The sequence below is a fragment of the Streptomyces sp. NPDC058052 genome (genome assembly GCF_042885515.1).
Taxonomy (GTDB): Bacteria; Actinomycetota; Actinomycetes; order Streptomycetales; family Streptomycetaceae; genus Streptomyces.
Genome location: NZ_JBHVRX010000024.1, coordinates 55477 through 110929 on the forward strand (window position 1 = coordinate 55477; position 55453 = coordinate 110929).

Annotated in this window: 51 protein-coding genes (2 of these 51 running past the window's edge); 15 read left to right on the forward strand and 36 right to left on the reverse strand. The window is 73.9% G+C overall.

Going from position 1 to position 55453, the window contains the following annotated elements:
* The 8 genes in view from ACFVU3_RS28165 to ACFVU3_RS28200 are tightly spaced (at most 60 nt apart) and all read right to left on the reverse strand, a layout consistent with a single transcriptional unit that may run on beyond the window.
* Positions 1–669: the 5' portion of a DUF1684 domain-containing protein gene (locus ACFVU3_RS28165; RefSeq protein ID WP_390070495.1), read on the reverse strand. The gene continues 144 nt to the left of window position 1, outside the view; only the first 669 of its 813 coding nucleotides appear in the window; the start codon lies at positions 667–669; its stop codon lies beyond the left edge, outside the window.
* A complete protein-coding gene (locus tag ACFVU3_RS28170) occupies positions 666–1985 on the reverse strand; it encodes an NtaA/DmoA family FMN-dependent monooxygenase (protein WP_390070497.1) in 1320 nt (439 codons plus the stop codon). Before ACFVU3_RS28170 ends, ACFVU3_RS28165 begins: the two co-directional genes overlap by 4 nt.
* Positions 1982–3004, reverse strand: coding sequence for an LLM class flavin-dependent oxidoreductase (locus tag ACFVU3_RS28175; protein ID WP_390070498.1), 1023 nt, complete (start codon positions 3002–3004; stop codon positions 1982–1984). Before ACFVU3_RS28175 ends, ACFVU3_RS28170 begins: the two co-directional genes overlap by 4 nt.
* Positions 3005–3048: 44 nt before the next feature.
* A complete protein-coding gene (locus tag ACFVU3_RS28180) occupies positions 3049–4017 on the reverse strand; it encodes an ABC transporter substrate-binding protein (protein ID WP_390070500.1) in 969 nt (322 codons plus the stop codon).
* 54 nt (positions 4018–4071) lie between these two features.
* Entirely contained in the window at positions 4072–4863 is a 792-nt protein-coding gene (locus tag ACFVU3_RS28185; RefSeq protein WP_390070502.1) for an amino acid ABC transporter ATP-binding protein, read from the reverse strand.
* A complete protein-coding gene (locus ACFVU3_RS28190; RefSeq protein WP_390070504.1) occupies positions 4860–5759 on the reverse strand; it encodes an amino acid ABC transporter permease in 900 nt (299 codons plus the stop codon). The genes ACFVU3_RS28185 and ACFVU3_RS28190 overlap by 4 nt, the downstream gene beginning before the upstream one ends.
* 60 nt (positions 5760–5819) lie before the next feature.
* Complete coding sequence (locus tag ACFVU3_RS28195) at positions 5820–7625, reverse strand: FAD/NAD(P)-binding protein (protein ID WP_390070506.1); 1806 nt, start codon at positions 7623–7625, stop codon at positions 5820–5822.
* Positions 7622–8506, reverse strand: coding sequence for an amino acid ABC transporter permease (locus ACFVU3_RS28200; protein ID WP_390070508.1), 885 nt, complete (start codon positions 8504–8506; stop codon positions 7622–7624). The genes ACFVU3_RS28195 and ACFVU3_RS28200 overlap by 4 nt, the downstream gene beginning before the upstream one ends.
* Positions 8507–9055: 549 nt before the next feature.
* Here ACFVU3_RS28200 and ACFVU3_RS28205 point away from each other — a divergent pair.
* Complete coding sequence (locus ACFVU3_RS28205; protein WP_390070510.1) at positions 9056–9553, forward strand: GNAT family N-acetyltransferase; 498 nt, start codon at positions 9056–9058, stop codon at positions 9551–9553.
* Positions 9550–10500, forward strand: a complete 951-nt coding sequence (locus tag ACFVU3_RS28210; RefSeq protein ID WP_390070511.1) for an ABC transporter substrate-binding protein — start codon at positions 9550–9552, stop codon at positions 10498–10500. Before ACFVU3_RS28205 ends, ACFVU3_RS28210 begins: the two co-directional genes overlap by 4 nt.
* Before the next feature lie 30 nt (positions 10501–10530).
* On the opposite strand, the gene ACFVU3_RS28215 is transcribed toward ACFVU3_RS28210, so the two are convergent.
* The gene (locus ACFVU3_RS28215; protein ID WP_390070513.1) at positions 10531–11766 is read right to left on the reverse strand and encodes a DUF5685 family protein; all 1236 of its coding nucleotides are present in this window, start codon (positions 11764–11766) and stop codon (positions 10531–10533) included.
* Positions 11767–12142: 376 nt separating this feature from the next.
* On the opposite strand from ACFVU3_RS28215, the gene ACFVU3_RS28220 reads away from it, so the two are divergent.
* The gene (locus ACFVU3_RS28220) at positions 12143–12577 is read left to right on the forward strand and encodes a cell division protein SepF (protein WP_376606116.1); all 435 of its coding nucleotides are present in this window, start codon (positions 12143–12145) and stop codon (positions 12575–12577) included.
* Between the two features lie 279 nt (positions 12578–12856).
* Here ACFVU3_RS28220 and ACFVU3_RS28225 read toward each other — a convergent pair whose 3' ends face one another.
* On the reverse strand, positions 12857–14677 hold the full coding sequence (locus ACFVU3_RS28225) for an MFS transporter (protein ID WP_390070515.1): 1821 nt from the start codon (positions 14675–14677) through the stop codon (positions 12857–12859).
* A 479-nt stretch (positions 14678–15156) separates the two neighbouring features.
* On the opposite strand from ACFVU3_RS28225, the gene ACFVU3_RS28230 reads away from it, so the two are divergent.
* Positions 15157–15984, forward strand: a complete 828-nt coding sequence (locus ACFVU3_RS28230; RefSeq protein WP_390070517.1) for a phosphatase PAP2 family protein — start codon at positions 15157–15159, stop codon at positions 15982–15984.
* Between the two features lie 86 nt (positions 15985–16070).
* Here ACFVU3_RS28230 and ACFVU3_RS28235 read toward each other — a convergent pair whose 3' ends face one another.
* Entirely contained in the window at positions 16071–16286 is a 216-nt protein-coding gene (locus ACFVU3_RS28235) for an I78 family peptidase inhibitor (RefSeq protein ID WP_390070519.1), read from the reverse strand.
* Between the two features lie 295 nt (positions 16287–16581).
* Between ACFVU3_RS28235 and ctaD the strand changes: the two genes are divergently transcribed.
* Positions 16582–18285, forward strand: a complete 1704-nt coding sequence (gene ctaD / locus ACFVU3_RS28240) for a cytochrome c oxidase subunit I (RefSeq protein ID WP_390070521.1) — start codon at positions 16582–16584, stop codon at positions 18283–18285.
* Positions 18286–18291: 6 nt separating this feature from the next.
* On the opposite strand, the gene ACFVU3_RS28245 is transcribed toward ctaD, so the two are convergent.
* From ACFVU3_RS28245 to ACFVU3_RS28255, 3 genes are all read right to left on the reverse strand, one after another.
* Positions 18292–19575 (reverse strand): glycosyltransferase, encoded by a 1284-nt coding sequence (locus ACFVU3_RS28245; protein ID WP_390070522.1) that lies wholly within the window; start codon positions 19573–19575, stop codon positions 18292–18294.
* Positions 19576–19639: 64 nt separating this feature from the next.
* Positions 19640–20953 carry an ABC transporter substrate-binding protein gene (locus ACFVU3_RS28250; RefSeq protein ID WP_390070524.1) on the reverse strand — a complete coding sequence of 438 codons (1314 nt, stop codon included), beginning with the start codon at positions 20951–20953 and terminating at the stop codon, positions 19640–19642.
* Positions 20931–21464: a hypothetical protein gene (locus ACFVU3_RS28255; protein WP_390070526.1), complete on the reverse strand. Its 534-nt coding sequence runs from the start codon at positions 21462–21464 to the stop codon at positions 20931–20933. Before ACFVU3_RS28255 ends, ACFVU3_RS28250 begins: the two co-directional genes overlap by 23 nt.
* A 117-nt stretch (positions 21465–21581) precedes the next feature.
* Here ACFVU3_RS28255 and ACFVU3_RS28260 point away from each other — a divergent pair, with 117 nt between their 5' ends.
* From ACFVU3_RS28260 to ACFVU3_RS28270, 3 genes are read left to right on the forward strand one after another with little or no spacing between them, the layout of a single operon-like run.
* On the forward strand, positions 21582–21995 hold the full coding sequence (locus ACFVU3_RS28260; protein WP_390070527.1) for a hypothetical protein: 414 nt from the start codon (positions 21582–21584) through the stop codon (positions 21993–21995).
* Positions 21983–24526 (forward strand): ATP-binding cassette domain-containing protein, encoded by a 2544-nt coding sequence (locus ACFVU3_RS28265; protein ID WP_390070529.1) that lies wholly within the window; start codon positions 21983–21985, stop codon positions 24524–24526. The genes ACFVU3_RS28260 and ACFVU3_RS28265 overlap by 13 nt, the downstream gene beginning before the upstream one ends.
* Positions 24523–25236 (forward strand): ATP-binding cassette domain-containing protein, encoded by a 714-nt coding sequence (locus ACFVU3_RS28270; RefSeq protein WP_390070531.1) that lies wholly within the window; start codon positions 24523–24525, stop codon positions 25234–25236. Before ACFVU3_RS28265 ends, ACFVU3_RS28270 begins: the two co-directional genes overlap by 4 nt.
* On the opposite strand, the gene ACFVU3_RS28275 is transcribed toward ACFVU3_RS28270, so the two are convergent.
* On the reverse strand, positions 25175–25924 hold the full coding sequence (locus ACFVU3_RS28275) for a transglycosylase family protein (RefSeq protein ID WP_390070533.1): 750 nt from the start codon (positions 25922–25924) through the stop codon (positions 25175–25177). The genes ACFVU3_RS28270 and ACFVU3_RS28275 overlap by 62 nt on opposite strands.
* Positions 25925–26150: 226 nt before the next feature.
* Here ACFVU3_RS28275 and ACFVU3_RS28280 point away from each other — a divergent pair, with 226 nt between their 5' ends.
* Entirely contained in the window at positions 26151–26933 is a 783-nt protein-coding gene (locus ACFVU3_RS28280; RefSeq protein WP_390070535.1) for a hypothetical protein, read from the forward strand.
* Positions 26934–27112: 179 nt separating this feature from the next.
* On the forward strand, positions 27113–27406 hold the full coding sequence (locus ACFVU3_RS28285; protein ID WP_390070537.1) for a hypothetical protein: 294 nt from the start codon (positions 27113–27115) through the stop codon (positions 27404–27406).
* 73 nt (positions 27407–27479) lie between these two features.
* Here the strand turns inward: ACFVU3_RS28285 and der are convergent, their stop codons facing one another.
* From der to ACFVU3_RS28310, 5 genes are all read right to left on the reverse strand, one after another.
* Positions 27480–28928, reverse strand: coding sequence for a ribosome biogenesis GTPase Der (gene der, locus ACFVU3_RS28290; protein ID WP_390070539.1), 1449 nt, complete (start codon positions 28926–28928; stop codon positions 27480–27482).
* A 77-nt stretch (positions 28929–29005) separates the two neighbouring features.
* Entirely contained in the window at positions 29006–29593 is a 588-nt protein-coding gene (locus ACFVU3_RS28295) for a lysophospholipid acyltransferase family protein (RefSeq protein WP_390070600.1), read from the reverse strand.
* A gap of 53 nt (positions 29594–29646) precedes the next feature.
* Positions 29647–30321 (reverse strand): (d)CMP kinase, encoded by a 675-nt coding sequence (cmk, locus tag ACFVU3_RS28300; RefSeq protein ID WP_390070541.1) that lies wholly within the window; start codon positions 30319–30321, stop codon positions 29647–29649.
* Between the two features lie 202 nt (positions 30322–30523).
* Positions 30524–31612, reverse strand: coding sequence for a prephenate dehydrogenase (locus ACFVU3_RS28305; protein ID WP_390070542.1), 1089 nt, complete (start codon positions 31610–31612; stop codon positions 30524–30526).
* A 128-nt stretch (positions 31613–31740) separates the two neighbouring features.
* Positions 31741–32187, reverse strand: coding sequence for a YidB family protein (locus ACFVU3_RS28310; protein ID WP_390070544.1), 447 nt, complete (start codon positions 32185–32187; stop codon positions 31741–31743).
* 125 nt (positions 32188–32312) lie between these two features.
* Between ACFVU3_RS28310 and ACFVU3_RS28315 the strand changes: the two genes are divergently transcribed.
* The 3 genes from ACFVU3_RS28315 to ACFVU3_RS28325 are packed head-to-tail and all read left to right on the forward strand — an operon-like array spanning position 32313 to position 33919.
* Positions 32313–32657: a DUF952 domain-containing protein gene (locus ACFVU3_RS28315; RefSeq protein ID WP_390070546.1), complete on the forward strand. Its 345-nt coding sequence runs from the start codon at positions 32313–32315 to the stop codon at positions 32655–32657.
* A gap of 55 nt (positions 32658–32712) precedes the next feature.
* Positions 32713–33213 carry a Rieske (2Fe-2S) protein gene (locus ACFVU3_RS28320; RefSeq protein ID WP_390070548.1) on the forward strand — a complete coding sequence of 167 codons (501 nt, stop codon included), beginning with the start codon at positions 32713–32715 and terminating at the stop codon, positions 33211–33213.
* A 16-nt stretch (positions 33214–33229) separates the two neighbouring features.
* Positions 33230–33919 carry a DNA polymerase beta superfamily protein gene (locus tag ACFVU3_RS28325; protein WP_390070602.1) on the forward strand — a complete coding sequence of 230 codons (690 nt, stop codon included), beginning with the start codon at positions 33230–33232 and terminating at the stop codon, positions 33917–33919.
* Here ACFVU3_RS28325 and ACFVU3_RS28330 read toward each other — a convergent pair.
* From ACFVU3_RS28330 to ACFVU3_RS28395, 14 genes are all read right to left on the reverse strand, one after another.
* Positions 33899–34669: a DNA polymerase beta superfamily protein gene (locus ACFVU3_RS28330; RefSeq protein WP_390070550.1), complete on the reverse strand. Its 771-nt coding sequence runs from the start codon at positions 34667–34669 to the stop codon at positions 33899–33901. The genes ACFVU3_RS28325 and ACFVU3_RS28330 overlap by 21 nt on opposite strands.
* Positions 34670–34694: 25 nt before the next feature.
* Entirely contained in the window at positions 34695–35696 is a 1002-nt protein-coding gene (locus ACFVU3_RS28335) for an ADP-ribosylglycohydrolase family protein (protein WP_390070552.1), read from the reverse strand.
* Positions 35693–36430 (reverse strand): NUDIX domain-containing protein, encoded by a 738-nt coding sequence (locus ACFVU3_RS28340; protein ID WP_390070554.1) that lies wholly within the window; start codon positions 36428–36430, stop codon positions 35693–35695. The genes ACFVU3_RS28335 and ACFVU3_RS28340 overlap by 4 nt, the downstream gene beginning before the upstream one ends.
* Positions 36427–37506 carry an AAA family ATPase gene (locus tag ACFVU3_RS28345; protein WP_390070555.1) on the reverse strand — a complete coding sequence of 360 codons (1080 nt, stop codon included), beginning with the start codon at positions 37504–37506 and terminating at the stop codon, positions 36427–36429. Before ACFVU3_RS28345 ends, ACFVU3_RS28340 begins: the two co-directional genes overlap by 4 nt.
* Entirely contained in the window at positions 37503–38156 is a 654-nt protein-coding gene (gene pnuC, locus ACFVU3_RS28350) for a nicotinamide riboside transporter PnuC (RefSeq protein ID WP_390070557.1), read from the reverse strand. Before pnuC ends, ACFVU3_RS28345 begins: the two co-directional genes overlap by 4 nt.
* A 122-nt stretch (positions 38157–38278) precedes the next feature.
* A complete protein-coding gene (locus ACFVU3_RS28355) occupies positions 38279–39412 on the reverse strand; it encodes a pseudouridine synthase (RefSeq protein WP_390070559.1) in 1134 nt (377 codons plus the stop codon).
* Positions 39412–40014 (reverse strand): SMC-Scp complex subunit ScpB, encoded by a 603-nt coding sequence (scpB, locus tag ACFVU3_RS28360; protein WP_390070560.1) that lies wholly within the window; start codon positions 40012–40014, stop codon positions 39412–39414. The genes ACFVU3_RS28355 and scpB overlap by 1 nt, the downstream gene beginning before the upstream one ends.
* On the reverse strand, positions 40011–41132 hold the full coding sequence (locus ACFVU3_RS28365; RefSeq protein WP_390070561.1) for a segregation and condensation protein A: 1122 nt from the start codon (positions 41130–41132) through the stop codon (positions 40011–40013). The genes scpB and ACFVU3_RS28365 overlap by 4 nt, the downstream gene beginning before the upstream one ends.
* A gap of 48 nt (positions 41133–41180) precedes the next feature.
* The gene (locus ACFVU3_RS28370; RefSeq protein WP_390070604.1) at positions 41181–41687 is read right to left on the reverse strand and encodes a hypothetical protein; all 507 of its coding nucleotides are present in this window, start codon (positions 41685–41687) and stop codon (positions 41181–41183) included.
* The gene (locus ACFVU3_RS28375) at positions 41684–42727 is read right to left on the reverse strand and encodes a ParA family protein (protein WP_226651714.1); all 1044 of its coding nucleotides are present in this window, start codon (positions 42725–42727) and stop codon (positions 41684–41686) included. Before ACFVU3_RS28375 ends, ACFVU3_RS28370 begins: the two co-directional genes overlap by 4 nt.
* 452 nt (positions 42728–43179) lie before the next feature.
* Positions 43180–44295, reverse strand: coding sequence for an alanine dehydrogenase (gene ald / locus ACFVU3_RS28380; RefSeq protein ID WP_390070562.1), 1116 nt, complete (start codon positions 44293–44295; stop codon positions 43180–43182).
* A gap of 146 nt (positions 44296–44441) precedes the next feature.
* Positions 44442–46427, reverse strand: a complete 1986-nt coding sequence (locus tag ACFVU3_RS28385) for a tetratricopeptide repeat protein (RefSeq protein WP_390070563.1) — start codon at positions 46425–46427, stop codon at positions 44442–44444.
* Positions 46428–46583: 156 nt separating this feature from the next.
* On the reverse strand, positions 46584–47210 hold the full coding sequence (locus ACFVU3_RS28390) for an NUDIX domain-containing protein (protein ID WP_390070564.1): 627 nt from the start codon (positions 47208–47210) through the stop codon (positions 46584–46586).
* An 80-nt stretch (positions 47211–47290) separates the two neighbouring features.
* The gene (locus ACFVU3_RS28395; protein WP_390070606.1) at positions 47291–48940 is read right to left on the reverse strand and encodes a CTP synthase; all 1650 of its coding nucleotides are present in this window, start codon (positions 48938–48940) and stop codon (positions 47291–47293) included.
* 653 nt (positions 48941–49593) lie between these two features.
* On the opposite strand from ACFVU3_RS28395, the gene ACFVU3_RS28400 reads away from it, so the two are divergent.
* Both ACFVU3_RS28400 and ACFVU3_RS28405 read left to right on the forward strand, forming a co-directional pair.
* The gene (locus ACFVU3_RS28400) at positions 49594–51396 is read left to right on the forward strand and encodes a glycoside hydrolase family 15 protein (protein ID WP_390070565.1); all 1803 of its coding nucleotides are present in this window, start codon (positions 49594–49596) and stop codon (positions 51394–51396) included.
* 89 nt (positions 51397–51485) lie between these two features.
* Positions 51486–52880 carry an FAD-binding oxidoreductase gene (locus tag ACFVU3_RS28405; RefSeq protein ID WP_390070567.1) on the forward strand — a complete coding sequence of 465 codons (1395 nt, stop codon included), beginning with the start codon at positions 51486–51488 and terminating at the stop codon, positions 52878–52880.
* A 4-nt stretch (positions 52881–52884) separates the two neighbouring features.
* Here ACFVU3_RS28405 and ACFVU3_RS28410 read toward each other — a convergent pair whose 3' ends face one another.
* Both ACFVU3_RS28410 and ACFVU3_RS28415 read right to left on the reverse strand, forming a co-directional pair.
* Positions 52885–54516 carry a flavin monoamine oxidase family protein gene (locus tag ACFVU3_RS28410; protein WP_390070568.1) on the reverse strand — a complete coding sequence of 544 codons (1632 nt, stop codon included), beginning with the start codon at positions 54514–54516 and terminating at the stop codon, positions 52885–52887.
* Positions 54517–54557: 41 nt separating this feature from the next.
* Positions 54558–55453, reverse strand: the 3' portion of a protein-coding gene (locus ACFVU3_RS28415) for an APC family permease (RefSeq protein ID WP_390070570.1). The gene runs 634 nt beyond the window's last position; only the last 896 of its 1530 coding nucleotides appear in the window; the start codon falls outside the window, past its right edge — the gene reads right to left on this strand; its stop codon occupies positions 54558–54560.

A 55453-nucleotide genomic window follows, 5' to 3' on the forward strand; every position in this document is an offset into this window, starting at 1 on the left:
CTCCGCCGGCGCCGCCGGCCGCAGGAAACGGAAGCGGAAGGTGGAGCCGCCGCTGGTGGCGTCCGCGAAGACCGCCCACAGCGTGCCGTCCGCCTCCACCGCCACCTGGAGCGCGTGCACCCGCCCGTCGATCTCGAAGACCAGCTCGCCGGAGAGACCGAGCCCGCGCTCCTTGCCGTCCGCGTTCTCCACCCGGACGCTGCGCTCCTCCTCGTACGGCCGGTAGACCCCCGGCACCACCCAGCGCGGGTCGTACGGCGTGGCCTCGATGGACCGGAAGGCCCGCCGCGCCGCCGAGCCGGGGTCGAAGTCCCGCACCGCCCACAGCCCTTCGCGGCGCAGCACCACGATCCGGCGCCCCGCCGACTCGACCCGGGACTCGTGGATGGGCGCGTGGTCGGCGCCGAGCCGGACGGTCCCGGCGAAGGGCTTGCCGTCGACGGTGATCCCGTCCCCGGCGTCCGCCGTCAGGGCCACCTCGTCGCCGTCCTCCCGCCACTCCCCCGGCAGGCCCGGCAGCCGGCCGCCGGGATGGTCCGCGAGCCAGTGGGTGCCGGTGAGGGAGAGCGGGCCGTACGAGGAGGCCACCGCCGCCTCGCGCTGCTCGTGCCAGTGCTGCCACTCCCCGGCGGCGTCGGTGGTCTCGGTGCTGCTCGTGGTGTCGCTCATGGTGTTCCACCCTTCCACACCGGCGCCGGAAGCCCGAGGTGCGACCGGAGCGTCGTGCCCGTGTACTCCGTACGGAAGACGCCGCGCTCCTGGAGCAGCGGCACCACCTGGTCGACGAAGTCGTCCAGGCCGCCCGGGGTCAGGTGCGGGACCAGGATGAAGCCGTCGGCGGCGTCCGTCGCCACGTGCTCCTCCAGGGCGGCGGCGACCGACGCCGGGGTGCCGACGAAGGAGTGCCGGCCCGTGACCTCGATGACCGTCTCCCGGATCGACAGCCCCTTGGCCTCGGACAGCGCCCGCCAGCGGGCCGCCACGGCGAGCGGGTCGGCGACCCGCACCCTGCCCTGGACCAGCGACGACTCCGGGTCCGGGTCGACCTCCGGCAGCGGCCCGTCCGGGTCGTGGGCGGACAGGTCCCGGCCCCAGACCTGCTCCAGGGCGAGCAGGGCGTTCTGCGGGGAGATCTGCTGCCGGCTGATCAGCGCGGCCTTCTCCCTGGCCTCGGCCTCGGTGTCGCCGAGGACGTAGGTGACGCCCGGCATGATCTTCAGGTCCCCGGGCCGCCGCCCGTACCGGGCGAGCCGCCGCTTGACGTCGGCGTGGAAGGCCCGGCCGGCCTCCAGGGTGGAGTGCCGGGAGAAGATCACGTCGGCGGCGGAGGCGGCGAACTCCCGCCCCTCGTCGGAGTCCCCGGCCTGGATGACGACCGGATGCCCCTGCGGGGGCCGCTCCACCGTGACCTCGCCCTCGATCCGGAAGTGCGGGCCGTCGTGCGCGAAGCGGCGCCGCTCGCCGCCCTCGGGCCAGGAGTCCCACAGCTCGCGCGCGGTGGCGACGAACTCGGCGGCCCGGGTGTACCGGTCGGCCCGGTCCAGGTAGCCGCCGCGCCGGAAGTTCTCGCCGGTGAAGGCGTCCGAGGAGGTGACCACGTTCCAGGCGGCCCGGCCGCCGCTGAGGTGGTCGAGGGAGGCGAGCCGGCGGGCCAGCTCGTACGGCTCGTTGAAGGTGGCGCTGACCGTGGCGGCGAGGCCGAGCCGGTCGGTGACGGCGGCGAGCGCGTTCAGGACGGTGATCGACTCGGGCCTGCCGACGACGTCGAGGTCGTGGATGCGCCCGGCGTGCTCGCGCAGCCGCAGCCCCTCGGCGAGGAAGAAGAAGTCGAAGAGCCCGCGCTCGGCGGTCCGCGCGAGGTGCTCGAAGGAGGAGAAGTCGATCTGCGAGCCGGAGCGCGGATCGGCCCACACGGTGGTGGAGTTGACGCCGGGGAAGTGCGCGGCGAGGTGGATCTGCTTCCTGGCCGGCCGGGACTCGGTCACGCGTCGGCTCCCTTCGGGGCGTACTGGCTGGCGGGTCGCGGCAGCCCGAGGTGGTCGCGGAGGGTGGTGCCCTCGTAGGCGGTGCGGAACAGGCCCCGGTCCCGCAGCGGGCCGGCGACCCCCGCGGCGAACCGGGGCAGGTCGCGCCCGGGGTCGGCGGGGACGAAGTGCAGGCCGTCGACGGCGCCGCCGCCGTGCCAGTCGGCGACGAGCCCGGCCAGCGCGGCGGGCCCGCCCGGGTGGGAGCCGAGGTCGGCGGTGAGGGTCAGCAGCACCCGCAGCAGCCCCGGGTCACGGCCGTGCGCCCGGGCGGCCCGGTGCAGTTCGGCGCGGAGCGCGGCCGCCTCCTCCGGCGAGGAGGCCCTGATCAGCGCCACGTCGGCGTGGCGGGCGGCGGTCTCCCGGGCCGCCGGGCGGGTGGCGTCGACCACGACGACCGGGTTGCCCTGCGGCGGCCGGGGCACGATCGAGGGGCCCTTGACGGAGAAGGTGGCGCCCTCGAAGCCGACGTGGTGCAGCTTGCGGCGGTCGATGAAACGGCCGGTGGCCACGTCGCGTATCTCGGCGTCGTCCTCCCAGCTGTCCCAGAGCCGGCGGGCCACCTCGGCGGCCTCGCTCGCCTCCTGCCACAGCTCGGCGGTGGCCGGGGCGGCGCGGCGGCCGAAGAGCCGGGCCTCGTCCGCGCCCGGCGAGACGGCGACCCGCCAGCCGGCCCGGCCGCGGCTCACCCAGTCGAGGGTGGCGACCGCGGCCTGGACGTGGAAGGGCTCGGTGTGGGTGGTGGTCACGGTCGGCACCAGGCCGACGGAGCGGGTCCCGGGCGCGACGCGGGCGAGCACGGCGAGCGCGTCGAGGCCGGGCCGGGCGAAGGAGTCGTCGTGGGTGAGGAAGTCGAGCCCGGCGTCCTCGGCGAGACGGGCGAGCGCCGCCGTCTCCGCGACGGTACGCGGCCCGGCGGGCGCGGGGACGGGGGCGGGGGCGAGTTCGGCGGCCAGGTGGAGCGGTCGTACTCCGGTCATACGGGGTCCTCGATGCGGTGGTGGTGTCGTGGTGCGACGGGTGGTCAGTGCGCGGTCCGGGGCAGGCCGGGCGGGTTGATCTCGGACTCCGTGACGGCCTCGGTGGACAGGCCCCAGCGCTCCAGGACCTTCGCGTAGCTGCCGTTCCCGATGACGTGGTCGAGCGCGGCGGCGTACGCCTCGACGAGGCCGCTGTCCTTCTTCGTGGTGGCGGCGATCTTGCCCTGGAGTCCGGCGCCCGCCCCGGAGAACTTCCCCACCACCTCGGTCTGTCCGGCGACGGTCACGTGGTAGGCGACGGCCGGGTTGGGGCCCAGGTAGCCGTCGATGCGGCCGGACTGGAGGGCGAGGTAGTAGTCGGTGGGGTTCTGGAAGTACTTGATGTCGACGCCCTCGCGGCCGGCCTTCTCGTTCTCCTTCGACCAGTCGACGAGGATCTTCTCCTGGTTGGTGCCGGAGCCGACCGCGATCGTCCTCCCCGCCACGTCGGCGGGGCCCTTCACCGCCCAGCCGGAGCCCTTCTTCGCCTCGAAGGCGAGGTCGTCGAGGCGGTAGGTGGCGAAGTCGTACTTGTCCTTGCGCTCCTCGGTCACGGTGACGTTGGAGAAGGCGGCGTCGAACTTGCCGCTGTCGAGGCCGACGAAGAGGTTCTCCCAGGAGACCGCCTGGAAGTCGGGCTCCAGGCCGAGGGTGTCGGCGACCAGGGTGGCGAGGTCCGTCTCGACGCCGATGAGGGTCTTGTCGTCGGTGGCGTAGAAGTTGAGCGGCGGATAGCCGCCGGCGCTCACCCCGATGACGAGGGTGCCTCTCTTGCGGACGGCCTCGGGCACCTTGGCGGCGACGGCGTCCGCCTTCTCGGTACGGATCCGCTTCTGGTCCGGGCCGAGGTTCACGCCCTGTCCCTGCTTCCCCTCCGGCTTGATCTCGGTGGCGGGGTCGCCCGTGCCGCAGGCGGTGAGGGCCCCGAGGGCGGTGAGCGCGACGGCGGCGAGGAGGGTACGGCGGGTACGCATGACAGAACTCCTGTCTCGTGGAGGGGGCGGCCGGAATCCCTGGAGGGGGATCGGTCAGAGGACCTTGGAGAGGAAGGCGCGGGTGCGCTCGTGCGCGGGGTTGTCGAGCACCTCGGCGGGCGTGCCCCGCTCGACGATCCGGCCCTCGTCCATGAAGACGACGGTGTCGGCGACCTCGCGGGCGAAGCCGATCTCGTGGGTGACGACGATCATGGTGGTGCCGGCGGCGGCGAGGTCCCGGATGACGTCGAGGACCTCCCCGACCAGCTCGGGATCGAGCGCGGAGGTCGGTTCGTCGAAGAGCAGCAGCCCCGGTTCGAGGGCGAGCGCGCGGGCGATGGCGACCCGCTGCTGCTGCCCGCCGGAGAGCTGCCGGGGGTAGGCGTCCGCCTTGTCGGCGAGCCCGACCCGGGCGAGCAGCCTCCGGGCCGCGTCCTCGGCGGCCCGGCGCGGGCGGCCGAGGGCGGAGACGGGCGCCTCGGTGACGTTCTCCAGGACGGTGAGGTGCGGGAAGAGGTGGAAGTTCTGGAAGACGAAGCCGATCCGGGTGCGCTGCCGCAGGATCTCGCGCTCGCGCAGCTCGTACAGCTTGTTCCCGGAGCGGCGGTAGCCGACGAGGGCGCCGTCGACGCTGACCGAGCCGCCGTCGACCTTCTCCAGGTGGTTGATGGTGCGCAGCAGCGTGGACTTGCCCGAGCCGGAGGGGCCGAGGACGACGGCGACCTCGCCGGGCGCGACGTCGAGGTCGATGCCGCGCAGGACCTCGGTGGTGCCGAAGCTCTTGCGGACGCCGCGGAGTTCGACCTTGGGGACGGTGGTGGCGGGCGGGGTGGTGAGGGCGCTCATCGGGTGCTCCCCTTCGCGTAGTGGCGTTCGACGTAGTGCTGGACGACGGAGAGCGCGGTGGTCAGCAGCACGTACCAGACGGTGGCGACCATCAGCAGGGGCACGACCCGGCCGGTGCGGCCGTAGACGACCTGGACCTGGTAGAAGAGCTCGCCGATGGCCATGACGGAGACGATCGAGGTGCCCTTGAAGAGGGAGACGATCTCGTTGGCGGCGTTGGGCAGGATCGACCGCATGGCCTGCGGCAGCACGATCCGGCGCAGCTGGCGCAGGCGCGGGATGCCGAGCGCGGCGGCGGCCTCCAGCTGTCCGGCGTCGACGGCCAGGACCCCGCCGCGGACGATCTCGGCCGCGTAGGCGGCCTGGTGGAGCGCGAGGCCGAGGACGGCGGCGCTCATGGCGCCGACCAGGCCCACGGTGTCGAAGGAGACGAACCCGGGCCCGAACGGGATGCCGAGGCTCAGCTCCTCGTACAGGTAGGCGAGGTTGAACCAGAAGAGGAGCTGGACGATGAGCGGGATGGAGCGGAAGGCCCAGATGTAGCCGAAGGCGACGGTCCGCAGGAAGGGGCTGGCGGAGAGGCGCATGAAGGCGAGCACGACGCCGAGGGCGAAGCCGAGGACGGTGCCGTGGAGGGTCAGCTGGAGCGTGACCCAGACGGCGCGGAGGATCGCGTCGGCGGTGAAGTACCGGGCGAAGACGTCCCATTCCCAGCCGGGGTTGGTGACGAGGCCGTGGCCGAACTGGACGAGCACGACGGCGGTGGCGGCGACGGCGACCCAGCGCCAGGGGTGGCGGACGGGCACGACGGTGAGGGCGGTGCCGTCGTCGCCGGGCGGCCGGTGCACGGTCTTCTCGGCCGGTGGCTCGACCGGCGGGTCACTGGTGATGGCCATGGGGGTTCCTCGGTCCTGGGCTGCGGGGCGGGTACGGGGGCGGGGCGCGGACGGGCGGGTTCAGCCGACCGGGGCGGGCGTGGCCGGCCGACAGCCGCCGTCCCGCAGGAAGGCGAGCGCGGCGCGGGCGGCGGCGTCGTTCTGCGCGAAGGAGATCCCGCCGGTCCGGGGCCGGGTGAAGCCGCCGCCCGCCCGGGCGGTGGTGTGCGGGCCGAGGGCGATCCGGCGCGGGTGCGGGCGGCCGTCCCGCTGGGCGATCCGTCCGTCGGCGGGGTCGACGGCGAGCAGTCCGCCGGCGGTGGCCCGGGCCCCGTCCTCGTACAGGCCGCGCAGCAGCGGGCTGGCGGTGCCGGTGACGGTGGGGCCGGGGAGCCGGGCCTCGACGAGGGCGCGGGCCTCGGTGACCGCGCCGGGGACGGCGGGCGAGGAGGCGCGGAAGACGCCGCGCCGTTCGTCGGACTCCACGGTGAGGCGGGGGCCGAGGAAGCGGACGGTGCCGGCCTCGGAGAGGGCGAGCAGCCGGCGCAGCCGGGGCCCGGGCGGGCCGGAGGCGAGGTAGCTGAAGAAGCCGTGCCACCAGCCGTCGGTGTCGATCCGGTCGCCGAGCCGCACGAGCTGGCCGTAGACGGAGAGGACGGCCGCGAAGACGGCGGCGTCGGGGCTGTGGGCGGGGTCGTGCCGGCGCCTCAGGTCGGCGGTGACGTAGGCGCGCAGCTCGTCCTGGAGGGCCTCGGCGTCCGGGACGCGGAGCCCTTCGAGGGGGTGGTCGAGGGCCTCGGGGTCGAAGCGGTCGGCCGGGTCGGGGACGGCGGCGGCGACCAGTGTGCCGAGGGCGGGGTCGTCCGGCCCGGCGCCGGCCCAGGCGGCGGCGAAGGTCTCCCAGGTGCCGGTGGTGCGCTCGGGGTGGGCGGCGAAGAGGCGGTGGTAGTGGGCCCAGCCGAGCTCCCGGGAGACGTGCGGCCACACGTCGCGCCGGAAGTCGAGCGGCCCGTCGCGGCCGAGCAGGGCGGTGACCTGGTCGGGGCCGAAGAAGCGGGGCAGCGGGGGCCGTTCGCCGTCGAGGACGTAGCCGAGCTTGGAGTGGTACGGGACGCCCCGGCGGGAGCCGACGTACAGCACGGGCTCCTTCCCTGAGGGCACGTAGACGGGTGCGTCCTCGGGGCCTTCGTAGTGGCCGCCGCGGCCCTCGGTGAGGAGCACCATCAGGTCGACGAAGGCGAGGCCGAAGCCCCGGACGAGGACGGGGTCGCCGGCCGGGAGGGCGGACAGGTCGAGGTCGGCGGTGTGGCCGGGCGGCACGTGGACGAGGCCGTGGCGGGCGGCGAAGCCGGCCAGTTCGCGCTGGTCGGCGTCGGGTTCGGCGTCGAGGTGGCCGAGGGTGAGGACGACGAGGTCGGCGAGGAGCGGCTCGGCGCGGTCGGCGAGCCAGACCCGCTGCCGGCCCTCGCGCGGGCCGTCGACCCGCAGGGCGGTGGTGCGGTGTTCGTGGAGGGTGGCGGTGGCGGGCAGCGCGTCGCGGGCCCGCTCGTAGGCCCAGCGCAGATAGGCGCCCTGTTCGGGGCGGGGGGTGAAGCGGCGGCCGTCGCTTCCGGACCATTCGGCGAGCGTGGGTCCGGGACGGACCGGCCCTTCGAGGGGGACGGTGTCGTCGGTGAAGACGGTGACGTCCTCGGCCATCGAGTTCATCCAGAGCAGCGGGGACTGGGCGGTGCGCCAGATCCGGCCGGGGCCGGGCGGGTACGGGTCGACCAGGTGGACGTCGATCGGCCGGTCGCCGTACAGCTCGGGCAGGGCGGCGGCGAGCCGCTCCAGGAAGCCGGTGCCGCGCGGTCCGGCGCCGACGATCACCAGCGAGGCGGGGCTCACCGGCCGGCTCCGGTGCCGCGCGCGTACCGCTTCTCCACGTAGTGCTGGCCGATGCCGAGGACGGAGGTGACGGCGACGTACCAGAGGGTGGCGACGAGGAGGAGCGGGATGACCTCGTAGGTGCGGTGGTAGACGAGCTGGGTGGAGTAGAGCAGGTCCTGCACGGCGATGACGGAGACGATCGAGGTGCCCTTGAGGGTGCCGATGAGCATGTTCCCGGCGGGCGGGACGATGGCGCGCATGGCCTGCGGGAGCACGATCCGGGTGAAGCGCCGGCGGCCGCCGAGGCCGAGCGCCTGGGCGGCCTCGATCTGGCCGCGGTCGACGGAGAGGACGCCGCCGCGCACCACTTCGGCGGCGTAGGCGGCCTCGTGGAGGGTGAGGCCGAGGACGGCGACGGCGACGGGGCCGAGGAGGTCGACGGTGGAGACGCCGAGGATCCGGGGGTAGAGCATTCCGATGTTGAACCAGAAGAGCAGCTGGACGAGGATCGGCGTGGAGCGGAAGAACCACACGTATCCCCAGGAGACCGCGCGCAGCACCGGGTTGGCGGAGAGCCGGAGGACGGCGAGCAGGGTGCCGAGGGCGAAGCCGAGGACCATGACGGCGGCGGTCAGCCACAGGGTGAGTCCGAGGCCGCGCAGGACGGACGCCGAGGTGAAGTAGTGGGCGACGACGTCCCACTGGAAGGCGTCGTTGCGGACGACGGAGACGAGGCCGAGGCCGAGCAGGACGAGGACGGCGGCCGCGGCGGTCCACTGGCCGGTCCTGCGGGCGGGGACGACGACCGGCGCGGCCGGGCCGGTCTTCGCCGGCCCGGCGGCCGGGCGGGGGCCGGGGAGGCCGGGGGCTTCGAGAGTGTCGAGGGGTACGGAAGACATGCGAAGGCTCCGTGACTGCCAGAGGCGGGTCGAACACGGGAGTGCGCCTTCACACGCACGGCGTTGCCGGACGCGGGCCGGGCCCCTCAGCCCGGTGTCCGCCCTGTGAGGCTACGGGGCGACGGCGACCGGCTGTCAAGTCCGTCCGGGATGTGAGCCGTTGGGGCCGGCCGCGGGCGGGGGCCGGGGGCGGGCTCCGACGGAGGACCGGGGGCGGGCTCCTCTTGAGGCCGGGGGGCGGGCTCTGGTGAGGCCGGGGCGGGCTCCGGGTGAGGCCGGGGGCGGGCCCCGGGTGAGGCGTACGTCTCCTACTGGTTGACTGGGGAACGGATGCCTGTTCCACTGAGGCCATGCATCCGCAGCAGCTGGTCACGCGCTCCCACATCGACCTCGGTCGTGTGTGGTCCGCTTCCTGTTGAGCCGACCCTCTGCGTTTCCCCAGGTCATCGCACCTGTCCGGCGGCGTCCCCGCTGACGCCGTCCGCGTGCCTTCACACCCCTCTCCCCTCGCCCTCCCCGTTCGCCCTCTCTCCGCCCCGAGGCCGACGCATGTCCTTCACGCCCGGTCGGGTGTCCGCGCTCTCGCTGCGCGCGACGACGCCCGACGATCCGCTGGCGCGCCCGCTCCTCGACGAGCTGGCGTACGAGTACCAGACCCGGTACGGCGACTCCTCCGACCTGTCGCGGTTCCCGTCCGGGGAGTTCGCCCCGCCGCACGGCACGTTCCTGCTCCTCCTGGAGGGCGGCGCGGCCGTCGCCGGCGGCGCGTACCGCCGTCACGGCCCGGACACCGCCGAACTGAAGCGGATCTGGACCCACTCGGCGCACCGCCGTCGCGGTCTGGCCCGCCGGGTCCTCGCCGCGCTCGAACGGGACGCCGCCGCCCGCGGCTACACCCGCGTGTACCTCACCACCGGTCCGCGCCAGCCGGAGGCCAGATGCCTCTATCTGGCGACCGGTTACCGTCCGCTCTTCGACGTCACCGCCGATCCCGAGTCGATCGGTCCGCTGCCGTTCGAGAAACACCTGGAGACCCCGGAGTCATGACCACGCACAGGCGTACTCGTCCCGCCGCCCTCGCCCTGACCGCCGCCGCGGCGCTCGCGCTCACCGCCTGCTCCGGCGGCGATCCCGCGGCGACCGCCCCGGCCGGGGCGGCGCGGGACGCGCTGCCCACGGAGGACGTGGTGGCGGGGGCCGGCCGGAACGAGGCGGCGGCGAAGCTGCTGCCCGCGGAGGTGCGGGAGCGGGGCACGCTGACGCTCGCCGCCTCGGTCGGCACCCCGCCCAGTTCGGCGTACCTCCCCGACGGGAGGACGGTGGTGGGGCTCGACGCCGACTTCGCGGCCGCGGTCGCGAAGGCGCTCGGCCTGGAGCTGAAGCGCGAGGCGGCCGGGTTCGAGGTGATCCTGCCCGCGCTCGGCAGTGGCAAGTACGACGTCGGCACCGGCAACTTCGGGGTCACCGAGGAGCGCCGCAAGGCGATCGACTTCGTGACGTACATCAACGACGGGCAGGGCTTCGCGGCCCGCGCCGACAGTCCGCTGAAGGCGGTCACCGACCTCACGCAGCTCTGCGGCCTGAAGGTCGCGACGGGGGCCGGGACCACCTTCGAGCAGACCCTGGAGAAGAACAAGGGGCGCTGCGCGGAGGCGGGGAAGGAGCCGTACGAGGTGAACGTCTTCAACGAGAGCGGGGCGCCCTGGCTGTCGCTCCGCCAGGGCCGCAGCGACGTGGTGATGAGCACCATCAACGGCATCCGGTACGCGGTGGAACGGCAGCCGGGCACGAAGTTCCTCAACGAGTACCGGCGCCTGGACGTCGGCTTCGCCTTCCGGAAGGGCTCCGCGCTGACGCCCGCCTTCCAGGCCGCGGTGAACGGCCTGAAGGCGGACGGGACCTACGACAGGATCCTGCGGAAGTGGGGCGTGACCGCCTCGGGCATCGAGCGCTCGGAGATCTCCCCGCCGGAGCTGCCCGCGCCGAAGAAGTAGCGGTACGGGGCGGGCTCCCCGGACGGATCGTCAGCAGCCGTCGCAGGGGCAGCAGCAGTCGCAGCCGTCACAGCCGTCGCAGTCGCGGCAGCAGCCCTCGCGCTTCTTGCGGGACCAGGGGCCCTCGTACTCCTTGGCGCAGCAGATCTGGCAGGTGCAGAAGAGCCAGGTGAACATGGCGCAGCCGGCGAGGAAGCCGCGCGGCTTGGGGGACTGGGGCGCGCCGCCGCCGAACTGCGGCGGCAGCCCGCCGGGGCCCATGGGGCCACCGCCCCCGTAGGGGTTCCCGCCCCCGCCGTACGGGTTCCCGCCGTAGGGGTTCTGCGGGCCGTACGGGCCGGGGACCCCGCCGCCGTACGGGTTCCCCGGCACCGGTCCCTGACCCGCGCCGGACCCCGGGTGGGAGCAGGTCGTGGTGCCGAAGGCGCGGTCCACCGAGGCGCGCAGCTCGTGCGCGAGGAGCTGGTGGACGAGCTTGTGGTCGGTGAACTCGGCGTCCCGCAGCGCCAGCCGGATGCCGTGCAGGGCGTCGTCGGCGAGCCGGCGGGCCTCCGCGCGGGAGGTGCCGGTGGCGGTGAGCGGATTCCAGGCGCCGGTCTCCGCGTCGGCGGTCTGGTCCTCGACCGCGTCGAGGAGGTGGGCGAGGCGGCCGAAGAGCCGGCCCGCCTCGGCGAGCGGTTCGGCGTTCCCGGGCCGGCCGGCGAGGATCGCGGTGTGCGCGAAGGCGGCGGCGGTGGCGGTCTCGGTGGGTTCGGTGACGACCAGGAGCGAGGTACCGGGGCCCGCGAGGGCCTCGATCCCGGTCTGCCGGTCCACGGCGTCGACGAGGACGGCGGTGTCGAAGCCGACCGCCCGGCCCGCGCGGGCGCCGGCCTTGTCCCAGGAGCGGGCGACCCGGCGGGCCGCGGCGGCGACCGGCCGGCGGGCCAGCAGGCCGTCCCGGTCGGCGACGTGGTCGCGCACCTTGGCCGAGGCGAGGACGAGCGAGACCGCGCCGGCGAGCCGGGCGCCCTCGCCGCGGGCGACGGGCGCGGTGCGCATGGCGCGCAGCGGGCAGGGGCCCGCGGTGCGCCGGCCGGTGTCGGTGACACCGGTCTGAGCCTCCGTCAGGACCGAGACGATGAGCCCGTCGTAGTTGGTGACGACCCGGGCGAACTGCCCGTGGTCGGCGCGGAGAGCCAGGCACAGCCCGCAGAGATGGGCCATCCACTGGGTCTTCAGGTGGTCGGTGAGCCGGTGTGAGCAGGGCCTGACGATTCCGAACAATGCATCCCCCGTGGTGTGGTGCGAGAACGTGCCGGGCGTGGAGCGCGCGGCGGGCCGCGCGGGGCCTCCGGGAGTGCTCCCGGGGAACCGCCGGACGGCCTCGCGGCATCGTAGCGAGGGCGCGCTCACCCGTACGCGCCCGACGTCACCCTTCTGGACCGACTTTCATATTTTCAGCAACATGGCCCTCCGTCAGGCCCCGCATACCCCAAGTTTCCTGACGAATCGCCAGAAACCGGTCCTCACGTTCTGCACCAGTACCGTCACGAATCCCCTGCGCGGCGCCTATCCACTTGGCGCGCGATCCGCATCATGGACGACGATAGGGATTGCGGAACCACAAGTGACCGCAGTGACCGCGTGAAAGGAGGCGTCCATGGGATCGGTGCGCAAGGCGAGCGCCTGGCTGGGACTCGTCGAGGACAACGACGAGCGTTACTACGACGACGAGTACGCCGACGGTGCCGAGAGCGGCGACGCCTGGGTGACGGATCCCCGGGTCCGGGTCGCCACGGACACCGCCGAGGACCGGGGCCGCCGGATCGCGACCGTCTCGCCCGACAGCTTCCGGGACGCCCGCGCCATCGGCGAGCTCTTCCGGGACGGCGTGCCGGTGATCGTGAACCTGACCGCCATGGAGCCGAACGACGCCAAGCGGGTCGTCGACTTCGCCGCCGGTCTCGCCTTCGGGCTGCGCGGCTCGATCGAGCGCGTCGCCACCCGGGTCTTCCTGCTGACCCCCGCCGACACCGAGATCGTCAGCGGCGAGTCCGGCCGCCGCAAGCAGGACGGTTTCTTCAACCAGAGCTGACACCGTCCCTCCACCGGATCCGGCACCGGCGCCGCACCGCGCCGCCCCGGATCACGGACCGATCCCGACCGACGCCACCCCGGCCCGGACCCGCCCGGCGGATCCGGGCCGGCGGCGTCGGTGGACTCGGACGGTCCGCGCCCGGCGGAACGGGGGAACGGCGCAGGGCGGTCCGGGGGGACCGCGCAGGGCGGGGTCGGACGGGTCCGCGTCGGCGGCCCGGGCGGTCCGCGCCCGCCGCTCCGGGGGAGCGCGCAGGGCCGGGTCCGAAGAGTCCGCTCAGTGCGTCCGGGTCGCCGCGCCGCTCATCGTCCCCGCCGCACCGGGGTCCGGCAGCGGACGGGACGCGGCGGCCGCCGTCCCCGTGTCGGCCGGCGAGGCGACCGGCTGCCCGGGCACCAGGGCCGGCCCGGCGCTCCCGTCCCGCTCCCCCGCCGCCGGCGCGGGCAGCCCCGCCACCCGCACGGTCTTCGGCCCGGACCCGGCGTCGCCGGCCCCCGCCTTCGCCGCCTTCTCGGCGGCCGCCTCCGCCGCCGCCTCCTCGACCGCCGCCTCGACGTCCACCGGGCACTCCATCACCCGGGGCAGCCGGACGGCCATCGCGGCACCGGCGAGGAGCAGGCCCGCGCTCACGAAGAGGGTGAGGTGCAGTCCGTCGACGAAGGCGTGGCGCGCGGCCGTGTGCAGGGCCTGGCCGGCGGCGCCGCCGAGCCGCTCGGCGACCTGGTACGCCTCGCCGAGCGAGTTCGCCGCGGCGTCGCTCGCCGCCGCCGGCACCCCGGGCACGCCGGCGAGGCCGGGGGCGTACGCCGCGTTCATGACGCTGCCGAGCAGGGCGATGCCCATGCCCGCGCCGAGCTGGTACGAGGTCTCGCCGATCGCCGCGGCCCCGCCCGCGCTCCGCGGCGGCGCCTCGCTGAGCATCGACTCGTACGCCGAGAAGAGGGTCGTCTGGAGGCCGAATCCGAGCAGCACGAAGCCGGCCGTGAGCAGCAGCGGCCGGTCGTGCTGGCCCATGAACGTGAGCAGCAGCACCGCGCCCGCGGTGAGCAGGAAGCCCCAGCCGACCATCCGCCGGGGGCCGATCCGGCGCAGCGTGTACGAGCCGGTGGCGCCGGCCGCCATGGCGGCGAAGGTCAGCGGGAGGAGCCGCAGTCCGGTCTCCAGGGGGCTGAGCCCGAGGACCAGCTGGAGGTACTGGACGGCGATGAGCTCCAGGCCGACGAGGGCCAGCATGGCGAGGACGATGCAGCCGACCGAGGTGGTGAAGGCGGGCCGGGAGAAGAGCCGCATGTCGATCAGCGGGTGCGGCCTGCGCCGCTGGCGCCGGACGAAGAGGACGAGCAGCAGCACCCCGGCGAGCAGGGGTCCCGCGGTGGGCACGGAGAGCAGCGGCTCGCCGGCGCCCGCGCGCTTCACGCCGAGCACGCAGCCGAGGACGCCGGCGGCGGCCATCAGCGCGCCGAGGACGTCCCAGGGCCCTTCGGCGGAGCCCCGGGACTCGGGCAGCAGCCGGCGGGCGAGCGGCAGGATGAGCGCCATCAGCGGGATGTTGATGAGGAAGACGGAGCCCCACCAGTAGTGCTCGACGAGGAAGCCGCCGAGCACCGGCCCCGCGGCGGCGCCGATCGCGGCGACCGCCGTCCAGATGCCGATGGCGGTGGCGCGCTCGCGCCGGTCGGGGAAGACGGTCCGGATGAGGGAGAGCGTCGCCGGCATGATCATGGCGCCGCCGACGCCGAGCAGGGCGCGGGCCGCGATGAGGACCCAGGGCTCGGTGGCGAGGGCGGCGACGGCCGAGGCGACGCCGAAGAGTCCGTAGCCGAGGAGGAGCACGCGGCGCCGGCCGACGCGGTCGCCGAGCGTGCCGAAGAGGATCAGCAGCGAGGCGCAGACCAGCGGGTAGGCGTCGACGATCCAGAGCAGCTCGGTGGAGCCGGGCCGCAGGTTCTCGGTCAGCGAGGGGACGGCGACGTGGAGGATGGTCGCGTCGAGGGCGACCAGCAGGAGGCTGACGCAGAGGACGACGAGGACGGCCCAGCGGTTCGCGTCGCCGCCGGCGGCACGCCGTCCTGCTCGGGCCGTGATCGTCCGCGACATGTGCGTACCTCCAAGTGACGCTCTCTCTCGCTCTCGGCAGGCGCCGCCGACCAGGGCTGATGTGCGTGCGGCGGCGCGGCGAGGAGGGGCGAGTGAGCCGTCAGCGTACGCGAGGACGGGCCCCGGGAGGGTGGCGCACCTCTCACCCCGACGAGGCTCCGGGTGTGGCGTACGCCACTCCGTCCGGCCCGCGCGTCGCATGGAATTCCGCACGGACGAGTGTTTGAAGTAATTCCGTGCCACGCAAACAGGCTTCCGGAATCAGCTCCGGCGGCAATAGGGCTGAAGGTCATCGGATTTTCCGACGGGAGTCCGGAATAGACGGACCACTGAGACCTACTCCACATCACATCGTCATCACGAAGGGAGCGGATCGCCCGGGTCGTCTCCTCACCCCCTGTAACGTCGATTGGGTGCGTACCGACATCTTTGCCCGGCTGGACCGGGAGCCGGTCCCGCCGAAGATAGAGGTCCCGCGGATGACCCGGACGCGTCTCGCCCTCTTCGGCGGGACGTCGGCGTTCTATCTCATCGTCGTGGTGGCGGTGCTGCTGTCCACCTGGCTGGTGACCCTCGACTGGAAGATCATGCTCTTCCGTCCCTACCAGCAGTGGCCGGAGCTGCACGCCTTCCTGGACTACTACGTCGTCCTCGGCCAGCGCGGTCCGACGGCGGTGATGGTGGCGGCCTGGCTGGGCTGGCGCTCCTGGCGCCAGCACACCCTGCGGCCGCTCCTCTCCCTCGGCGCGGCGCTGCTGCTCCTCAACGTCACCGTCGGCGCGGTGAAACTCGGACTCGGCCGGCTCGGCCCCCACTACGCGACGCAGGTCGGCTCAGCCGAGCTCTTCGCGGGCGGCGACATATTCCCCTCCGGTCACACCGCGAACGCGGTCGTGACCTGGGGCATCCTGGCCTACCTCGCCACCACCCCGCGGGCCCGGCGCTATCTGTCGGCGCTCTCCGCCGTGGTCGCCCTCGGCGTCGGCCTCACGACGGTGTACCTCGGGACCCACTGGCTGAGCGACGTGCTGCTGGGCTGGGCCGCCGGCCTGCTGATCCTGCTCGCGCTGCCCTGGTGCGAGCCGGTCATCGCCGTGGTGGAGGCGTGGATCCTGGAGCGCCGCGACCGGATCGCGGAGCGGCTGCGGGCCCGGCGCCGGCTGGTGCCCTCGCTGCCGGTGGCGTCCGGCGGACCGCGTCTCTTCCCGGCCCCCGCGGAGGAGCCGGCGCGGGAGGCCGTGGGCGCGGCCGCGAGCCACGCCCGGCCTGCCCGGAGCCGGCCGTCGTCGGACCGGCTCACCGCCTGACCGCGGCGGCCCCGTCCGCACCGGAAGGGCCCCGGCCGCATCGGCCGGGGCCCTTCCGCGTGTCCGGGGGTCCGGTGATCCGGGTGTCAGCCGATCCAGCAGCGGGTGACGGTGTCGTCCTCGACCTCGAAGTTGAGGCGCCCGGCGAGGTACTCCATGGTGACGATCGCGCCGGGCGGGAGGGCTCTGACGACGCGCCAGCCGCGGGTCCTGGCGAGCTGGGCGGCGCCGTCCGCGTCGAGGCCCACATAGGACTCGGGCGCGTCTCGGGGCGGTTCGGGGATGCGCGGTATGGGTGCCATGGGGTTCACGTTAGTACCCCCGCGGTCACGCTTGCGTCACAACTTTTCGACAGACGGAGCCGTCGCCGCACACCAAACGGAACGCATGTTTCCGGCCGTTTCTCCGGTAATTCGAATAAGCGGCCGGAGGTTCGCACGAACTGTTCGGGAGCTTTTCACGACCGGGCGGAATTCCGGCCGAGGGGGGCCAACCGGCGAAATGTGCGCGGGCCCGCGCGCGGCTCCCTCACCGTTCCCTTACACAATGCTTACGCTGACCGGACGCCGGAGAACGGAACACGGGGCGGAGGCACCGATGAGCACCGAGGCGGCGACCACCACGGCCGAATCCGTGCGGCAGCGACATGGCCGGATCCTGATCGACTGGCTGACCACCACCGATCACAAGAAGATCGGTCACCTCTATCTGGCGACCTCGTTCGTCTTCTTCCTCTTCGCCGGCCTGCTGGCGATGGCGATGCGGGCGGAGCTCGCCCGGCCCGGGCTCCAGTACCTCTCGAACGAGCAGTTCAACCAGGCGTTCACCCAGCACGGCACGATCATGCTGCTGCTCTTCGCCACCCCGACCTTCGCCGGCTTCGCCAACGAGCTGGTGCCGCTCCAGATCGGCTCGCCCGACGTCGCCTTCCCGCGCCTCAACATGTTCTCGTACTGGCTGTTCCTGCTCGGCGGGCTGATGGTGGTCGGCTCGTTCCTCACCCCGAGCGGACCGCCCGACTTCGGCTGGACCGCCTACGCCCCGCTGAACGGCGCCGAACGCTCCCCCGGGATCGGCGCCGACCTGTGGATCATGGGGCTCGCGCTCTCCGGCTTCGGCACGATCCTCACCTCGGTGAACTTCCTCGCCACCATCATCGGGATGCGCGCCCCCGGCATGACCATGTTCCGGATGCCGATCTTCACCTGGAACGTGCTCTTCACCGCGATCCTGGTGCTCGTCGCCTTCCCGGTGCTCGCGGCGGCGCTGCTCGCCCTGGAGGCCGACCGGAGGTTCGGGGCGCTGGTCTTCGCCCCCGGCAACGGCGGGGCGCTGCTCTGGCAGCACCTCTTCTGGTTCTTCGGCCACCCCGAGGTCTACATCATCGCCCTGCCGTTCTTCGGCATCGTGAGCGAGATCCTCCCGGTCTTCGCCCGCAAGCCGATCTTCGGGTACCTGAGCCTGGTCGCCGCCACCATGACGATCACCGGCCTGTCGGTGGTGGTCTGGGCGCACCACATGTTCGCGACCGGGGCGGTGCTGCTGCCCTTCTTCTCCTTCCTCTCCTTCCTGATCGCGGTGCCGACCGGGGTGAAGTTCTTCAACTGGACGGGGACCATGCTGCGGGGCTCGCTCTCCTTCGAGACCCCGATGCTGTGGGCGACCGGCTTCCTGGTGTCCTTCCTCTTCGGCGGTCTGACCGGGGTGATCCTGGCCTCGCCGCCGATGGACTTCCCCGTCACCGACTCGTACTTCGTCGTCGCCCACTTCCACTACACGGTCTTCGGCACGGTCGTCTTCGCGACCTTCGCCGGCTTCCACTTCTGGTGGCCGAAGTTCACCGGCAAGCTGCTCGACGAACGGCTCGGCAAGATCCACTTCTGGACCCTCTTCACCGGCTTCCACCTGACCTTCCTCGTCCAGCACTGGCTGGGCGCGGAGGGCATGCCCCGGCGGTACGCGGACTACCTGGCCGCCGACGGCTTCACCGCGCTCAACACCGTCTCGTCGATCGGCGCCTTCCTGCTCGGGATCTCCACGCTGCCGTTCCTGTACAACGTGTGGCGGACCTGGCGGTACGCGCCGAAGGTCGAGGTGGACGACCCGTGGGGCTTCGGGCGCTCCCTGGAGTGGGCGACCTCCTGCCCGCCGCCCCGGCACAACTTCACGGCGGTGCCCCGGATCCGCTCCGAGTCCCCCGCCTTCGACCTGCACCACCCGGAGTTCGCCGACTACGAGCGGAGGCGGATCGCGAGCCCGCCGCCGGCCCGGCCGCTGCGGGACCGGCGGGACACCCCGTGACGCCGGTCAGCGCAGCCCGAGGCGGCGCAGGGTCCGGCCCGCGGCGGCCTTGGCGGTGTACGCCGCGTCGACGGCCCGGCCGGTCCAGGCGTGGCGGGCGGCGGCGGCCGGGGAGTGGGTGCGGCGGGTCGTACCGCTGCTGAGGAGCCCGGTCCACAGCTCCTCGTGGCGCGCGGCGATCCGCGCCGGGTCGAAGCGCTCCGCCGCCGCGAGGGCCGCCCGGCCGGCCTTGGCCCGCAGCTCCTCGTCGTCCATCAGCTCGCGCAGCGCCCGCGCGACCGCGCCGGGGTCGCCGACGGGGACGAGCCGCCCGTCCACCCCGTCCTCGACGATCTCACGGGGCCCGTGCGGGCAGTCCGCGGCGACCACCGGCAGGCCGCACCGCATCGCCTCCACGATCGTCATGCCGAAAGCCTCCCGCTCGGAGGTCACCGCCGCGATGGAGCCCTTCGCCCACTCCGGCTCCATGGGGTGGACCTGGCCCATCAGCCGGACCCGTCCGCCGAGGCCGAGCGCCTCGATCTGCCGGGCCAGCGCGCCCCGCAGGTCCTGGACGGCGTCCCCGCTGCCGTAGATCCGCAGGCTCCAGTCCGGGTGGTCGGCGGCGAGTTCGGCGAAGGCGTCGACGAGGACGTCGTACCGCTTGACCCGGGTGAGCCGGCCGGCCGCGACGACCACCCGGGCGGACGGGTCGGCGGGCGGCACCGCGGGCACGGGCACGCTGTTGGGCACGGACTCGATCCGGACGGAGCCGGGCAGGGCGAGCCGCCGGTAGGCGCGGGCGTCGGCCTCGGTGACGGTGGTGACGAGGTCGAGCAGCGCGTACTCGTGGGCGATGTCCCGGCGGAGCCGGCGGCTGTGCCCGTCGAGGATCAGGTGCTCCTGGGCGACGAGAACGGGCCCGGGCCCGGCCTGCCGGGCCAGGTGCACGTTGAGCCCCGGCCGGGTGCCGACGAGGACGTCGGCCTCCACCCCGCGCAGGTGGTCCCCGATCCGCGCGTCGGTCAGCGCGCTGTACTGCTTCCAGCGTCCGTCGCCGCGCGGGAAGACCCGGGCGGGGCGGTGGAAGTCGGGGTGGTCGCCGTCGAAGCCGGGGCCGTCGGCCCGCAGGTCGACGAGGTGACGGAGGGTCACTCCGGACGGGAGGCCGAGGCGGGGGCGGTCCCGGTGGCGGAAGACCGAGACGATCTCCACCTCGTGACGTTCCGCCAGTTGTTCGGCGAGGGTGAACGTGGTCCGGATCGTCCCGCCGTAGTGATAGCCGTTGTGGAGCAGGAAGGAGATGCGCATCTGCCGGTTCCCCCCGGTCAGTCGGTCGGTCGGGCCGACTGTACTGCTCCGGCGGGGCCCTTCCTCACGGCCGGTAACCGAGCTGGGGGACGGTGGCGCAGTTCCGGGTCATCTCGCCCTGGCTCATCCAGCCCCGCCCGTCCCGCCAGCGGGCGACGGAGAGGCAGGTCTCGCGGGTGGCGGGCGGGCGCTCCAGGTGCTCGAAGCGGACGGGCAGCAGCAACCCCCGGGCGGTGTACGGCTCGGGGCGTTCCAGGTACGCCTCGACGCACGTCCGGGTGAGTCCGCCCCGGTCGGCGCGGGCGAGGCAGGAGCGGGCCGCGTCGGTGAACCACATGGCGGCCGCCCATCCCTCCAGCTGCCACTGGGACAGCTCCCGCTCCCCCATGGCGGCCCGGAAGGCGCGGACCTCCGGGTGCCCGGTGTCGTCGAAGTTGCGGCTCGACCCGGTCACCCAGAGGGAGTCGCGGCAGCCCGGCGCGCGGGCGTAGGCGCGGTCCACGGCGGACGACCAGTTCTGCACGTTCGTCACCTTGGCGTCGACCCGGACGCCGAGCGCCTCCATCGCCTCGCACAGGCGGATGTTGCCGTGCGCGTCCAGCGCGTCGAACACCAGGTCCACCCGGCGCTCGCGCAGATCGGCGGCGACGGCGCGGAAGTCGGGGAGGACGAAGTCGACCCGTTCGCTCACCACCCGGTAGCCCTCGGCGCGCAGCCCCCGCTCGACGAGCCGGGCGTAGGAGGCGGAGGCGGGCTGGTCGTACGCGACGACGGCGGCGGTCCGCGCGCCCTGCTCGCGCTTGAACCAGCGGTACACCTCGGTCCCGCCGTACAGGACGCCGTCCCAGCCGGGCGAGGCGCCGGTGCGCGGGGCGGAGCTGCCGTAGAGCGAGTAGAGGTGGGGGTAGGTCTCGTAGGCGGGGGTGAGGGGCTGACCGCCGATGTCGGGGACGCCGGCGCGGTCGACGAGCGCGGCGCCGGCGTAGTCGAGGGCGGTGGTGGCGACGAGGGCGAAGACCTTCCGCTCGTCGAGGAGTTCGCGGACGCAGGCGGTGTTGCCGACGCCGCTGCCGCCGTCGTCGCAGGTCTCGACCTCGATCCGGCGCCCGTCGAGGCCACCGGACGCGTTGAGGGCGTCGAACCAGGCGAGGGCGCCGTCGCGCGGGCCGGTCAGGGCGGCGCCGCCGACGGGGCTGGTGGCGCTGGTGATGATGCCGACGCGGAGCGGCTCACCGCCGGAGGGGTGGGCGGTGGGCCGCGTCTCGAAGGCGCGTTCCGGGAGCCGGCTGCCGCACCCCGCGAGGAGGGCGAGGAGGAGGGCGAGCAGCAGGGCCGGGAGCCGCGCCGCGGCCGTCTCAGCAGCCCGGGACGGTGACACCGCTGAGTTTCACCAGGCCGCACAGGGTCTTCACGGAGACCTTCCAGGTGTCGTCCTGGAGCACCGAGGTGCCCCGGGAGTCGGGCAGCAGCGGGTTGCCGCCGACGAGCAGGTCGTAGGTGACGTCGGCCCCGCTCGCGGAGGTGAACGCGACGCCGGTGACCTTCGCGGTGGTCGCCGCGGCCTGCGGGTTGCCGGCGAAGGCGGCGAGGACGTCCCGCATCTCCTCGCCGTTCTCCAGCAGCTTCACCCGCTCGGCGGCCGGGGTGTCCGCGTCGAAGAACGCGGCCCAGTTCCGGGTGATCTCCGCCTTCGCGGCGGCCGGGTCGGCCGGCTCCCCGGCACCGGGCGGCTCCGCGGTCGTCGCGGGCGGCGGGGTGGAGGTGACCTGGCCGCCGGTCGCGGGCTCGTCGTCCGAGCAGGCCGCGACGGCCGGGGTGAGGAACAGCATCGCCGCCGCCGCGAGAGCGGCCGCTCGTCGCCTGAGAACCATCTGGCTCACCACCGCCATGTGCGTGCGGGTCCGTAGGGCCTGACGCTTCCAGGGTCGGACGATACGGGGCAGAGCGCAAGAATACGGGGCATAGTCGAGGAAAGGACCGAAGGAACGTGACGAGGGAGGCCCCTCGTGCCGACGGCGCGGTTCCTGCTGTGGGGCGGTCTCGTGGCGGCCGCCGGGGGCGCGGTGCTCTGCGTCCTCGGCTGGTACGGGATCTCCGGCGAGCGCTTCGCCGAACGCCAGCTGCCCTATCTGGCCTCGTGCACCGTGCCCGGGGCGGCCCTGCTCGTGGCGGGCGCCGTGCTGGTCGCGGCGGCGGCCCGGGCCGGCCCGCCGCCCTCCCCCGCCGTGACCGGGGAGGAGGCCCCCGACACCGGTGTCCCTCCCCCGCCGTCCTCCGGCGGACCGCCGCTGCGCGTCCCCGGCGGCACGCTGGCGCACCGTCCCGACTGCCCGCTGGTGGCGGGCCGGCCGGACGCGGTACCGGCCGCCGGGGACCCCGCCCTCGCCCCCTGCCCGGTGTGTGAGCCGTGGCCTCCCTGACGTACGAGCTGACGCTGGCCGGCCTCGCGGTCGGCGGCGCGGCGGCCCTCACCGGCATCGGCCTGATCGTCACCTACCGGACGACCGGGGTGCTGAACCTGGCGCACGGCGCGGTCGCCATGATCGCCGCGTACGCGCTCCGGCAGCTGGTCGTCGTCTGGGGATGGCCGCTGTGGCCGGCCGCCCTGGTCACCCTCCTGCTCGTCGCCCCCGGCCTCGGGCTCCTCCTCGACCGGGCCGTCTTCCGCCCCCTGGCCCGCGACGGCGCCGACCCCGCCCGCACCCTGGTCGCCTCGACCGGCGTCTTCGTCCTCCTCGTCGGCGCGGCGGTGCTGCTCTGGGGCGGCGGGGCCCGGGACGACGCGCCGGTGCTCCTCGGCGACGACCCGTGGCTCCAGCTCGCCGTGGTGGCGGCGGTGGCCTGCCTGGTGACGGCGGTGACCCGGTGGACCCGCTTCGGACGGGAGCTGCGGGCCGTGGTCGACAACCGGCGGCTCGCCGTCCTCGCCGGGGTCGACGCGGACCGGATCGCGGCGGCCGGCTGGGCGTTCGGCGCGTTCACCGCCGGGCTGACGGGCGTGCTCCTCGCCCCGTACGTCCGGCTCGACCCGTACGGGCTGCCGCTGCTGGTGGTGGAGGTGATGGCGGTCGCGGTCATCGCCCGGATGCGGTCGCTGCCGGTCGCGATCGGCGCGGCGCTGCTCATCGGGGTGACCCAGGCCCAGCTGACCCGCTTCCACCCCGAGGGCTGGGCGGAGCCGCTGGTCCGGGCGGTGGGCGCCAATCTGTTCGTGATCGCGCTGCTGATCGCGGCGCTGGTCCTGCCCGGCATCGGCGGCAAGGGCCGCGACGCGCTGCCGCCGGCGCCCCGCGCGGGCCGCACCCCGCCGGCCGTGTGGGCGCTCGCCGCCGTGTGTCTGCTGCTCCCCCTGGCCGTCGCCGGCCCCGACCTGCGCACGGCGGTGCAGGTCCCGGCCCTGGCGATCGTCCTCCTCTCGCTGGTCGTCGTCACCGGCCGCGCCGGCCAGATCGCCCTCGGACAGGCCGCCTACGCGGGGCTCGGCGCCCTCTTCACGGTGCTGCTCACCGCGGACGGCCTGCCGGTCCTGGCGGCGCTCGCCCTCGCGGTGCCCCTGACCGGCGCGGCGGGGCTGCTGACCGCCGGTCCGGCGATCCGCCGGCACGGCCTGGCCCTGGCCCTGGCGACGCTCGCGGTGGGCGTGGCGGTGAGCCGCTTCGTCCTCACCCAGCCCTACGCGACGGCCGGCCTGCCCGCCCCGGCCCGCCCGGCGGGCTTCGCCTCCGACCGCGCCTTCTACCTCCTGGAGCTGCTCCTCCTCACGGCCGCCCTGCTCGTGGTGGCGGGGCTCCGCCGGGGCCGCGCCGGACGGGCGCTGGCGGCCCTGCGCGACCACGAGCCGGCGGCGGAGGCCGCCGGCATCGCCTCGACCGCCCTCAAGCTCCTCGCCTTCACCCTGGCCGCGGCCCTGGCGGCGCTGGGCGGCGGCCTCCTCGCGATGGGCGTCCAGGCCCTCGACCCTACCGCCTACGACCCCCTCCGGGGCCTCCTCTGGTTCGCCGCGGTGGTGACCCTCGGCGCCGACCACCTCCTCACCCCCCTCCTGGCCGCGCCGCTCCTGCTCGCCCTGGACGCCGCCGGTCCCGCCGGCGCGGCGGCCGTGGTGATCGGCCTCCTGGCCACCCAGACGGGCCGTCTCCCTCCCCTGACGGCCTTCCTCCCGACCACCCGCCCGAGCCCCCTCCCGACCGCCGGCCGCACCGGCCCCGCGGGTCTCCCGGCCACCGCCCCGGCCCCCGCCGCCCCCACGGGCGCGGCCCCTCGTCCCGGCCCGCCCTCTCCACCGGCGCCGGACCGGGGGGCCCGGCTCGCCGCGGAGGGGCTGTGGTTCACGCACCGGGGCGGCGTGACGGCCCTCCGGGACGCGGGGATCGCGCTGCCGACCGCGCAGGTCACCGCGGTGGTCGGGCCGAACGGCGCGGGGAAGAGCACGCTCTTCGACTGTCTCGCGGGGGCGGCCCGGCCCGGCCGGGGACGGGTCCTGCTGGACGGCGCGGACGTCACCGGCCGCCCCGCGCACGTCCGGGCCCGGCTGGGGATCGCCCGGACGTTCCAGCTGCCGGCGCTGTTCCCGTCCCTCTCCGTGGAGGAGAACGTGCGGGTCGGCGCCGAGCACGGCCACCACCGCGGCCGGCCCGCCGCCGCCACCGAACGCGCCCTGCTCCTGACCGGACTCGCCGGACCCGTCCGCGCCCTGCCCGCGGCGGACCTCCCGACCGGCACACTGCGCCGGGTCGAGCTGGCCCGCGCCCTGGCGGGCGGCCCGCACACCCTGCTCCTGGACGAACCGGCCGCCGGGCTCGACGCGGCCGAGACGGAGGCCCTGTCCCGGCTGCTCGCCGCGCTCGCCGCCGACGGCCTGACCGTCCTGGTGGTGGAGCACGACCGGGACCTCGTCACGGCCACCGCCCGTACCGTCCGCACCATGGAGGGAGGCCGGCTCCGGTCATGAGCGTGGAGGCGGAACTGCGCGGCGCGCGGGTGCGCTACGGCCCCCTGGAGGCCCTGCACGGCCTGGACCTGCCGGTCCCGGCGGGCACGGTGACGCTCCTGACCGGCCGGAACGGCGCGGGCCGCACCACCGCGCTGCGCGCCCTGGCCGGGACGGTCCGGCTCACCGCGGGCCGGGTCCTGTGGCGCGGCGAGGACGTGACCGCGCTGCCGCCGCACGAACGGGCCCGGCGCGGGCTCTGCTTCGTACCGGACCGCGGGGCGGTGTACGAGGGCCTCACCGTCGCCGAGAACCTGGCCCTCGCGGGGCCGGACGCGCCGGTCCCGTACCCCGAGCTCGTCCCGCTGCTGTCCCGGACGGCGGGGACGCTGTCCGGCGGGGAGCGGCGGATGCTGGCGGTGTCGCGGGCGCTGCTGCGTCCGGCGCGGGTGGTGCTGGTGGACGAGCCGGTCCTGGGCATGGCGCCGCCGGTCGCGGCCCGCACGTACGCGCTGCTCGCCGCGCTCGCCGCCCGGGACGGCGCGGCGGTGGTGCTGGCCGAGCAGCGGGTGCCGGACGGTCTGCCGCCCGGCACCCTGGTGCACGAACTCCGGCGCGGGACGCGCGTGTTCAGCGGCGAGGCGGCGGAGCCGCGGGCGCGGCCGCCGGTCAGAGCGGGGCGATCCGCAGCATCATGCCGACGAACAGCCGGTTCGGGTCCGGACCGATGACGCTCTTGTTGGCCTCGTACAGGCGCTTCCAGCCGCCCTTGACCTCGAAGCGGCGGGCGACGCCGGCGAGGGTGTCACCGGCCTGCACGGTGTGGACGCGGCCGCTCAGCCCGTACCGCTTGGAGCAGACCGGCCAGGCGCCCCAGCCCTGCACGCGCAGCACGTCCTCGGCGACGGTGATCTGCTGCTGCCGGGTGGCCAGGTCGGCGCGGCGGGCGTACTTCAGGCCGCCGTACTCGATCCAGGTGGGCTGCCAGAACTGGAGCCCGCCGTAGTAGCCGTTGCCCGTGTTGACGTCCCAGCGTCCGCTGCTCTCGCACTCGGCGACGCAGCCCCACGGCCACTGGTCCTCGGCGCAGGCGTAGGCGGGCACGCCCACCGGTCCCGAGGACGGCGGCGGGGGCACCGCCCCGGTCCCGCCGCCCTGGGCCGCCTCCACGGCGGCCGCCGCGGCGGCGAGCGCGTCGGCGGCGGCCGCGAGGCCGGACCCGGCGGCGGTCCCGGCCACGTCCGGCAGCGCCGGTACGCCGGGGGCTCCCGGGACACCGGGGGCGCCGGGCGCGCCGGCGGTGCCGGGCCCGTCGTCGCCGGGCGCGGCCGTGGCGACGGGCGCCTGGTGGAGGGCGAGCAGCGCCGCCGCGGAGGCCGCCGCGAGCGAGCCGGCTGTCCAAAATCGGATCATCGACATCGCCGCAGGCTAGGTCGGCCCCCGGCGGCCCGGCCCCGTGCCGCGCGGAACGCTGTTCACTTCCCACCCGGTCGGAGTCACCCGCGCCCGGCCCGCCTCCGCACGCGCCAGTGGCAAGTTGCCCCCCTTCCGCGCGTGACCCCGCCCGCGCCTGACCCGTTGAACTCGGCATGAGACGCCCGGGAAAGGCCCGGGGTCCGTCCGTACCGACTCCAGGGAGCCCTCCGTGCCGCGCATGCTCGACGTCAGCGAGGACGTACGCGCCGAGATCGGCGACGAAGAAGCCGACCGGCTGCTCACCGGCGACAACGCCCCGGGCAGCTACGACTGCACCTCCTGCCGCACGCCGGGCGACTCCGAGCAGGAGCGGACCAGCACGGTGCTGTTCGTCGGCGAGGAGACCGCGGTCCTCGCGTTCGCCCACGCCAGCTGCATCCCGTCGCAGGTGGTCCGGGTCGCCGAGGACCAGCTCCAGGGCGCCGTCGCCTCCATCACGGCCGCCGACGCCGCCGACGCGCTCTCGGCCGCCCACCCCGAGCAGGCCGTGCTCGGCGTCACCAGCGGTCTCGTCCTGATCGACGGCGAGCTGCACCCGGCGCTGGTCGTGGAGCCGACGGCGCCGGTGGCCCGGCCCGGGTCCGGCGGGCTCACCGACGAGTTCCTCTCGCTCCTCGCCGAGCAGGGCTTCCACCCGGTCGCCGACCTGAACACCAAGCCGGCCGCGCTGCCCGGCTGGTCCGTCCTGGTCGCCATGGGGCAGCTGCACTCGGTGCTCCAGCCCGGCGCCGGCGGCGCGGGCCAGACCGCCTGGTGGCAGGCGCACCAGCCGCTCCAGGTCACCGAGGGCTGGCGCGCCGCGGCCAACAAGTCGCACACCGTGCTGGTCTTCGCGGCGCCGGTCGGCTCCATCGGCCAGCAGCCGCGCGAGGACCTGCTGCGCGACGCCCTGGAGAAGGCCGCGGTGAACGGGCGCCTGGTCGCCGCCGCGATGCCGCTGGCCGGTACCTGATGGACGACGGGCGGCCGGGGAGGGGGCCGGCGCGTCCGCCGGGCGTCCCGGCCGTACCGCGCCCCCGGCGGGCCCCTCTTTCCGAGAGCCGCCCGCATCCGACGGTCGGCGGGGTCGTTGGCACCTACGTGCACGCATACGACCCATTCCCCCAGCCGTATCCGAGTCCGATCCCCGCCATGCGCCCGGCGCAGGACGTTCCGGCCGGGTACTCGGCGACGCCGATCTTCGATGCCCTGTACTCGGAGTACCGCCGGTCGTTCCGCACGCTCCCGGGCGACCGCAGCGGTGAGGAGGGGCTGGCGTTCCGGGCCTTCGGCACGGCGATGAGCACGGGCCTCTCGGGCTTCTCCGGCCTCCCGGGTCTCCCCGGGGGCCACGGACAGCAGCACGGGGCGTACCCGCCGGTCTGGCAGGCACAGCCCCATCCCCCGCAGGCGGCGCTGCCGCCGGGGCCGCGCAGAAGCCTCTGAGCGCGCCGCGGGAAACGGCCGAGGGCCGGAGTCGTCCCGTACGACTCCGGCCCTCGGCCGTGCTCCCCGCGGGTTACTTCTTCTTGCCGCGCTTCTCGCGCACGCGGACCGAGATGTGGATCGGGGTGCCCTCGAAGCCGAACTCCTCGCGCAGCCGGCGCTCGATGAAGCGGCGGTAGCCGGCCTCCAGGAAGCCCGAGGCGAAGAGCACGAAGCGCGGGGGCTTGGTGCCGGCCTGGGTGCCGAAGAGGATGCGGGGCTGCTTGCCGCCGCGGATCGGGTGCGGGTGGGCGGCGACCAGCTCGCCGAGGAAGGCGTTGAGCCGGCCGGTGGGGATGCGGGTCTCCCAGCCGGCGAGGGCGGTCTCGATCGCCGGGACCAGCTTCTCCATGTGGCGGCCGGTCTTCGCCGAGACGTTGACCCGGGGCGCCCACGCGACCTGCTGCATCTCGGTCTCGATCTCGCGCTCCAGGTAGTAGCGGCGCTCCTCGTCGAGCTCGTCCCACTTGTTGTAGGCGATGACGACGGCGCGGCCGGACTCGACGGCCATCGTGATGATCCGCTGGTCCTGGACCGAGATGTTGTCGGTGGTGTCGATGAGGATGACCGCGACCTCGGCCTTCTCCACGGCGGCGGCCGTGCGGAGGGAGGCGTAGTAGTCGGCGCCGGCCTGGAGGTGGACCTTCTTGCGGATGCCCGCGGTGTCGACGAACTTCCACGTCACGCCGCCGAGCTCGATGAGCTCGTCGACCGGGTCGCGGGTGGTGCCGGCCAGCTCGTTGACGACCACGCGGTCCTCGCCGGCGACCTTGTTGAGCAGGGAGGACTTGCCGACGTTGGGGCGGCCGATGAGGGCGATGCGGCGGGGGCCGCCGACGGCCTTGCCGAAGGTCTGCTCGGGGGCCTCGGGCAGCTTCCGCAGGACCTCGTCGAGGAGGTCGCCGGTGCCGCGGCCGTGCAGCGAGGAGACGGGGAACGGCTCGCCGAGGCCCAGCGACCAGAGCGTGGCCGCGTCGGCCTCGCCGGACTGGCCGTCGACCTTGTTGGCGGCGAGGACGACGGGCTTGCCGGCACGGCGGAGCAGCTTGACGACGGCCTCGTCGGTGTCGGTGGCGCCGACGGTGGCGTCCACCACGAAGAGGCAGGCGTCGGCGGCCTCGATGGCGTACTCGGCCTGGGTGGCGACGGAGGCGTCGATGCCGAGGACGTCCTGCTCCCAGCCGCCGGTGTCGACGACCTTGAAGCGGCGGCCGGCCCATTCGGCCTCGTAGGTGACGCGGTCGCGGGTGACGCCCGGCTTGTCCTCGACGACCGCCTCGCGACGGCCGATGATGCGGTTCACCAGGGTCGACTTGCCGACGTTCGGACGGCCGACGACGGCGAGGACGGGGAGCGGGCCGTGGCCGGCCTCCTCGATCGCCTCCTCGACGTCCTCGGCGTCGAAGCCCTCTTCCGCGGCGAGCTCCATGAACTCCGCGTACTCGGCGTCGCCAAGTGCCCCGTGGTCGTGCTGGTCGTTCATGAAGTCCGTTCCTTGATCATTCGTGGTCGGTGGTCCCGGCCGGCCGGGGCCGGTGGGCCCACTACTGTGAGTGTCCCTCAGCGCCCGGTGAGGCGCCTGGCGTTTTTCAGGTGGCCGGTGAGGTGCTCCTGGATCCGGAGCGTGGCCTCGTCCAGCGCCTTGCGGGTACGCCGCCCGCTGCCGTCACCGGCGTCGAAGGGGTCGCCGAAGACGACGTCCACCCGGCTGCGGAGGGCCGGCAGCCCCTTCGCCAGCCGTCCGGGCCGGTCGGTGCTGCCCAGCACCGCGACCGGAACGATCGGGGCGCCGCTGCGGACGGCGAAGTAGGCGAGGCCGGCGCGGAGCGAGGCGAAGTCGCCCTCGCCTCGGGTGCCCTCGGGGAAGATCCCGAGGACCCCGCCCCGCTCCAGCACGCCGAGCGCGTGCCCGATCGCCTTGCGGTCGGTGGAGTCGCGGTCGACCTTGACCTGTCCGATGCCTTCGAGGAAGCCGCCCAGCGGCCCGACGAACGCTTCCTTCTTGATCAGGAAGTGGACGGGGCGCGGGGCGGTGCCCATGAGCATGGGGCCGTCGATGTTGTGCGCGTGGTTCACGGCGAGGATGACGGGGCCGGAGGCCGGCACCCGCCAGGCGCCGAGCACGCGCGGCTTCCAGAAGCCGTACATCAGCCCGATGCCGATGCGGCGGCCGACGGCGGCCCCCTTCACGGAGGGCTGGGTCACTTGCCGCCCGTCCGCTTCTCCTCCACCAGGGTGACGACGCACTCGATGACCTGGTCGAGGGTGAGCTCGGTCGTGTCCACCTCGACGGCGTCTCCGGCCTTGGCGAGCGGGGAGGTCTTGCGGCTGGAGTCCGCCGCGTCCCGCTTGACCAGGGCCTCCTGGGTGGCCTTCACGTCGGCGCCCTTCACCTCGCCGGAGCGGCGGGCGGCACGGGCCTCGGGCGAGGCGGTGAGGAAGATCTTGAGGTCGGCGTCGGGGAGCACGGTCGTGCCGATGTCCCGGCCCTCGACGACGATGCCCTGCTCGGCCTCGCGGGCGATGGTCCGCTGGAGCTCGGTGATGAGCGCGCGGACCTCCGGGACGGCGCTGACCGCGCTGACCTTGGAGGTGACCTCCTCCGTCCGGATCGGGCCGGAGGCGTCGGCGCCGTCGACGGTGATGGTCGGGCGGGACGGGTCGGTGCCGGAGACGATGACGGGCTTGCCGGCGGCCGCGGCGACGGCGTCGGCGTCGTGGACGTCCACCCCGTTGCCGATCATCCACCAGGTGATCGCCCGGTACTGGGCGCCGGTGTCCAGGTAGCTCAGCCCCAGCTTGGCGGCGACCGCCTTCGAGGTGCTCGACTTGCCCGTGCCGGAGGGGCCGTCGATGGCGACGATCACGGATTCCACGTTGAGGGGGACCTTCCTGGGGTGGGCGGCGGCCCCGGCGGCAGTCCGGGACCCCTACAAGGTTACCGAGTCCCCCGCCCCCGTCCGGCCCAGCGTCTCCCGCCCCCCGCGCGGACCGGCTTCCCCGCCGCCCGCGCGGGCCCGCTCCCCGCCGCCACCGCGCCGCGGTCCGCCGCTCACCGGGCCCGTGCCGTGCGGCTCCTCAGGGGGTGCGGAGGGACCAGCCCTGGGCCTGGAGGGCCTGGGAGAGGGCGGGTGCCGCCGTGGGGTCGACCATGAGCTGGACGAGACCCGCCTGCTGGCCGGTCGCGTGCTCGATCCGGACGTCCTCGATGTTGACCCCGACCCGCCCCGCGTCCGCGAAGATCCGCGCCAGCTCGCCCGGCCGGTCGCTGATGAGCACGGCCACGGTCTCGTACGCCGTCGGTGCCGCCCCGTGCTTGCCGGGCACCCGTGCGCGGCCCGCGTTGCCGCGCCGCAGCACGTCCTCGACCCCGGAGGCGCCGTCCCGGCGCTTCTCCTCGTCGGCGGACTGGAGCGACCGCAGCGCGCGGACGGTCTCGTCGAGGTCGGCGGCGACGCCGGAGAGGACGTCGGCGACCGGCCCGGGGTTGGCGGAGAGGATCTCGATCCACATGCGCGGGTCGGACGCGGCGATCCGCGTGACGTCCCGGATGCCCTGCCCGCAGAGCCGTACGGCCGACTCCTCGGCCTCCTCCAGACGGGCCGCGACCATCGAGGAGACCAGCTGGGGGGTGTGGGAGACGAGCGCGACCGCGCGGTCGTGGGCGTCGGCGTCCATGACGACGGGCACGGCCCGGCAGAGCGCGACGAGCTCCAGCGCGAGGTTGAGGACCTCGGTGTCGGTGGACCGGGTCGGGGTGAGGACCCACGGCCGGCCCTCGAAGAGGTCGGCGGTTGCGGCGAGCGGGCCGGAGCGCTCCTTGCCGGACATCGGGTGGCTGCCGATGTACGGGGTGAGGTCGAGGCCCGTCTCCTCCAGCTCGCGCTGCGGGCCGCCCTTGACGCTGGCCACGTCGAGGTAGCCGCGGGCGGCCCCGGCGCGCATGGCCTCGGCGAGGGTGGCGGCGACGTGCGCCGGCGGTACGGCGACGATCGCGAGGTCCACCCGGCCCTCGGGTTCCGTGTCGGTGCCCGCGCCGAGCGAGGCGGCGGTCCGGGCGCTCGCCGGGTCGTGGTCGCGCAGGTGGACCGTGACGCCCCGGCCGGCGAGGGCGAGTGCGGCGGAGGTGCCGATCAGTCCGGTTCCGATGACGAGCGCTGTTCTCACGGGGGATGTCCTTGGGGCGCGGGGCGGTAAGGGCCCAGCCTAGTCAGCCGCCGGGGGCACGCGCGCGTGCGCCCGCCCCGCGAGACGCGGGACGGGCGCGGCCGTGCCGTGCCGTACGGAGGGACGGCTCAGAGCTTCTGCGACCGGATGATGTCCTCGAGCGACCCGCCCTGCGGCAGGGATCCGCCCGGCGTCAGCTTGTCGACGGCCCGCGGCAGGGACCGGGCGATCTCGTCGGCGGCCTCCTGCGGGGTGACCCCGGCGTCCTGCGCGACCTTCTGGAGGGTCTCGTCGGGGAGCGCCTGGGCGATCTGGGTCCCGTCGACGGGCTTGTTCTCGCCGGTGCCGATCCAGGACTGTGCCTGGTCGGCGAGGCCGGACCGGGTGAGCAGGTCGAGGAGTCCGCCGAGCGGGTTCTGCCCGCCGGCTCCGGCCGCGCCCGCCGTGCCGCCGCTCCCCCGGCCGCCCGCGAGGGCGCCGAGGAGGGAGCCGAGGATGCCGCCGGCGGCGCCGCCCTGACCGCCCGCCCCGCCGAGCAGGGAGCCGAGGAGACCGCCGAGATCGTTACCCGCCATGGTGCTGCCTTTCGTCCGGTCGAGGACCCGGTGCGGACCGCTGGAGAACATCCCCAATCTCACCCACGGGGGGACATCACGCCACCGGGGGCGGGCGCGGTCCGCCGAGCGGGTAGAAAGGGCGGATGCTGCTCCATGTCATCCCCTTCGACGAGTGGGCCGAGTGGTCCGCGGACCCCGGTCGCCCCTATGCCCCGCCGTCGCTCGCCGCGGAGGGCTTCGTGCACTGTTCGCCCGACGAGCAGGCGGCGCTGGCGATCGCCGACGCCCACTACCGGGACGTGCCGGGCCCGCTCCTGGTGCTGGTGGTCGACGCGTCCCTGCTGTCCGGGGAGGTCCGCTGGGAGGGGTCGGAGGACCGGCTCTTCCCGCATGTGTACGGACCGGTCGAGCGGGCCGCGGTGACCTCCGTCCTGGAGGTGCTGCGCGACGCGGACGGCCGTGCGAGGGAGTTGGTGCCCTGGGTGTAGCCCGGGTCCGGCGTGTTGCGGGGACGGCGGGGCGTACGGGGCGAAGCTGGGCCGTATGACTTCACGGACGACACCCCGCCGGACGGTGCTGCTCGCCGCGGCGGCCCTCACGACGGCGACCGCGGCGACGACCACCGGCTGCGGCTCGGACGACGGGGGCGGCGACGGCGGTACGGAGTCGAGCGCCCCGTCCTCCGCCGAGCCCACCGCCTCCGCGGAGCCCGCCGAGCCGTCCGGCACGGCGTCCGCCTCCACGACGGGCCCGGCCGGCACCCCGCTGGCGAAGACCTCGGAGATCCCGGTGGGCGGCGGCACGGTCTTCGCGGACCGGAAGGTGGTCGTGACGCAGCCGGTGGAGGGCGAGTTCAAGGCGTTCTCGGCGATCTGCACCCACCAGGGCTGCACGGTGAACAAGGTGGCGGACGGCACGATCGACTGCCCGTGCCACGGTTCGAGGTTCGCCATCGCCGACGGGGCGGTGAGGAAGGGGCCGGCGACGCGGCCGCTGCCCGCCGAGGAGATCACCGTCTCCGGGGAGACGATCACCCTCGCGTAGCCTGGCCGCCATGGACATGTCCCCCGAGGCGCTGGTGCGCGAGCACACCGTCTACGCCTGTGTGATGGGCTCGCGCGCCTTCGGCCTGGCGACCGAGGACAGCGACACCGACGTGCGGGGCGTCTACCTCGCCCCGACGCCGCTCTTCTGGCGGTTCGACAAGCCCCCGGCGCATGTGGAGGGCCCGGCGCCGGAGCAGTTCAGCTGGGAGCTGGAACGCTTCTGCGAGCTGGCCCTCCGCAACAACCCCAACGTCCTGGAGTGCCTCCACTCCCCGCTCGTCACCCACACCACCGTGTGGGGGGAGGAGCTCCGCGAGCTGCGCGGCGCCTTCCTCTCCCGGCAGGCGCACGGCACCTTCGTGCGGTACGCGGGCGGCCAGCGCCGCAAGCTGGAGGCGGACGTCCGCCAGTACGGGCGGCCGCGCTGGAAGCACGCCATGCACCTGCTGCGGCTGCTGACGAGCTGCCGGGACCTGCTCCGCACCGGCACCCTGCGGATCGACGTGGGCGAGGACCGGGAGCGGCTGCTCGCCGTCAAGCGCGGCGAGCTGACGTGGCCGGAGGTCGAGTCCTGGATGAACCGCCTCCAGGACGAGGCCGACACCGCCCTCGGCGCCACCCCGCTGCCCGCCGCCCCCGACCACGCGCGCGTGCAGGACCTCCTGCTCCGCGCCCGCCGCGCCTCAGCCCTTCAGGAGCTCTAGCCGGGCCCGTACGACGAGGTCGTGGAGGGCGTCGCCGGCCCGGACCGCGTCCGGGAGGTCCGAGGCCGCCTGGGCCGCGTCCAGCACGCCGTGCAGGGCCTCCACCTCGGCCCGTACGTCCTCCGTGACGACCTCGGCGGCGCCGTGCTCGGCGGCGGTCTTCGCGGCGACCAGCCCGGGGATCCGCGCCGGGGCCTCCGGGACCTCCCCCACGAGGGTCGGCAGGTGGGCCTGGACCTCGCCGGAACGCATCAGGTGGATGCCGGTGAGGAGCGCCCGGTAGGTGTAGAGCAGCGGCTTCAGCTCGCCGCTCCGCTCGAAGAGCCGCCACTGGGTCGCGGCGAAGCCCCGGTAGTGGTGGGCGTGGTGGGTGGTGAGCACCCCGGGCACGAGGTCGGTCAGCTCGGCGTGGACCGGGGTGGTGTGCACGACCAGCGGCGAGGTCAGCTGCTCCAGCACGTAGCCGTTGCGGCGCAGCATCAGCCGGGCGAACTTCCGCAGGTCGTGGGTGACGAGGTCCATCTCGACGCCGTCCCGCGCCCACATCCGGTCCCGGGTCTCCTCCGGCTCGCGGAGCCCGACCAGCGCCTCCGCCGGGAGCAGGTGGACGCCGCGCAGGTCCACGTCGGAGTCGCGGGACGGGAAGCCGTACAGGTGGGCTCCGGAGACCGTGGCGAAGAGGAGGGGGTCCGGTTCCCCGGCCACCACGGAGGTCAGTTCGGCCTTGTGGGCCTCAAGGGTGAGCGTCATGGGGCCCAAGCCTCCCAGAAGCCGCTCACGCGTCCCAGAGGGCCCCGAGGGCCAGCAGCTCCTCCCGGTGCTCGATCCCCGCGGTCCACGCGTCCGGCCAGGCGGCGGCGCCGAGGTGCGCCCCCGCGAAGGCGCCGGCGAGGGCGGCGATCGAGTCGGAGTCGCCCCGGGTGCAGGCGGCCCGGCGCAGCGCGGTCAGCGGCTCCTCCGGGAAGAGCAGGAAGCAGAGCAGCCCGGTGGCGAGCGCCTCCTCGGCGATCCAGCCGTCGCCCGTGTACGCGCAGGGGTCGAGCTCGGGGTCGGCGGTGCGCTGCACGGCGTCGAGCCGTTCCAGGACGGCGAGGCACTCGTCCCAGCCGCGCCGGACGAAGTGCAGGGCGTCGGGGTCCTGGGAGCGGGTCCACAGGTCGCCGAGCCAGCGCTCGTGGTAGCGGTCGCGGTTCTCGTACGCGTACGAGCGGAGCTGTCCGACGAGCCCGGCCGGGTCGACCCCCTGGGCGAGCAGCCACACGGCCCGCGCGGTGAGGTCGGAGGCGGCGAGCCCGGTGGGGTGGCCGTGGGTGAGCGCGGCCTGGAGCTGGGCGGCGCCGGCGGCGGACTCCCCGTACTCGTGGAGCAGCCCGAGGGGCGCGACCCGCATGTTGGCGCCGCAGCCCTTGGAGTCGATCTGGCTGGCGTCCTGCCAGACGCGGTCGGTCATCAGGAGCGCGCAGGCGTTCAGACAGGTCCGGCCGGGAGCCCGGTTGTTCTCGGGCGAGCGGTACCAGTCGACGAACTCCCTGCGCAGTTCGTCGGCGAGGCGTTCCGGCCCGGCGACCCCGCGCTCCTGGCAGGCGCGCAGCGCCCGTGCCACGGAGAGGGTCATCTGGGTGTCGTCGGTGATCCTGCCGTCCTCGGGCAGCGCGAGGTCGCGCCAGGGCCCGTACCACCGGAGGATCGTCGGCACGTCGCTGAACTCGGTGCGGCGGCCGAGGGCGTCGCCCAGCGCCAGCCCCATCAGCGTGCCCGTCGCGGCCTGCTTGGTCATGAGGATCGTCCTTCCGGTCGGAGCAGTGGCGGGTGGAGGGCCGTGGCCTCTCCCGCCCGGTAGAGCGCGGCCGGTTTCCCCCGTCCGCCGGTGCGGCGCGGCGGTCCCTCCACGGCCTCGACGAAGCCGGGCGTGGTGAGGACCTTGCGCCGGAAGTTGGGGCGGTCCAGCGGGACGCCCCAGACCGTCTCGTACACCTCCCGCAGCTCGCCGAGGGTGAACTCGGGCGGGCAGAAGGCGGTGGCGAGGCAGGTGTACTCCAGCTTGGAGCCGACGCGGTCGCGGGCGTCGGCGAGGATCAGGTCGTGGTCGAAGGCGAGCGGCGGGACCTCGTCGTAGGGCAGCCAGCGGGCCTCGGCGGCGTCGCCGCCGCCGCGCGGTTCGGGCAGGTCGGGGACGAGCGCCGTGTACGCGACCGAGACGACCCGCATCCTGGGGTCGCGGTCGGGTTCGGTGTAGGTGCGGAGCTGTTCGAGGTGGAGTCCGGCGACGGTGGCGTCGGGCAGCCCGGTCTCCTCGGCGAGTTCGCGGCGGGCGGCGGTGCCGGCGGACTCGCGGGGCAGCACGAAGCCGCCGGGGAGCGCCCAGGCGCCCGCGTACGGCTCCTGGCCGCGCTGGACGAGGAGGACGTGCAGCCGGTCGCCGCGGACGGTGAGGACGGCGAGGTCGACGGTGACGGCGAAGGGCTCGAAGGCCCGGGGGTCGTACCCCTCGGGGCGCGGCGGGGTGCTCATCGGCGCTCCGGAAGCGGGTCGGTGAGGTGCCAGCCCTCGGCGAGGAGCGCGTCGACGGCGGCGACGGCGGTGGCGAGGCGTTCCTCGTGGGGGCCGGTGAGGACGACGGTGCGGCGGCCGCTGTGGGCGAGCTGGGTGAGGAAGCGGGCGGTCATCCAGGGGCGGAGGTGTGCGCCGTCGCGCAGTCCGTCGTCCTCGAAGGCGACGCCCCGGTGGTCCGTGAGGAGCCAGAGGTGCTGCCGGCCGCGGGCGGCGATCTCGCCGGTGTCGGGGCTGGTGGTGCCCAGGTACCGCTCGTGCCAGATCGTGGTGGCGAAGGCGTCGGTGTCGCAGACGAGGACGGGCGAGCCGTCGCGGGCGGCCTCCTCCTCCAGCTCGGCCTGGCGCTGGGCGATGACGGGGAAGTCGGAGGTGTGGAAGGCGACGTCGGACCAGGTGGCGCCGGGTTCGCGCGCCCGCAGCTCGGCGAGCTTGAGCTCGCTGTACTCGCGGCCGTACTCGGCGACGTACCGGGTGCGCGCCCAGATCCCGCCGCGCCGCCGGTAGTGGTCGGCGAGGGCGAGGGCCATGGTGGTGGTGCCGGTGGACTCGGCGCCGAGGACGACGATCCGGCGGGTGAGCGCGGCCCGCACGGGCGCGGAGAGGTGGTCCCAGCAGCCGGCGGGGTCGGCGCGGACGGCGGTGCCCGAGACGGGGAAGGCCGTGCGGCCGGGGTCGACGAGCACGGGTACGGCGCCGAAGCGGCGGGCCAGTTCGTCGCCGTACGGCTCCGAGGTGAAGACGGCGTCGACGGCCTCGGGGACGGCGGCCCGGAAGACGGCCATGTGGGCGTCCCACACGCCGGGGTCGGTGAGGTCGACGGAGTTGTCGTCGACGGCGCCGACGACGAGGGCGTCGGGGTGGACCTCGCGCATCCAGGCGACCCGTTCCTCCAGGGACAGGGACTCGACGGAGGAGGCGCAGACGAGGACGGTGACGCGCTCGCAGGCGGCGACGGCGGTGCGGACGAGGTGGTGGTGGCCGGCGTGCGGCGGATAGAACTTGCCGAGGACGAGGCCGTGGCCGTACGGGGTCATGCCGCCGCCTCCAGGGGGCGCCGCGCGGGGGCGAGGCCGCGGCTCCAGCCGCGCAGACCGAGGACGCAGAGCGTCAGGAAGCCCACGTACAGCAGCGAGGTCAGGTAGAGGCCCTTGTACGCGTACAGGGGCACGTAGACCACGTCGGCGGCGATCCAGAGCCACCAGGACTCCAGCCGCTTGCGGCACTGGCCGTAGGTGGCCATGAGCGAGAGGCCGGTGGTGAGGGCGTCCCAGAAGGGGACGGTGGAGTCGGTGGCCCGGTCCAGGAGGAGGGTGAGGGCGCAGGTCCCCACCGTCCCCGCCGCCAGCAGCCAGGTCCACTCGGTGCGGCTGGTGCGCCGTACCGGAAGGGCTTCGGCGGAGCCTGGTCCACCCCCGTGGGTCCAGGTCCACCAGCCGTAGGCGGCGAGGACGATGAAGACGATCTGGAGGCCGGCGTCGGCGTAGAGGCCGGCCTGGGTGAAGAGCAGGACGAAGAAGAGGTTGTTGGCGATGCCGACCGGCCAGTTGGCGAGGTGCTGGCGGGCGACGAGCCAGACGCAGAGGGCGCCGCTGCCGAAGCCGAGGACCTCGGTCCAGCTCACCGGGGTGTCCAGCAGCGTGAAGAGGGGCCGCTGGAGGGGTTCGAGTACGTCCGCGAGGCTCACGCCCACCTCCTTAAGAGTCACTCTGACTATAAAAGGTGCGGGGGGTGAGCACAAGGCCGATACGCACGAAGGGGCCCATGTCCGCGACGCGGACACGGGCCCCTTCCGGGCGGGAGGCGGTCCTACAGACCGACCTCCTTCATCAGCATGCCGACCTCGGTGTTGGACAGGCGGCGCAGCCATCCCGACTTCTGGTCGCCCAGCCCGATCGGGCCGAACGCGGTGCGGACCAGCTTCTCCACCGGGAAGCCCGCCTCGGCGAGCATCCGGCGCACGATGTGCTTGCGGCCCTCGTGGAGCACGACCTCGACCAGGTAGTTCTTGCCGACCTGCTCGACCACGCGGAAGTGGTCGGCGCGGGCGTAGCCGTCCTCCAGCTCGATGCCGTCCTTGAGCCGCCTGCCGACCTCACGGGGCAGCGGACCGGTGACGGCGGCGAGGTAGGTCTTCTTCACGCCGTACTTGGGGTGGGTGAGACGGTGGGCCAGCTCGCCGTGGTTGGTGAGCAGGATGATGCCCTCGGTCTCCGTGTCGAGCCGACCGACGTGGAAGAGCCGGGTCTCGCGGTTGGTGACGTAGTCGCCCAGGCACTGGCGGCCGTCCGGGTCCTCCATGGTGGAGACGACGCCGGCCGGCTTGTTCAGCGCGAAGAACTGGTACGACTGGGTGGCGACGGACAGGCCGTCGACCCGGATCTCGTCGCTCTCCGCCACACGGAGGCCCTGCTCCAGGACGATCTCGCCGTTGACCTCGACACGGGCCTGCTCGATCAGCTCCTCGCAGGCGCGGCGCGAGCCGTAGCCGGCGCGGGCCAGCACCTTCTGCAGCCGCTCGCCCTCCTGCTCGGCGCCCGGGAAGGTCTTGGGGGTCTTGACCTCGGGCTTGTTCGCGTACCGCTCCCGGTTGCGCTCCTCGGTCCGGGTGTCGTACTCGCGCGAGCGCGACGGGGCGGCCGTGCGACCGCCACCACGCTGCTGCTGCTGCCTCGGGGACTGCTTCGGGCCTCCCTTGGCACCGCCGCGGGCCGCGTCGCCGCGGCCCTTGCGGGCACCGCCGGGGCCGCCCTTGGCGCTGTCCGAGGGCATGCTCACGTCGTAGCTGCGCTCCTCGGGACGGGCCTTGCGCGGGCGGCCGGCGCTCTGGCCGCGCTCGTCGCGGCCGTTGCCCGCTCCCCGGTAGTTGTTGCCGCGGCCGCCGCTCTTGGCACCACGGCTCCCGCCGTTGTTTCCGCTGTTCCTGCCGCTGCTGCTTCGCATCACGCTTCCGTCGTCTCTTCGTCCGCTGGTTCGTCCCTGTCGGGATCGAACGACGGAACGCCTTCCAGGGAGTCCGGTTCGACCGCGTCCGCCTCGGGGAGGAAGGGCGCGAGCTCCGGGAGCTCGTCCAGGCCGCGCAGGCCCATCCGCTCCAGGAAGTAGTTCGTCGTCCTGTACAGGATCGCACCTGTTTCGGGTTCCGTGCCCGCCTCCTCCACGAGAGCCCGCTGGAGGAGGGTCCGCATCACGCCGTCGCAGTTGACCCCGCGGACGGCGGAGACCCGGGAACGGCTGACCGGCTGGCGGTACGCGACCACCGCCAGGGTCTCCAGCGCCGCCTGGGTCAGCCGGGCCTGCTGGCCGTCGAGGACGAACGCCTCGACGGCGGCGGCGTGGGCGGGCCGGGTGTAGTAGCGCCAGCCGCCGGCGACCCGGCGCAGCTCGAAGCCGCGCCCGTCGGCGGTGTACTCGTCGGCCAGCTCGTGGAGGGCGTCGGCGACCTCGCGCGGGGCGCGGTCGAGGACCTTGGCGAGGTGGGCCTCGGTGGCGGGCTCGTCGACGACCATGAGGACGGCTTCGAGGGCGGGCTTGAGGTCGCTCATGCGGGCTCCGGTGCTTCCTGGTCGAACTCTGCCGTGACACGGGTCTCACCGTCGCCGCCGGTCCAGGAGACGGTGAGGTCGCCGAGGGGGTCCTCCTGGTCGAGGGCGACGGCCCTCTCCCGGTAGAGCTCCAGGAGGGCGAGGAAGCGGGCGACGACGGTGAGGGTGTCCCCGGCGTCCTCGACCAGCTCCCGGAAGTGCGCGGTGCCGCGCTCGCGCAGCAGGGCGGCGACGATCCCCGCCTGCTCCTGGACGCTGACCAGCGGGGCGTGGATGTGGTCCACGTAGACCTGCGGCGCGGCCTTGGGCTGCATGGCCTTCACCGCGAGCTTCGCGAAGCCCTCGGCGCCGATCGAGAGGACGACCTCGGGCAGCAGCTCCGCGTGGTGCGGCTCCAGGCCGACGGTGCGGGGGTGGCGCCGGCCCTCCGCCTCCCAGCGGTCGGAGAGGATCTCGGCGATCCGCTTGTACGCGCGGTACTGGAGCAGGCGGGCGAAGAGCAGGTCGCGGGCCTCCAGGAGGGCGAGGTCGGCCTCGTCCTCGACCTCGGCCGCGGGCAGCAGCCGGGCGGCCTTGAGGTCGAGCAGCGTGGCGGCGACGACCAGGAACTCGGTGGTCTGGTCGAGGTCCCCGTCCGGCCCGAGGTTCCGGAGGTGGGCCATGAACTCGTCGGTGACCTGGGAGAGGGCGACCTCGGTGACGTCCAGCTTGTGCTTGGTGATCAGCTGGAGGAGCAGGTCGAACGGCCCCTCGAAGTTGGCGAGCCGCACGGTGAAGCGCCCGTCACCGGCGTCGGTGGCGGACTCGCCGGCGGCCTCGGGGCGGGACCCGGGGGCCGGTACGGGCGCGGGAGCCGGTACGGGCGCGGGGTCCGGTACGGGCGCGGGGTCCGGTACGGGCGCGGGGTCCGGTACGGGCGCGGGGTCCGGCTCGGGTCCGGGGGCCGGCGCAGGGGCCGGGGCGGGTCCGGGGGCCGGGGCGGGTCCGGGGGCCGGGGCGGGGGCCGGCGCAGGTGCGGGGGCCGGTGCGTCTTCCGTGGCGCCGTCCGGCAGGCCGCCGCCCCGTCCCAGCGCGCGGCGGCGCGGTGGGCGGGGCGTCTCGTCGGCGTGCGGGTGCATCGGGAGCGGTTCCAGGGGTGCGGGGGCGGGGCCGCCCGCAGGGTACCGTCAGCGGCCGCGCAGACGGCGGACCAGGATGCTCGCGTCGCCGCGGGACTCCAGGTCGGCCAGGACCACGGCGACCGCCTCGCGGACGATCCGCCCGCGGTCGACGGCGAGGCCGTGCTCGCCGCGCAGCACCAGGCGCGCGTGCTCCAGGTCCATCAGCTCCTCGGCGGAGACGTAGACCGTGATCTTCTCGTCGTGGCGCTCCCGCCCGCTGGGGCGCCGGTTGGTGGTCCGGCCCCGGCGCCGCGCGGGAGCGGCCGCCTGGGCGGCCGCCTTGACGGGGGCGGGCTGCTGCGCGGGGACCGACTCGGCCTCCCGGGCGCGCGGCTCGGCCGCCTCCGAGTCGGCCGCCGTGTGCTCGGCGGAACCGGCGGAGGCACCGCCGTCCGCGCCGGCCGCCGTGTCGCTCTCACCCGCCGGAGCGGGAACGGTTCGGCGGGGCGAGGACGACTGCAGCGCCATCCCCCCGGTCGTACGGAAGAGTTCGTCGGCTCCGGGCAGACTCACTCGGCGTGACACCGGGCGAGCACCTCCCTGGCGAGCTGGCGGTAGGCGGCGGCACCCACGGAGTTGGAGGCGTACGTGGTGATCGGCTCGCCGGCGACCGTGGTCTCCGGGAAGCGCACCGTCCGGCCGATGACCGTGTGGTAGACGTGATCGTCGAACGCCTCCACGACCCGCGCGAGGACCTCGCGGGAGTGCACGGTCCGCGAGTCGTACATGGTGGCGAGGATGCCGTCGAGCTCCAGCTCGGGGTTGAGCCGCTCCTGGACCTTCTCGATGGTCTCGGTCAGCAGGGCGACACCGCGCAGCGCGAAGAACTCGCACTCCAGCGGCACGATGACCTTGTGGGCCGCCGTCAGGGCGTTCACGGTCAGCAGGCCGAGCGAGGGCTGACAGTCGATCACGATGTAGTCGTAGTCGTTCATCAGCGGCTTGAGGGCGCGCTGGAGCGTGGACTCGCGCGCGACCTCGGAGACCAGCTGCACCTCGGCGGCGGAGAGGTCGATGTTGCTCGGCAGCAGGTCCATGTTGGGGACCGCCGTCTTGAGCAGGACCTCGTCCGCCGACATGCCCCGCTCCATGAGCAGGTTGTAGACGGTGAGGTCGAGCTCCATCGGGTTCACGCCGAGGCCGACCGACAGGGCACCCTGCGGGTCGAAGTCGACGAGCAGCACCCGTCGTCCGTACTCGGCGAGCGCGGCGCCCAGATTGATGGTCGACGTGGTCTTGCCGACGCCGCCCTTCTGGTTGCACATCGCGATGATCTTGGCGGGACCGTGGTCGGTCAGCGGGCCCGGGATCGGGAAGTACGGCAGCGGCCGTCCGGTCGGGCCGATCCGCTCGCGGCGCTGGCGGGCAGCGTCGGGCGCGAGGGTGGCCGCGTACTCCGGGTCGGGCTCGTACTCGGCGTCGGGGTCGTAGAAGTGCCCCTCGGGCAGCTCGTCGTAGGCGGCGAAGTGGGTGGACTCTCGGCCCATCTCGTTGCCGGCCGTGGCGTTCACGTGTAGGCCGTCCATCGTCTTCAGCGTGTGGGTTGTCGTCATGGGCTGGTGCGTCGCGAAGGTCCGCACCGCGACGGAGCCCACCGGGGCACCTGGCGCACCGCTCCCGGGAGTAAATGTCGACTCATTCACAAGTCGTCTTACCTCCTTGGATGTGACCAGGAACATTTATCGATAGGTCAGCGTGGCACCATGCCGACGGTTGGCGACTCTATGGCGTGTCACCGGTCCGCAGCAACACAATCGCCCGGACCCGGCCCGTTGTGTCGGCAACCGAACACGCCGCTGTCAAGGGTGCGCGGCCACGCATCCACACGTTTCAGGGGTGTGCGAAACGGTTAAAGGGTTACGTTCGAGGCGTGTTGACCGAACGTTTTGGCGTGGCCGGAGACACAGCCGGCCGGACCTTGTCGAACAAGGTCCGGCCGGGTGTGTGACATTGACGGCGGGCGTTGACGGGACCGTCACGGAGCCGCCGGCGGGGCGCCCCGAGGTCAGCCGACGAGGGCGCTCAGCTCGACGTGCTCGTAGCCGTGCGCCTCGGCCACCTCCTTGTAAACCACCTTGCCGTCATGGGTGTTGAGGCCCAGACCGAGGGCGGCGTCGCGGCGGATCGCCTCGGCCCAGCCGTTGTTCGCCAGCGACACGATGTAGGGCAGCGTCGCGTTGGTGAGGGCGTAGGTGGAGGTGTTCGGGACCGCGCCGGGCATGTTGGCGACGCAGTAGAAGACCGAGTTGTGGACCTGGAAGGTCGGCTCGGCGTGGGTGGTCGGGTGCGAGTCCTCGAAGCAGCCGCCCTGGTCGATCGCGATGTCGACAAGGACACTTCCGGGCTTCATCTTGGCGACGAGCTCGTTGGTGACCAGCTTCGGGGCCTTGGCGCCCGGGATGAGGACGGCGCCGATGACGAGGTCGGCCTCGACGACGGCCTTCTCCAGCTCGTAGGCGTTGGAGACCATCGTCTGCACCTTGGTGCCGAAGATCTTGTCGGCCTCGCGGAGCTTGTTGATGTCGCGGTCGAGCAGGGTCACGTGGAAGCCCATGCCGACGGCGATCTGGGTGGCGTTCCAGCCGGAGACGCCGCCGCCGATGACGACGGCCTTGCCGGCGTGGGTGCCGGGGACGCCGCCGGGGAGGACGCCGCGGCCGCCGGCCGGGCGCATCAGGTGGTAGGCGCCGACCTGCGGGGCCAGGCGGCCCGCGACCTCGGACATCGGGGCGAGCAGCGGGAGCGCGCGGTTCGCGGTCTCGACCGTCTCGTAGGCGATGGCGGTGGTGCCGGACTCCAGGAGGGCGTCCGTGCACTCCTTGGAGGCGGCCAGGTGCAGGTAGGTGAAGAGCGTCTGGTCCTTGCGGAGGCGGTGGTACTCCTCCGCGATCGGCTCCTTGACCTTGAGGAGCAGGTCGGCGGTGGCCCAGACCTCGTCGGCGGTGGCGAGGATCTCGGCGCCCGCGGCGACGTACTCCTCGTCCGTGATCGAGGAGCCGACGCCGGCGTTCTGCTCGATGAAGACCTGGTGGCCGTTGCGGACGAGCTCGTGGACACCGGCGGGGGTGATGGCCACGCGGAACTCGTTGTTCTTGACCTCGCGGGGGATGCCGACCTTCATCGTCGATCACGGTCCTTGAATCAGGGGGATAACTGGTGCACTGCGATACATACCCCCATGCACTGCGGCGCACCGGGGCAGACCACGTTCGAACGCGGCGGAACCAGTCTAATGAAGGAGTTCCCGCTGTCTAGCCTTTCAAAGTACTAATCTTCCGTGGACCCACTGCGGATTTCGTAGGCAAAGCGTTCGGTTTCCAGCAGACGGTCCGCCGCAGCCCGGTGCAGCCGGGCCGCGGCGGGGTCGCCGAGCCGGTCGAGGGTGTCGGCGAGCCGCAGCTGGAGCGCCGCCTGGAGCCGGGTGTCCCGGGCCCGGCGGGCCCACTCGACGGCCTCCTCGCAGGTCCGCAGCGACTCCTCGGGACGCCCGGCGTACTCCTGCACACGGGCCGCCTCGCTCAACGCCCGCGCGTGGCCCGGCAGATCCCCCAGCCTGCGGTATCCGGCCGCCGCCGCCCGCCAGTGCCGCAGGGCCTCCCCGTACCGCCCGGCGTAGGTCTGCACGGCGCCGAGGCGGGCGTACAGGCGCGCCTGGTCGACCCGCTCGTCGTGGGCGAGGCGCTGGGCGAGGGCGCGGCCGTACCAGTCGCCGGCCCGCTGCCAGTCGCCGAGCTCCTGGTAGCTGCCACCTACGGATTCCATTGCGCGACCGGTGGCGTACGGGTCATTTGCTTGCCTTCCGGCCTCCCATGCCAACCGATATCGCAGCAGGGCGTCCTTCGTGCGGCCGGTCCGGGCGTCGAGGTCGCCGAGGTTCAGCAGGGCCGCGGCCCGCTCGCGGTGCAGTCCGCGCCGCTCGGCCACGTCGAGGACGAGCCGGTGCAGCCCGTAGAGGTCGGGCGCCGCCGCCTCGGCGCCGCCGTGCGCGGTGAGCGCCCGCACCAGGGAGGCGATGAGCCGGCGGGCGAGGGTGTCCAGCTCGCCGTCGGCGACGGCCGTCCGGGCGCAGGCGAGGAGGGCCGGGCGGCGCGAGGCCAGCCACCGGGCGGCGTCCTCGGGGGTGGGGAAGCGCAGGGCGCGCGGCAGGCCGGCGAGCTTGCGCCGGGCCGGGGAGCCCTCGGGTTCGGTGACCGCACGGCAGGACTGGAGGAGCCGTACGGTCCGCTCCAGCATCCGGGCCCGGGCGAGCTGCACCTCGGCGGGCCGGTCGCGCTCCTCCAGCTGGGCGCGGAGGAGGGGGACGAGATGGCCGGGGGCCTCGTACTCGCCGTCGCCGGTCTCGGTGACCAGGCCCAGGCGGGCGAAGTCCGCGAGGGTGGTGGCCGCGGCCTGGACCGAGCAGCCGGCCAGGGCGGAGGCGGTGTGGGCGTCGGCCCGGCCGAGCGGGGCGAGCGCCAGGTAGCGCAGTATCCGGGCGGCCGGCTGGGGCAGCGCCTGGTGGGCGAGGAGGAAGGTGCGGGTGAGGGGGTCGCCGTTGAGGCCGCGCAGCCGCTTGGCGAGGTCGGCGACGGAGGTCTCGGGCCGCCCGGCCAGCCAGCCGCCGGCCAGCACCACCGCGCCGGGCAGTCCGCCGCACTCCTCGACCAGCGCCTCGGCGGCCTGCGGGTCGACGGTGATGCGGACCGAGCCGGTGGCGGAGGTCAGCAGCTCGATGGCCGACTTGGGGTCGAGCCCGCCGAGGGTGCAGGGGCGGACGTCGGGGATGCCGGTGAGCGGCCCCCGGGCCACCGCGACGACGAGGGCGTCGGGGTTGTCCGGGAGCAGCGGGTCGGCCTGTTCGGCGTCGACGGCGTCGTCGAGGAGCAGCACCGCCCTGCGTCCGGCGAGCGCCTCGCGGACGAGTTCGGTCAGCTCGTCCTCGGCGGCGCCGGGCGGTTCCGCGACCCCGAGGTCGCGGAGGAGTTCACGGGCGGCCCGGGCGGTGGGGACGGGTTCCCCGCCGGGCTCGGTGAGCCGGGCCCGGTAGACGCCGTCGGGGTAGCGGCCGGCGACCGAGGCGATCAGTTCCTCGGCGAGCGCGGTCCGGCCGGAGCCGGGCCGCCCCGCGACGAGGAGGACCCGGGCGCGGGGCTCCTTGCGTCCGGTGAGGGTGTCCAGGCCGGTCCGCTCGATGTCGGCGCGGAGGGCCTTCAACTCCCGCTGCCGGCCGTAGAACTGCCGGCTGCCGGCCGCTGCCACCGCCTGATCCGTCACGGGCCACGCTCCCGTCCACCTGCGCACGAGCCGATCCCCGCGAGGGACTCCGCACGGGCGTGTACGAGCGTAGTTCAGCCCCCGCCACGGACCCGGCGGAGCGCGGCGGACACATCCCCCGATCGGATCAGCAGACAGTCACACCGGCCCGGGGTGTCATGCCTCGAAGGGCCGGGCCGGCCAGGGCGCGTCCGCCGGGCGCAGCGCGTCGAGGCCGTCGCCCGCCCGGGCGGCGACCAGCGACAGCACGCCCACCACGAGGCAGTTGTTGTGCAGCTCGCCGGCGAGGACGCCGCGGACCAGCTCGTCCAGCGGGACCCGCGCCACCTCCATGTCGGCCTCCTCCTCGGAGACCTCGTACCGCTCCCCCTCCGCCTCGGCGAGGTCGCGCGCCAGGAAGATCCGTACGGCCTCGTCGCAGCCGCCCGGGGTGGTGTACACGTCCGCCAGGACCCGCCACTCCCCCGCCTTGGCGTACGCCTCCTCGTACAGCTCCCGCCGGGCGGCGTGCAGCGGGTTCTCCCCGGGCACGTCCAGCAGTCCGGCCGGGATCTCCCACAGCTTCTGCCGCACCGGGTGGCGGTACTGACGCAGCACCAGCACCCGGTCCTGGTCGTCCAGGGCCAGCACGGCCACGGAGCCCGGGTGGACCTGGTAGTCGCGGCGGGCGACCGTGCCGTCCGGCATGACCACGTCGTCCGTGCGGACACTCGTCTTGTTGCCCTTGAAGGGGGTCGTGGTGGCGACGACCCGCCACTCCTCCGGGGTGTCCTGCACCTGCATCGTTCGTCCTCCCACATACGAAAGCCGGGGTACGGGTCCTCGTGCGAGAACCCGTACCCCGGCTACGTTAACGCGCCCTGCTACTGGGCCGTCTTGCGCTCGACGGCCGCCTTGACGAGACCCGCGAAGAGCGGGTGGGGGCGGGTCGGGCGGGACTTCAGCTCCGGGTGCGCCTGGGTGGCGACCAGGTAGGGGTGGATCTCCTTCGGGTACTCGACGAACTCGACGAGCTTGTTGTCCGGGGAGGTGCCGGAGAAGACCAGACCGGCCTTCTTCTCCAGCTCGGCGCGGTACGCGTTGTTCACCTCGTAGCGGTGACGGTGGCGCTCCTCGACGTACGGCTCGCCGTCGTAGGTCTCGCGGACGACCGAGCCCTCGGCGAGCTTCGCCGGGTAGAGGCCCAGGCGCATCGTTCCGCCGAGGTCGCCGGCGCCCTCCACGTAGGCGAGCTGCTCCTCCATCGTGGAGACGACGGGGTGCGCGGTGGCCGGGTCGAACTCGGTGGAGTTCGCCTCGGGGATGCCCGCCAGGTTCCGGGCCGCCTCGATGACGATGCACTGGAGGCCGAGGCAGATGCCGAGCAGCGGCACCTTGTGCTCACGGGCGTACTGGATGGCACCGACCTTGCCGCTCACGCCGCGGTCGCCGAAGCCGCCGGGGATGAGGATGGCGTCGCAGTCGCCGAGCTGCTTCTCGGCACCGGCCTGGGTCTTGCAGTCGTCGGAGGTGACCCACTTGACCTTGACCCGCGCCTTGTTGGCGAAGCCGCCGGCGCGCATGGCCTCGGTGACCGACAGGTAGGCGTCGGGCAGGTCGATGTACTTGCCGACGAGCGCGACGGTGACCTCGTGGTCGGGGTTGTGGACGCGGTCCAGGAGGTCCTCCCAGACGGTCCAGTCCACGTCGCGGAAGGGCAGGTCCAGCTTGCGCACCACGTAGGCGTCGAGGCCCTCGGAGTGCAGCACCTTCGGGATGTCGTAGATCGACTTGGCGTCGATGGCGGCGACCACGGCGGCCTCGTCGACGTCGCACATCAGCGAGATCTTGCGCTTGATGGCGGTCGGGACCTCGCGGTCGGCGCGGAGCACGATCGCGTCGGGCTGGATGCCGATGTTGCGCAGGGCGGCGACCGAGTGCTGGGTCGGCTTGGTCTTCAGCTCGCCGGAGGGGCCGATGTAGGGCAGCAGCGAGATGTGCACGACGAAGACGTTGTCGCGGCCGACCTCATGGCGGACCTGGCGGACGGTCTCCAGGAAGGGCAGCGACTCGATGTCGCCGACCGTGCCGCCGACCTCGGTGATGACGACGTCGACGTCGTCGGTGGCCATGCGGCGGATCCGCGACTTGATCTCGTTGGTGATGTGCGGGATGACCTGCACGGTGTCACCGAGGTACTCGCCGCGCCGCTCCTTGGCGATGACCTGCGAGTAGACCTGGCCGGTGGTGACGTTGGCCGAGCCGTCGAGGTCGACGTCGAGGAAGCGCTCGTAGTGGCCGATGTCCAGGTCGGTCTCGGCGCCGTCGTTGGTGACGAACACCTCACCGTGCTGGAACGGGTTCATCGTGCCCGGGTCGACGTTGAGGTACGGGTCGAGCTTCTGCATCGTGACCCGCAGGCCCCGGGCCTTGAGGAGCGCACCCAGGCTGGAGGCGGTCAGGCCCTTGCCGAGGGAGGAGGCGACACCCCCGGTGACGAAGATGTGCTTGGTCGTCGTGGTGTTGGGCGGCATCGCCAAGAGGGGGCTCCCGTGGTCGCGTTCTGGAGGTGCGAAGCGGCTGGTCCTCCGGAAGAATCGGGGGTGCCGTCGCTGCGGTTTCGGGGGTTTCGGCTGGCGCCGTTTCCCACCGGTCCACGGGGTACCAGGGTATCAGTGACAGCAGGAGACCGCTTCCGGCCACACGGTCGGCACACCGGCGGACCGCGCGGACCCGGCCCTGGCGGGGCCGTCCGGGGGGTCCGGCGGACGATGGGATTCCGCTCCGATGGTCCGGCGGGACGGGCCGGGAGCGCTTGCGGGAGCGGGGCCGCGGACCGGCCGCGGGCGGGCCCGTGACCAGGGCGGGGACAGGGAGGAGGTGCGGGGGAGACGCTCGGGCGAACGTCCGGGGAACACTTTGTTCACCCGTGTGGAGCAGCGCGTTACCCGGGTGATCACTACGCTCACTAGGGTGCGGATCATCCCGCCCGGACCACGTCTCCCGGCGGCCGGCCGACGGCACCACCCCGCCCGTGGAACCGGACCGGGAGCCGTGTCGCCTCCCCTCGACCCGCTGCCGGAGCCGGCCATCCCGCACACTGGCACCGCGGGCACCTCCCGCAACCGCACAATCTCGCTGCACGCGCCCCGAGGGGCGGACGGGCCGTTCGACTGGAGTGAAGCACGTGGCCGGGCGTATCGAGGATTACGCACTCATCGGAGACATGCAGACCGCGGCGCTGGTCTGCCGGGACGGCAGTGTCGACTGGCTCTGCCTCCCCCGCTTCGACTCGCACGCGGTCTTCGCGGGGCTGCTCGGCACCGAGGAGCACGGCTTCTGGAGAGTGGGACCGGCCGGCCCGGCCGACGCCGAGCCGGCCCCCGCCGACCGCCGCCGCTACCGGGGCGACTCGCTGATCCTGGAGTCCGAGTGGGACACCCCGCGCGGCACGGTCCGGGTGACCGACTTCATGCCCCCACGCGACGGCGCGCCCCAGCTGATCCGGATCGTGGAGGGCGTCAGCGGCCGGGTCCCGATGCGCTCCGCGCTGCGGATGCGGTTCAGCTACGGCCGGATCGTGCCCTGGGTCCACAAGGTCGGCGACCGCACGGTCGCGGTGGCCGGGCCCGACTCCGTCTGGTTCGACACCGAGGCCGAGACCCACGGCGAGGACCTCACCACCTACTCCGAGTTCACCGTCGCCCCCGGCGACCGGATCGCCTTCACCCTCTCCTGGCAGCCCTCGCACAAGGAGCCGCCGGCCCTGCCGGACCCCGAGGGCTCCCTGGAGGCGACCGCCGGCTTCTGGCGCGAGTGGGTCGAGCACTGCACGTACCACGGCCCCTACCGGGAGGCCGTGGTCCGCTCCCTGATCACCCTGAAAGCGCTGACGTACGCGCCGACCGGCGGGATCGTCGCCGCGCCGACCACCTCGCTGCCGGAGGAGATCGGCGGCGTACGGAACTGGGACTACCGCTACACCTGGCTGCGGGACGCCGCCATCACCCTCTCCTCGATGCTGCGCACCGGCTACCGCGAGGAGGCCCGCGCCTGGCGGGACTGGCTCCTCAGGGCGGTCGCGGGCGACCCGGAGAACCTCCAGATCATGTACGGCATCGCGGGCGAGCGGGAGCTCGGCGAGGCGGAGCTGGACTGGCTGCCCGGGTACGAGAACTCAGGCCCGGTCCGGGTCGGCAACGGCGCCGCGAACCAGCTCCAGCTCGACGTGTACGGCGAGGTCACCGAGGCATTGCACCTGGCCCACATGACGGGCCTGTCCCGCAACGACTACGCCTCGCTGCTCCAGATCAGGCTGATCGTGTACCTGGAGAAGAACTGGAACCAGCCCGACGAGGGCATCTGGGAGGTCCGCGGCCCGCGCCGGCACTTCACCCACTCCAAGGTGATGGCCTGGGTGGCGGTCGACCGCACGATCAAGCTGATCGAGTCCGGCGACGCGGAGGGACCGCTGGAGCGCTGGCGCGAGCTGCGCGACGAGATCCACCGGGACGTCTGCGAGAAGGGCTACGACAAGGAGCGGAACACCTTCACCCAGTCGTACGGCTCCAAGGAGCTGGACGCCTCGCTGCTCCTCATCCCGCAGATGGGCTTCCTCCCGCCGGACGACAAGCGGGTCATCGGCACGATCGAGGCGATCCAGCGCGAGCTGTCCACCGAGGACGGCTTCGTGCTGCGCTACCCGACCGCCGGCGAGGAGGCGGGCGTCGACGGCCTGGAGGGCGACGAGGGCGCGTTCCTCGCCTGCTCCTTCTGGCTCGCCGACGACCTGGCGATGATCGGCCGGGTCGACGAGGCCCGCACCCTCTTCGAGAAGCTGCTCGCACTCCGCAACGACCTGGGGCTGCTCGCCGAGGAGTGGGACCCGCGGCTCCAGCGCCAGGTGGGCAACTTCCCGCAGGCGTTCAGCCACGTGCCGCTGATCGACACGGCACTGCGGCTGACCGCGAGCGGCGCCTACGGCGGATGACGGGCGCGGCGGACCGCTGAGGGGCGCCCTCCGGGGGCCGGACCTACGATGAAGATGTCCTGGCCCCCGCACGAAAGGGGGGGCACCCGATGGCTCCCCAGTTCACCGTTCCGGACACCGCCCTGGCCGGGCTCCGCGAGGATCTGGCCGGTGAGGTCCTCGTGCCCGGCGATCCGGGCTACGACGCCGCCAGGAGCATCCACAACGGCATGATCGACCGCCGGCCGGCCGTCATCGCGCAGTGCGCGACCCAGGCGGACGTGGCCAACGCGGTCCTCTTCGGGCGGGAGACCGGGCTGCCGATCGCCGTGCGCGGCGGCGGCCACAGCGTCGCCGGGACCTCGGCCGTCGACAGGGGTCTGGTGATCGACCTGCGCCGGATGCACGCCGTCGTCGCGGACCCCGAGCATCTGACGGTACGGGTCGAGGGCGGCGCCCTGATGAGCCACCTCGACCGGGCCACCCAGCCCTTCCACCTGGCCACCACCGGCGGCCGGGTCTCCACCACCGGCGTCGGCGGCTTCACCCTGGGCGGCGGCTCTGGCTGGCTGGAGCGGAAGTTCGGGCTGGCCTGCGACAACCTGGTCTCCGCCGATCTGATCACGGCCGAGGGCAAGCACGTCGTCGCGAGCGCCGAGGAGAACCCGGAGCTGTTCTGGGCGCTGCACGGCGGCGGCGGGAACTTCGGCGTGGCGACGTCGCTGACGCTGCGGCTGCACGAGCTGCCCGTGATGAGCTTCGCGCTGATGCTCTTCCCGCCGTCCGCCGGACCCGCGGTGGTGGAGGCGTACCGCGCGATGGCGGAGGCCCTGCCGGACGAGGCGAGCGGCGGGGTGCTGTACTTCCCCGCCCCGCCCGAGCCCTTCGTCCCCGCCCACCTGGTCGGCGAGCTGGTGGTGGCCGCCCTGGTGACCTTCGCCGGGCCCCTGGCGGGCGTCCGGCACCTGGCGGGTCCGCTGCTCGCGCTGCGGCCGGTGGTGGAGCTCGTCCAGGAGGTGCCCTACGCGGACCTCCAGTGCATGCTCGACGACCCCCCGGGGCTGCGGAACTACTGGTCGGCGGAGTACCTGGGGTCGCTGCCCGACGAGGCCGTGGAGGTCTTCTGCTCCCGCGGGGAGCGGATCCCGGCCGGCACGGCCACCCAGCACGTGCTGTTCCCGCTGGGTGGCGCGGTGGCCAGGGGTCCTTCCGACTATCCGCTGCCGTGGCGGACCGCCCCCTGGGTCGTGCACCCCTTCGCGACCTGGGAGGACCCGGCGGCCGACGGGCGCGCGATCCAGTGGGTGCACGACGTGCGGACCGACATGCGGCCGTGGACCACGGAGGCGGTGTACCTCAACTTCATCGGCGCGGAGGGCGAGGAGCGGATCGTCGCCGGGTTCGGTGCCGGCAACTACCCGCGGCTCGCCTCCGTGAAGGCCGCGTACGACCCCGACAACGTCTTCCGCCTCAACCACAACATCACGCCGGCCGCCGGGGTCTGAGCCGCTACCGGAGGGCGTCGATCACCTCCTTGGCCGCCCGCTCGCCCTCGGTGGCGCCGCCCTCCATGAAGCCCTGGAAGTCGTAGGAACAGTGCTCGCCGCCGATGTGGACGTTGCCCTGGGGCGTGCCCTCGTACCCCGCGTACCGGTGGAGGTATCCCACCGGCCAGCAGGAGTACGCGCCGAGGGCGTTCGGGTTCTTGTGCCAGGCGGAGAGCTGGGCGCGGCCGTTCCAGGCCCGTGAGGTGCCGGGGAAGAAGGCGTCGACGCCGGTGAGGTAGCGGCTCACCAGGCCGCGGACGTACGGGTCGGACTCGGTGGAGAAGGGACCGGCCGGGTTCAGGTTCCGCGCGAGGCTGCCGCCGTTGTACTGGATGAGGATGCCGCCGGTGCCGCCCTGGAGCTTGGTGGTGTCCCAGGTCTGCTGCACGTCGAGGTCGGTGAAGCAGTCGCCGGCGGAGACCCCGGGCCAGGCGCCGGTGCCGCGCCAGGGGCGGGTGCCGAACTGCATGTTGAGCTTGGTGCAGTGGCCCATGCGGGCGTCCCGCAGCAGGTTCGTCATCAGCGGGTCGAAGCCGGCCCGGCCGAGGTCGAGGCGCTGGAGGACCGGCAGCGGGACGCAGAGGACGGTGTGGTCGGCGGTGACGGTCCTGGTGGCGCCGCCCTCGGCGAAGGTGAGGGTCTGGGTGCCGTCGGCCTCGGCGCGGACGGCCTGGAGGGTCCAGCCCCTGCGGAGGGTGCCGGGGTTCAGGGCGCCGGCGATGGCGTTCGGGAGCCGGTCGTTGCCTCCGGTGATGTGGTAGCGCTCGTTGGACAGGCCCCAGATGTTGAAGTTGCCGGGATTGGTCTGGTAGCCCATGAGCAGGACGAGGGCGAGCGAGGACTGTTCGGTGGTGTCGGCGCCGTACTCGACGTTGTAGGCCACGTCGATGAAGCGGCCGAGCGGCGAGGAGTGCCCGCCGGGGACGCGGGTCTCGATCCACTCGTACACGGACATGTTGTCGAGGGCGGTGCCGGTCGGGGTCGACCGGTTCCAGAAGACCTCCCCCGCCTCCGACAGGTCCCGGCGCAGCGCCTGGTAGACGCCGTTGAAGTCCTCGTCGGCCTGGTGGCGCGGGTAGTAGGCGCCGCCGAACCAGAGGACCTCCTCGGCCCCGTTGGGGCCGCCGCCGAGGAAGTCCTCGGTGGGGAGGCCGAAGCGGCGGCAGAGTTCCAGCATCTTCTTGTGGCTGGTGTCGATGAGCTCGCCGCCGATCTCGGAGGTCTGCCCGTAGGCCCAGTGGTTCCGCTGGGTCCACATGCGGCCGCCGACGCGGGCCGGGTCGGCCTCGTAGAGGACGGGGGCGAGGCCCGCGTCCTGGAGGGTGAGGGCGGCGGTGAGCCCGGCGATGCCGGCGCCGACGACGGCGACGCGGGCGTCGGACCGCACCGGCGGGTCGGGGACGGCGGCGACGGCGGGGGCGGCCGCGGCGGAGGCGGCGATCCCTGCCGCGGCGGCGGCCTTGAGGAGGGTGCGGCGGCCGAGGGGGTCGCCCCTCAGGCCACGGAGCTCGTCGACGGGGAGGCCGAGCCGGCGGGCGTCGGCGTGGTCGGCGGCGAGGCGGTTCAGGAGGTGCATCGGGTTGGTGCGTGCCATGGGGCGCTCCTGGAGTGAGGAAGGGGGTCCGGCCGTGCGGGTCAGCTCGTGGCGGCCGGTACGGGCTCCGCCTGCTCGTCGTCGCGTTCGGCGGCGTCCTCCAGGACGATCCGGCCGATGATCTCGTACCGCTCCGGCCGCCTGGCCTTGAGGTGGAGGCCGAGGCCGAGGCCGCCGAAGAAGACGGCGCCGACGATCCACGGGATCGCCTTGAAGAAGAGGGAGTCGGCGGCGAGTCCGGCCGCGGTCTCCATGTTGACGACGAGGAGGACGACCACGGCGGTCATGCCGATGCCGCCGAGGAGGGGCGCGACGAGGGTCTTGAACCAGTGCCGGTCCTCGGGGTGGTTCTTGCGGAAGTACCCGATGACGGCGAAGGAGCAGAGCGTCTGCACGATGAGGATCGCCATCGTGCCGAGGATGGCGAGCAGCGTGTAGAGGTGGATGTAGGGGTCCTGGCCGGTGAGCCAGAAGGCGCCGACGAGGAGGACCGCGATCGCGCTCTGCACGAAGGAGGCGATGTACGGGGAGCCGTGCTTGCGGTGGGTGCGGCCGAGCGCCGGGTGGAGGAAGCCCTCGCGGCCGATGGCGTAGAGGTAGCGGGAGGCGCACTGGTGGAAGGCCATGCCGCAGGCGAAGGAGCCGGTGAGCAGCAGCCACTGGAAGGCGTCGACGGCCCAGGCGCCGATGAAGGTCTGGGTGGGCGCGAAGAAGAGGTCGAGCGGGGTGGCGGAGGAGGACAGCTCCACGGAGCGGCCGAGGCCGTTGCCGGCGATGGTCATCCAGGAGACGTAGATGTAGAAGAGGCCGACGCCGATGACGGAGATCAGGGTGGCGCGGGGGATGACGCGCTTGGGGTCGCGGGACTCCTCGCCGTACATGGCGGTCGACTCGAAGCCGACCCAGGACCAGAAGGCGAAGAAGAGGCCGAGGCCGG

Bases quoted from the DNA above. Each gene is read 5' to 3' on its own strand.
- ACFVU3_RS28175 (WP_390070498.1), bottom strand. From the start codon at position 3,004: ATGACCGGAGTACGACCGCTCCACCTGGCCGCCGAACTCGCCCCCGCC.
- ACFVU3_RS28180 (WP_390070500.1), bottom strand. From the start codon at position 4,017: ATGCGTACCCGCCGTACCCTCCTCGCCGCCGTCGCGCTCACCGCCCTC.
- ACFVU3_RS28185 (WP_390070502.1), bottom strand. From the start codon at position 4,863: ATGAGCGCCCTCACCACCCCGCCCGCCACCACCGTCCCCAAGGTCGAA.
- ACFVU3_RS28190 (WP_390070504.1), bottom strand. From the start codon at position 5,759: ATGGCCATCACCAGTGACCCGCCGGTCGAGCCACCGGCCGAGAAGACC.
- ACFVU3_RS28200 (WP_390070508.1), bottom strand. From the start codon at position 8,506: ATGTCTTCCGTACCCCTCGACACTCTCGAAGCCCCCGGCCTCCCCGGC.
- ACFVU3_RS28205 (WP_390070510.1), top strand. From the start codon at position 9,056: ATGTCCTTCACGCCCGGTCGGGTGTCCGCGCTCTCGCTGCGCGCGACG.
- ACFVU3_RS28210 (WP_390070511.1), top strand. From the start codon at position 9,550: ATGACCACGCACAGGCGTACTCGTCCCGCCGCCCTCGCCCTGACCGCC.
- ACFVU3_RS28220 (WP_376606116.1), top strand. From the start codon at position 12,143: ATGGGATCGGTGCGCAAGGCGAGCGCCTGGCTGGGACTCGTCGAGGAC.
- ACFVU3_RS28225 (WP_390070515.1), bottom strand. From the start codon at position 14,677: ATGTCGCGGACGATCACGGCCCGAGCAGGACGGCGTGCCGCCGGCGGC.
- ACFVU3_RS28230 (WP_390070517.1), top strand. From the start codon at position 15,157: ATGACCCGGACGCGTCTCGCCCTCTTCGGCGGGACGTCGGCGTTCTAT.
- ACFVU3_RS28235 (WP_390070519.1), bottom strand. From the start codon at position 16,286: ATGGCACCCATACCGCGCATCCCCGAACCGCCCCGAGACGCGCCCGAG.
- ctaD (WP_390070521.1), top strand. From the start codon at position 16,582: ATGAGCACCGAGGCGGCGACCACCACGGCCGAATCCGTGCGGCAGCGA.
- ACFVU3_RS28245 (WP_390070522.1), bottom strand. From the start codon at position 19,575: ATGCGCATCTCCTTCCTGCTCCACAACGGCTATCACTACGGCGGGACG.
- ACFVU3_RS28255 (WP_390070526.1), bottom strand. From the start codon at position 21,464: ATGGCGGTGGTGAGCCAGATGGTTCTCAGGCGACGAGCGGCCGCTCTC.
- ACFVU3_RS28270 (WP_390070531.1), top strand. From the start codon at position 24,523: ATGAGCGTGGAGGCGGAACTGCGCGGCGCGCGGGTGCGCTACGGCCCC.
- ACFVU3_RS28275 (WP_390070533.1), bottom strand. From the start codon at position 25,924: ATGTCGATGATCCGATTTTGGACAGCCGGCTCGCTCGCGGCGGCCTCC.
- ACFVU3_RS28285 (WP_390070537.1), top strand. From the start codon at position 27,113: ATGCGCCCGGCGCAGGACGTTCCGGCCGGGTACTCGGCGACGCCGATC.
- der (WP_390070539.1), bottom strand. From the start codon at position 28,928: ATGAACGACCAGCACGACCACGGGGCACTTGGCGACGCCGAGTACGCG.
- ACFVU3_RS28295 (WP_390070600.1), bottom strand. From the start codon at position 29,593: ATGTACGGCTTCTGGAAGCCGCGCGTGCTCGGCGCCTGGCGGGTGCCG.
- ACFVU3_RS28310 (WP_390070544.1), bottom strand. From the start codon at position 32,187: ATGGCGGGTAACGATCTCGGCGGTCTCCTCGGCTCCCTGCTCGGCGGG.
- ACFVU3_RS28315 (WP_390070546.1), top strand. From the start codon at position 32,313: ATGCTGCTCCATGTCATCCCCTTCGACGAGTGGGCCGAGTGGTCCGCG.
- ACFVU3_RS28320 (WP_390070548.1), top strand. From the start codon at position 32,713: ATGACTTCACGGACGACACCCCGCCGGACGGTGCTGCTCGCCGCGGCG.
- ACFVU3_RS28325 (WP_390070602.1), top strand. From the start codon at position 33,230: ATGTCCCCCGAGGCGCTGGTGCGCGAGCACACCGTCTACGCCTGTGTG.
- ACFVU3_RS28330 (WP_390070550.1), bottom strand. From the start codon at position 34,669: ATGACGCTCACCCTTGAGGCCCACAAGGCCGAACTGACCTCCGTGGTG.
- ACFVU3_RS28335 (WP_390070552.1), bottom strand. From the start codon at position 35,696: ATGACCAAGCAGGCCGCGACGGGCACGCTGATGGGGCTGGCGCTGGGC.
- ACFVU3_RS28340 (WP_390070554.1), bottom strand. From the start codon at position 36,430: ATGAGCACCCCGCCGCGCCCCGAGGGGTACGACCCCCGGGCCTTCGAG.
- ACFVU3_RS28345 (WP_390070555.1), bottom strand. From the start codon at position 37,506: ATGACCCCGTACGGCCACGGCCTCGTCCTCGGCAAGTTCTATCCGCCG.
- ACFVU3_RS28355 (WP_390070559.1), bottom strand. From the start codon at position 39,412: ATGCGAAGCAGCAGCGGCAGGAACAGCGGAAACAACGGCGGGAGCCGT.
- scpB (WP_390070560.1), bottom strand. From the start codon at position 40,014: ATGAGCGACCTCAAGCCCGCCCTCGAAGCCGTCCTCATGGTCGTCGAC.
- ACFVU3_RS28365 (WP_390070561.1), bottom strand. From the start codon at position 41,132: ATGCACCCGCACGCCGACGAGACGCCCCGCCCACCGCGCCGCCGCGCG.
- ACFVU3_RS28375 (WP_226651714.1), bottom strand. From the start codon at position 42,727: ATGACGACAACCCACACGCTGAAGACGATGGACGGCCTACACGTGAAC.
- ald (WP_390070562.1), bottom strand. From the start codon at position 44,295: ATGAAGGTCGGCATCCCCCGCGAGGTCAAGAACAACGAGTTCCGCGTG.
- ACFVU3_RS28390 (WP_390070564.1), bottom strand. From the start codon at position 47,210: ATGCAGGTGCAGGACACCCCGGAGGAGTGGCGGGTCGTCGCCACCACG.
- ACFVU3_RS28395 (WP_390070606.1), bottom strand. From the start codon at position 48,940: ATGCCGCCCAACACCACGACGACCAAGCACATCTTCGTCACCGGGGGT.
- ACFVU3_RS28405 (WP_390070567.1), top strand. From the start codon at position 51,486: ATGGCTCCCCAGTTCACCGTTCCGGACACCGCCCTGGCCGGGCTCCGC.
- ACFVU3_RS28410 (WP_390070568.1), bottom strand. From the start codon at position 54,516: ATGGCACGCACCAACCCGATGCACCTCCTGAACCGCCTCGCCGCCGAC.